General features: G+C 62.6%; 48 protein-coding genes and 1 riboswitch (1 of these 49 running past the window's edge). Of the genes, 17 read left to right on the forward strand and 31 right to left on the reverse strand.

Translation table 11 applies throughout. From position 1 onward, the window contains the following. From BGP00_RS09925 to BGP00_RS09960, 8 genes are all read right to left on the reverse strand, one after another. A partial coding sequence (locus BGP00_RS09925) for a strawberry notch-like NTP hydrolase domain-containing protein (protein ID WP_292925744.1) occupies window positions 1-1,607 on the reverse strand: 1,607 nt, incomplete at its 3' end. 148 nt (window positions 1,608-1,755) lie between these two features. Next, the gene (gene arsH, locus BGP00_RS09930; RefSeq protein WP_292693553.1) at window positions 1,756-2,505 is read right to left on the reverse strand and encodes an arsenical resistance protein ArsH; all 750 of its coding nucleotides are present in this window, start codon (window positions 2,503-2,505) and stop codon (window positions 1,756-1,758) included. Window positions 2,506-2,561: 56 nt separating this feature from the next. Next, entirely contained in the window at window positions 2,562-3,614 is a 1,053-nt protein-coding gene (gene arsB, locus BGP00_RS09935) for an ACR3 family arsenite efflux transporter (protein WP_292693555.1), read from the reverse strand. Then, the gene (locus BGP00_RS09940) at window positions 3,611-4,117 is read right to left on the reverse strand and encodes an arsenate reductase ArsC (RefSeq protein WP_292693558.1); all 507 of its coding nucleotides are present in this window, start codon (window positions 4,115-4,117) and stop codon (window positions 3,611-3,613) included. Before BGP00_RS09940 ends, arsB begins: the two co-directional genes overlap by 4 nt. 10 nt (window positions 4,118-4,127) lie before the next feature. Continuing rightward, entirely contained in the window at window positions 4,128-4,562 is a 435-nt protein-coding gene (gene arsC / locus BGP00_RS09945; RefSeq protein WP_292693560.1) for an arsenate reductase (glutaredoxin), read from the reverse strand. Window positions 4,563-4,595: 33 nt separating this feature from the next. Further along, the gene (locus tag BGP00_RS09950) at window positions 4,596-4,949 is read right to left on the reverse strand and encodes a hypothetical protein (protein WP_292693562.1); all 354 of its coding nucleotides are present in this window, start codon (window positions 4,947-4,949) and stop codon (window positions 4,596-4,598) included. A 100-nt stretch (window positions 4,950-5,049) separates the two neighbouring features. Beyond that, complete coding sequence (locus BGP00_RS09955) at window positions 5,050-5,556, reverse strand: arsenate reductase ArsC (protein ID WP_292693564.1); 507 nt, start codon at window positions 5,554-5,556, stop codon at window positions 5,050-5,052. Continuing rightward, window positions 5,553-5,915 carry a metalloregulator ArsR/SmtB family transcription factor gene (locus tag BGP00_RS09960; protein WP_292693566.1) on the reverse strand — a complete coding sequence of 121 codons (363 nt, stop codon included), beginning with the start codon at window positions 5,913-5,915 and terminating at the stop codon, window positions 5,553-5,555. Before BGP00_RS09960 ends, BGP00_RS09955 begins: the two co-directional genes overlap by 4 nt. Before the next feature lie 147 nt (window positions 5,916-6,062). On the opposite strand from BGP00_RS09960, the gene BGP00_RS09965 reads away from it, so the two are divergent. Genes BGP00_RS09965 through BGP00_RS09980 form a run of 4 tightly spaced genes read left to right on the forward strand, consistent with a single transcriptional unit; the run spans window position 6,063 to window position 8,747 of the window. Next, window positions 6,063-6,371 (forward strand): metalloregulator ArsR/SmtB family transcription factor, encoded by a 309-nt coding sequence (locus tag BGP00_RS09965; protein WP_292693568.1) that lies wholly within the window; start codon window positions 6,063-6,065, stop codon window positions 6,369-6,371. Next, window positions 6,349-7,428 (forward strand): permease, encoded by a 1,080-nt coding sequence (locus tag BGP00_RS09970; protein ID WP_292693571.1) that lies wholly within the window; start codon window positions 6,349-6,351, stop codon window positions 7,426-7,428. The genes BGP00_RS09965 and BGP00_RS09970 overlap by 23 nt, the downstream gene beginning before the upstream one ends. Window positions 7,429-7,439: 11 nt before the next feature. Beyond that, window positions 7,440-7,676 (forward strand): thioredoxin family protein, encoded by a 237-nt coding sequence (locus tag BGP00_RS09975; protein ID WP_292693574.1) that lies wholly within the window; start codon window positions 7,440-7,442, stop codon window positions 7,674-7,676. A 3-nt stretch (window positions 7,677-7,679) separates the two neighbouring features. Then, a complete protein-coding gene (locus BGP00_RS09980) occupies window positions 7,680-8,747 on the forward strand; it encodes an ArsO family NAD(P)H-dependent flavin-containing monooxygenase (RefSeq protein WP_292693681.1) in 1,068 nt (355 codons plus the stop codon). A gap of 44 nt (window positions 8,748-8,791) precedes the next feature. Here the strand turns inward: BGP00_RS09980 and BGP00_RS09985 are convergent, their stop codons facing one another. The 4 genes from BGP00_RS09985 to nadB all read right to left on the reverse strand — a co-directional run bounded on the left by BGP00_RS09985 (window position 8,792) and on the right by nadB (window position 13,232). Further along, window positions 8,792-9,082 carry a ribbon-helix-helix domain-containing protein gene (locus BGP00_RS09985; protein WP_292693577.1) on the reverse strand — a complete coding sequence of 97 codons (291 nt, stop codon included), beginning with the start codon at window positions 9,080-9,082 and terminating at the stop codon, window positions 8,792-8,794. A 4-nt stretch (window positions 9,083-9,086) separates the two neighbouring features. Continuing rightward, a complete protein-coding gene (parA, locus tag BGP00_RS09990) occupies window positions 9,087-9,734 on the reverse strand; it encodes a ParA family partition ATPase (RefSeq protein WP_292693579.1) in 648 nt (215 codons plus the stop codon). Between the two features lie 82 nt (window positions 9,735-9,816). After that, window positions 9,817-11,022: a helix-turn-helix domain-containing protein gene (locus BGP00_RS09995; protein WP_292693582.1), complete on the reverse strand. Its 1,206-nt coding sequence runs from the start codon at window positions 11,020-11,022 to the stop codon at window positions 9,817-9,819. A gap of 635 nt (window positions 11,023-11,657) precedes the next feature. Next, entirely contained in the window at window positions 11,658-13,232 is a 1,575-nt protein-coding gene (nadB, locus tag BGP00_RS10000) for an L-aspartate oxidase (protein ID WP_168603081.1), read from the reverse strand. A gap of 276 nt (window positions 13,233-13,508) precedes the next feature. Between nadB and BGP00_RS10005 the strand changes: the two genes are divergently transcribed. Then, entirely contained in the window at window positions 13,509-13,733 is a 225-nt protein-coding gene (locus BGP00_RS10005) for a hypothetical protein (RefSeq protein ID WP_168603082.1), read from the forward strand. Between the two features lie 37 nt (window positions 13,734-13,770). Here BGP00_RS10005 and BGP00_RS10010 read toward each other — a convergent pair whose 3' ends face one another. After that, window positions 13,771-14,715, reverse strand: a complete 945-nt coding sequence (locus BGP00_RS10010; RefSeq protein WP_168603083.1) for an ABC transporter ATP-binding protein — start codon at window positions 14,713-14,715, stop codon at window positions 13,771-13,773. A 55-nt stretch (window positions 14,716-14,770) separates the two neighbouring features. Further along, window positions 14,771-16,003: a glycosyltransferase gene (locus tag BGP00_RS10015; RefSeq protein ID WP_246870046.1), complete on the reverse strand. Its 1,233-nt coding sequence runs from the start codon at window positions 16,001-16,003 to the stop codon at window positions 14,771-14,773. A 343-nt stretch (window positions 16,004-16,346) separates the two neighbouring features. Between BGP00_RS10015 and BGP00_RS10020 the strand changes: the two genes are divergently transcribed. The 3 genes from BGP00_RS10020 (at window position 16,347) to BGP00_RS10030 (ending at window position 18,578) form a co-directional block, all read left to right on the forward strand. Further along, window positions 16,347-16,550: a zinc-finger domain-containing protein gene (locus BGP00_RS10020; RefSeq protein WP_168603085.1), complete on the forward strand. Its 204-nt coding sequence runs from the start codon at window positions 16,347-16,349 to the stop codon at window positions 16,548-16,550. Window positions 16,551-16,614: 64 nt separating this feature from the next. Beyond that, on the forward strand, window positions 16,615-18,042 hold the full coding sequence (gene tldD, locus BGP00_RS10025) for a metalloprotease TldD (protein WP_292693587.1): 1,428 nt from the start codon (window positions 16,615-16,617) through the stop codon (window positions 18,040-18,042). 80 nt (window positions 18,043-18,122) lie between these two features. Continuing rightward, entirely contained in the window at window positions 18,123-18,578 is a 456-nt protein-coding gene (locus tag BGP00_RS10030; protein ID WP_292693589.1) for a hypothetical protein, read from the forward strand. Between the two features lies 1 nt (window position 18,579). On the opposite strand, the gene BGP00_RS10035 is transcribed toward BGP00_RS10030, so the two are convergent. The 4 genes from BGP00_RS10035 to BGP00_RS10050 form a co-directional block, all read right to left on the reverse strand. After that, entirely contained in the window at window positions 18,580-18,720 is a 141-nt protein-coding gene (locus tag BGP00_RS10035) for a hypothetical protein (RefSeq protein ID WP_168603087.1), read from the reverse strand. A gap of 7 nt (window positions 18,721-18,727) precedes the next feature. After that, the gene (gene guaA / locus BGP00_RS10040) at window positions 18,728-20,287 is read right to left on the reverse strand and encodes a glutamine-hydrolyzing GMP synthase (protein WP_292693592.1); all 1,560 of its coding nucleotides are present in this window, start codon (window positions 20,285-20,287) and stop codon (window positions 18,728-18,730) included. 464 nt (window positions 20,288-20,751) lie between these two features. Further along, window positions 20,752-22,878: a TonB-dependent receptor gene (locus BGP00_RS10045; protein ID WP_292693595.1), complete on the reverse strand. Its 2,127-nt coding sequence runs from the start codon at window positions 22,876-22,878 to the stop codon at window positions 20,752-20,754. A gap of 182 nt (window positions 22,879-23,060) precedes the next feature. After that, window positions 23,061-24,512, reverse strand: coding sequence for a M20/M25/M40 family metallo-hydrolase (locus BGP00_RS10050; RefSeq protein WP_292693598.1), 1,452 nt, complete (start codon window positions 24,510-24,512; stop codon window positions 23,061-23,063). Window positions 24,513-24,628: 116 nt separating this feature from the next. Between BGP00_RS10050 and gyrB the strand changes: the two genes are divergently transcribed. Together gyrB and BGP00_RS10060 are read left to right on the forward strand one after the other, a co-directional pair. Beyond that, window positions 24,629-27,190: a DNA topoisomerase (ATP-hydrolyzing) subunit B gene (gyrB, locus tag BGP00_RS10055; protein ID WP_292693601.1), complete on the forward strand. Its 2,562-nt coding sequence runs from the start codon at window positions 24,629-24,631 to the stop codon at window positions 27,188-27,190. A gap of 43 nt (window positions 27,191-27,233) precedes the next feature. After that, the gene (locus BGP00_RS10060) at window positions 27,234-27,503 is read left to right on the forward strand and encodes a hypothetical protein (RefSeq protein WP_168603553.1); all 270 of its coding nucleotides are present in this window, start codon (window positions 27,234-27,236) and stop codon (window positions 27,501-27,503) included. A gap of 269 nt (window positions 27,504-27,772) precedes the next feature. On the opposite strand, the gene BGP00_RS10065 is transcribed toward BGP00_RS10060, so the two are convergent. The 3 genes from BGP00_RS10065 to lgt form a co-directional block, all read right to left on the reverse strand. Continuing rightward, window positions 27,773-28,465, reverse strand: a complete 693-nt coding sequence (locus BGP00_RS10065) for a hypothetical protein (RefSeq protein WP_292693604.1) — start codon at window positions 28,463-28,465, stop codon at window positions 27,773-27,775. A 105-nt stretch (window positions 28,466-28,570) separates the two neighbouring features. Continuing rightward, the gene (locus BGP00_RS10070; RefSeq protein ID WP_292693606.1) at window positions 28,571-29,623 is read right to left on the reverse strand and encodes an SAM-dependent methyltransferase; all 1,053 of its coding nucleotides are present in this window, start codon (window positions 29,621-29,623) and stop codon (window positions 28,571-28,573) included. Continuing rightward, entirely contained in the window at window positions 29,616-30,536 is a 921-nt protein-coding gene (lgt, locus tag BGP00_RS10075) for a prolipoprotein diacylglyceryl transferase (protein ID WP_292693609.1), read from the reverse strand. Before lgt ends, BGP00_RS10070 begins: the two co-directional genes overlap by 8 nt. 198 nt (window positions 30,537-30,734) lie before the next feature. On the opposite strand from lgt, the gene BGP00_RS10080 reads away from it, so the two are divergent. Beyond that, complete coding sequence (locus BGP00_RS10080) at window positions 30,735-33,488, forward strand: [protein-PII] uridylyltransferase (protein WP_168603095.1); 2,754 nt, start codon at window positions 30,735-30,737, stop codon at window positions 33,486-33,488. A 258-nt stretch (window positions 33,489-33,746) separates the two neighbouring features. On the opposite strand, the gene gltX is transcribed toward BGP00_RS10080, so the two are convergent. The 4 genes from gltX to rpoB form a co-directional block, all read right to left on the reverse strand. Next, entirely contained in the window at window positions 33,747-35,075 is a 1,329-nt protein-coding gene (gene gltX / locus BGP00_RS10085) for a glutamate--tRNA ligase (protein WP_292693612.1), read from the reverse strand. Between the two features lie 305 nt (window positions 35,076-35,380). Then, window positions 35,381-37,042 carry an NAD+ synthase gene (locus BGP00_RS10090; RefSeq protein WP_292693614.1) on the reverse strand — a complete coding sequence of 554 codons (1,662 nt, stop codon included), beginning with the start codon at window positions 37,040-37,042 and terminating at the stop codon, window positions 35,381-35,383. Between the two features lie 417 nt (window positions 37,043-37,459). Next, window positions 37,460-41,737 carry a DNA-directed RNA polymerase subunit beta' gene (rpoC, locus tag BGP00_RS10095; protein WP_292693616.1) on the reverse strand — a complete coding sequence of 1,426 codons (4,278 nt, stop codon included), beginning with the start codon at window positions 41,735-41,737 and terminating at the stop codon, window positions 37,460-37,462. A gap of 70 nt (window positions 41,738-41,807) precedes the next feature. Next, entirely contained in the window at window positions 41,808-45,959 is a 4,152-nt protein-coding gene (gene rpoB, locus BGP00_RS10100; RefSeq protein ID WP_292693618.1) for a DNA-directed RNA polymerase subunit beta, read from the reverse strand. Window positions 45,960-45,964: 5 nt separating this feature from the next. Here rpoB and BGP00_RS10105 point away from each other — a divergent pair, with 5 nt between their 5' ends. Then, the gene (locus BGP00_RS10105; protein WP_292693620.1) at window positions 45,965-46,114 is read left to right on the forward strand and encodes a hypothetical protein; all 150 of its coding nucleotides are present in this window, start codon (window positions 45,965-45,967) and stop codon (window positions 46,112-46,114) included. 383 nt (window positions 46,115-46,497) lie between these two features. On the opposite strand, the gene BGP00_RS10110 is transcribed toward BGP00_RS10105, so the two are convergent. Together BGP00_RS10110 and crtY are read right to left on the reverse strand one after the other, a co-directional pair. Further along, window positions 46,498-47,979, reverse strand: a complete 1,482-nt coding sequence (locus BGP00_RS10110) for a phytoene desaturase (RefSeq protein ID WP_168603101.1) — start codon at window positions 47,977-47,979, stop codon at window positions 46,498-46,500. Continuing rightward, window positions 47,976-49,214 carry a lycopene beta-cyclase CrtY gene (crtY, locus tag BGP00_RS10115; RefSeq protein WP_292693622.1) on the reverse strand — a complete coding sequence of 413 codons (1,239 nt, stop codon included), beginning with the start codon at window positions 49,212-49,214 and terminating at the stop codon, window positions 47,976-47,978. Before crtY ends, BGP00_RS10110 begins: the two co-directional genes overlap by 4 nt. 129 nt (window positions 49,215-49,343) lie before the next feature. Further along, window positions 49,344-49,449: riboswitch (TPP riboswitch) on the forward strand. 186 nt (window positions 49,450-49,635) lie between these two features. Between crtY and BGP00_RS10120 the strand changes: the two genes are divergently transcribed. The 3 genes from BGP00_RS10120 (at window position 49,636) to BGP00_RS10130 (ending at window position 52,604) form a co-directional block, all read left to right on the forward strand. After that, on the forward strand, window positions 49,636-49,932 hold the full coding sequence (locus tag BGP00_RS10120) for a hypothetical protein (RefSeq protein WP_292693624.1): 297 nt from the start codon (window positions 49,636-49,638) through the stop codon (window positions 49,930-49,932). 17 nt (window positions 49,933-49,949) lie between these two features. After that, window positions 49,950-51,812, forward strand: a complete 1,863-nt coding sequence (thiC, locus tag BGP00_RS10125; RefSeq protein ID WP_292693625.1) for a phosphomethylpyrimidine synthase ThiC — start codon at window positions 49,950-49,952, stop codon at window positions 51,810-51,812. Window positions 51,813-52,193: 381 nt separating this feature from the next. Then, on the forward strand, window positions 52,194-52,604 hold the full coding sequence (locus tag BGP00_RS10130; RefSeq protein WP_292693626.1) for a DUF4440 domain-containing protein: 411 nt from the start codon (window positions 52,194-52,196) through the stop codon (window positions 52,602-52,604). A gap of 280 nt (window positions 52,605-52,884) precedes the next feature. Here BGP00_RS10130 and BGP00_RS10135 read toward each other — a convergent pair whose 3' ends face one another. The 4 genes from BGP00_RS10135 to BGP00_RS10150 all read right to left on the reverse strand — a co-directional run bounded on the left by BGP00_RS10135 (window position 52,885) and on the right by BGP00_RS10150 (window position 55,233). Continuing rightward, entirely contained in the window at window positions 52,885-53,175 is a 291-nt protein-coding gene (locus tag BGP00_RS10135) for a hypothetical protein (RefSeq protein WP_168603106.1), read from the reverse strand. A 379-nt stretch (window positions 53,176-53,554) separates the two neighbouring features. After that, window positions 53,555-53,980, reverse strand: coding sequence for a cupin domain-containing protein (locus tag BGP00_RS10140; RefSeq protein ID WP_292693627.1), 426 nt, complete (start codon window positions 53,978-53,980; stop codon window positions 53,555-53,557). After that, on the reverse strand, window positions 53,980-54,921 hold the full coding sequence (locus BGP00_RS10145) for a 1-phosphofructokinase family hexose kinase (RefSeq protein WP_292693630.1): 942 nt from the start codon (window positions 54,919-54,921) through the stop codon (window positions 53,980-53,982). Before BGP00_RS10145 ends, BGP00_RS10140 begins: the two co-directional genes overlap by 1 nt. 6 nt (window positions 54,922-54,927) lie before the next feature. Then, window positions 54,928-55,233 carry an alkylphosphonate utilization protein gene (locus BGP00_RS10150; RefSeq protein WP_273617903.1) on the reverse strand — a complete coding sequence of 102 codons (306 nt, stop codon included), beginning with the start codon at window positions 55,231-55,233 and terminating at the stop codon, window positions 54,928-54,930. A 200-nt stretch (window positions 55,234-55,433) separates the two neighbouring features. Here BGP00_RS10150 and BGP00_RS10155 point away from each other — a divergent pair, with 200 nt between their 5' ends. Both BGP00_RS10155 and BGP00_RS10160 read left to right on the forward strand, forming a co-directional pair. Beyond that, a complete protein-coding gene (locus BGP00_RS10155; protein ID WP_292693635.1) occupies window positions 55,434-56,300 on the forward strand; it encodes a hypothetical protein in 867 nt (288 codons plus the stop codon). 159 nt (window positions 56,301-56,459) lie between these two features. Continuing rightward, window positions 56,460-57,671 carry the 5' portion of an MFS transporter gene (locus BGP00_RS10160; protein WP_292693637.1) on the forward strand. It continues 69 nt past the right edge of the window, so 1,212 of the gene's 1,281 nt are visible here — the first part of the coding sequence; the start codon lies at window positions 56,460-56,462; the stop codon falls past the right edge of the window.

Below are 57,671 nucleotides of genomic sequence, written 5' to 3' on the forward strand. Positions count from 1 at the left end.
ATCCGTCGCGAATATCCGCCCCATTGTACCGGAGGTGCTCTCGCTAAGACAGACTCACAGAGTCTGGATAAGATCAGGGCATTGCTCTCGCTGATCCATAAATGACGACGGTTGCCGCGCAGCCATTGATCCATCAGGATCGAGGCAAGCTGGCGGCCCTTGCCAGCCCCGGTGCCGTCGCCGAGGAAGAAGCCGCAGCGGTAGCTGGCTCCTTCGGCATCAGGCACCAGTTCAAGGCCTCGTTCAGGCACGCGATAGCGGCCGGGGAGATCAGAAGATGTTGCGTCGAGCGCATGAACCAGTGTTTCAAGCTGGGCGCGGCTCAGCATGCGGTCGCGGATCACCTTGGCAGGAAGCTGGGGGACGTAGCTTGGTACTGGCAGCGCCACCGAGGCCATGGCTGCCGATTCCACCAGTTGGGTCGGGTGATCCGCAGCATCGTCAAAGACAAGTCGTTGCGGACGATAGGCGACATAGACGCCGATAGCCTGCTCGGCGTCGGCGATGGTGTCGCGCAGGCGGTAGGCCAGCGGGATGGCGCCTGTGGCATCGCCGCGCGACGCTGCTGCGGCCAGTTTCGGTGCGGCTGAGCGGAATCCGCCCAGCAAGGTGGACGTGGTTTTGGCAGGCGAAACAGGAGGTGTGGCCACGAGCGCCAATTCAGTTACAACCCGACGGCGCGGCGGAACCTTGGACAGGAAAGGCACCAGATCATTAAGCGTGGCCCGGTTTACGACGGTGGTGCTGACGGAGCCAGCACACTTGTCGATCACCAGCAAGCGCACAGCAATCGAGGTGCCCTGTTTGGCAAAGGCACCCTCAAGCCGGGCATGGAAGGCGACGCTCGCGCCTTGCAACGCGCGCTGGAACAGTTCCGCGCGGCGCCCGTGGGGCTGGAAGCTGTCTGGCATGATGGCAACGAGGCGGCCATCGGGTTTAAGAACACCGAAAGCTGCCGCCAGATGGCGCGCTGCCGTAGTGGGATCTTCGAGACCAGCAGCGTTGCGAGCGTAGGGCGGGTTCATCAGGATCACGTTGGGGCGTTGGGTCAGATGGGCGCCAATGCGGGCGGCGTCATGATCGGTCACGTTCGCGCCCGGAAACAGGTGCCGAAGGATTTCCTGACGGACCGGATCGATCTCGTTGAGGTGAAGGCTGCTGGCATGTCTGGCCCAGACAGCCAGCATTCCGGTGCCGGCACTGGGTTCGAGCACCACATCGTCAGGTTGGACATCGGCAAGATGGGCAGCCAGCCAAGCGAGCCCAAGTGGCGTCGAAAAGTGCTGATGTTCAACCTGCTCCTCGCTGCGGACGGTCTGGTTTGGCAGACGGACTTCAAGATCATTCAGAAAAGCGAGTGCCGGCTGGACAAAGGACGGGACAGATTGCTCGACGATACAGCGAAGCACAGCCATTTCCAGCATTTGGAAGCTGTCACGCTGAGACCAGACACCAGAGGCAGAGGTGGAACCTGTTGCTGCCTCCATGGCGGCGTTGAGAATCCTACGAGTGATTTTTTCGTCGGCAGCCAGGTGCGGCGCTAAACGGAACGAAGCTTCCGCGAGAAGGTCTACAAAAACTGGGGGATCCAGTTGACTGGGATACATGGAAAATCCTTTCGGGTTCAGGGAACTCGAAAGCCATTCCTCCCACTTTGACTTTGTCGGCTAGTAAGACCCGATCACCGTCGGCCCACACCAACGAAGTCCTCCGACATTTGCTCGAGATTGCCTTCGCAAAACTGCCTTTAACTGGTCACACGCTGTTTAACCCTGCCTTTTCGACTGGTGTCTCGACTGGGCAATCGCGCTCGACGCGCTCGGAATAGCGGTCGACCAGTTGCTCGGCGTGCGGGCGCAGTAGGACCGTTATCCGCACCAGTTCCTCGCAGACATCAACGATTCGATCATAGTAGGATGAGGGTTTCATGCGGCCCGCCTCGTCAAATTCTTCATAGGCTTTGGCGACGGAGGACTGATTGGGGATGGTGAACATCCGCATCCAGCGGCCAAGAATGCGCAAGGTGTTGACTGAATTGAACGACTGAGACCCCGCGCTGACCTGCATCACCGCCAGCGTGCGCCCTTGTGTGGGGCGCATACCCTTCATGGCGAGCGGCAGATGGTCGATCTGCGTTTTCATGATGCCGGTGATCTGGCCGTGGCGCTCGGGACTGCACCAGACCTGTGCTTCCGACCACAGCGAATGTTCGCGCAGTTCATCAACGGCGGGGTGCTTATCGCCCTCGATCTGATCGGGAAGCGGCAGATCGCGCGGGTCAAATATGCGTGTTTCGCAACCGAAGAACTGCAAGAGGCGCGCAGATTCCTCCACCACCAGACGGGAGTAGGAGCGTTCGCGCAAGGAGCCGTAGAGCAACAGCACCCGAGGCGGAGCATCGAATTCACCAAGTCCCTGTGCCGGTCGACGATAGGCATATTCCGGCTTCAAGGCAGGAAGATGGTCGGCGTCTGAAAGTGCGCGCAGGTAGCTAAAATCGGACATGGTAACTCGAAACTCCGTCAGGCAGAGGATGTGGTTCAGATACGGCGCAGGTACGCCTATTGTGGCACAGTGTCAGCAAACCAGCGTCGACCAAACCAGAAGGCGACATTGACCAACAAGATCAGCACCGGCACTTCAACCAGAGGGCCGATCACTGCGGCAAAAGCCACCGGTGAGGCCAGGCCAAAGGCGGCAATGGCAACAGCAATTGCCAGCTCGAAATTGTTGCCCGCGGCCGTAAAGGCCACCGCCGTCGTGCGCGGATAATCGCTGGCGATCAGCTTGCCCATGAAGAAACTGATCGTGAACTGCACAACGAAGTAGATCGTGAGCGGAATGGCGATACGCAGGGTGTCGCCCGGAAGCGTGAGGATCTCGTTGCCCTTGAGGCTGAACATGGCAACAATGGTGAAGAGCAGCGCGACAAGAGTGATCGGGCCGATCTTGGGCAGGAAAGTGCCTTCGTACCACGCGTTGTCCTTGGCCTTGGCCAACCACTTGCGGGTGAGGAAGCCAGCCAGAAGCGGAACGCCCAGATAGATCAGTACCGCTTGGGCAATGGTCCAGAAGCTGACCTTAATCACGCTGCCTTCGAGACCGAACAGCGGCGGGAGGAATGCCAGGAAAAACCATGCATAGACGCTGAAGAACAGGATCTGGAAGATCGAGTTGAATGCGACCAGCGCGGCGACATACTGGTTGTCACCCTTGGCGAGCTGGTTCCAGACGATCACCATCGCAATGCAGCGCGCAAGGCCGATCAGGATCAGGCCCGTCATATATTCCGGCTTGTCGCTCAGAAAAATGACTGCCAGTGCGAACATCAGCACCGGGCCGATGATCCAGTTCTGGATCAAAGAGATCGCAAGAACCCGCCGATCCTCGAACACGCGCGGCAATTCTTCGTAGCGCACCCGCGCGAGCGGGGGGTACATCATCAGGATCAGGCCGATGGCAATCGGAATGTTGGTTGTTCCGATCGACAGGCTGTTGATGAAGCCCGGCAGACCGGAAAATGCCGATCCCATCCCGACCCCAATCGCCATGGCGAGGAAAATCCACAAGGTGAGATACCGGTCGAGAAACGACAGGCGGGGACGATTGCTCATGCAGCACCTTCCATCTGGCCGAATTCGGCAAGGGCTTGGGTCAACTCGGTGCGATCCATTGTCTCGAACGGCAGGGCCAGAAACGCTTCGGCCCGCATCGAAAGCCAGCGCCAGGTGTCTTCGAAGGCGGCATCTTCGGCCGCTTCGCCGCCCGCTTCATCTGCCGGATCAGGCAGGCCCCAATGCGCGCGCAGAGGCGTGCCCGGAAAAACCGGACAAGCCTCGCCCGCAGCATTGGCGCAAACGGTGATGACAAGGTCGATATGTGGTGCTTGCGGAGCGGAGAATTCCAGCCAGCTTTTGGAACGGAAGGTGCTGGTGCCGATCCCCCGCCGCGCCAGCAGGCGCAGCGCGCCGGGATGTGGCACGCCTTTGGGCTTACTGCCTGCACTAAAGGCCTGAACGCGACCCGGAGCAAGGTGATTGAAAATCGCCTCGCCCAAAATCGAGCGCGCGGAATTGCCAGTGCAGAGCACCAGAATGTTAAATGGGACCATTGTCATCACTATTGCCTCAGCCTGCTACGACGCGCTTGCCATCGGCATCAACGACTTGCTCGCCATCTTCCTTGGCGAATGCACCGCGTTGCTCGGCGGGGATCAGGTCAAGCACTTCCTCGGAAGGACGGCACAGCTTGACGCCGAGCGGCGAGACAACCAGCGGGCGGTTGATGAGGATCGGATGCTCCATCATCGCGTCGATCAGTTGCTCATCAGTGAGATCGGCATTGCCAAGCCCCAATTCGGCAAAAGGCGTGCCCTTTTCGCGCAGCAAAGCGCGGGCGCCGATGCCAGCGCGGACGATCAGGCTTTCCAGCAGTTCGCGCGAAGGAGGCGTCTTGAGATATTCTACCACATGCGGCTCGATTCCGGCATTGCGGATCATTGCCAGCGCATTGCGCGAAGTGCCGCACTCGGGGTTGTGATAGATGATGATGTCAGTGGCCATGATGAAGCGTCCTTAAACAAATATTGGGTCAGTTCAGAGGGAAAAGTCCCCGAACGCGCCACGAGGGAACTTGGTCGCGCAACCGGCCTCTGTCGGCTTGCGGAAGGGGCACTTTTCAGCACCTTCAACCGAAATGATAAGGTCACTTGATGACGTATTCTTGTAGCTACAAGTGGCGTATCGGGGCGCCACCAAGGTCAATTCCGGGCGGCTCGGATCGGCAAATGCGGTGAATTCGCTGCCGCGCGAGGGATTGACCTTGCACCACATCTCCCATTTTCCGGCGCCCTCGCCCTTTACAACCACCGTCTTGCCTTCGGGTGCGGCGGCAACATTCGTGGTGCTGGCCATAACAAGCGCGAGCACAGCAATCGTTTTGGTGAACATGATTTTCTCCCTAAAATAGCTTGTTGCGTAAATACATTTCCAGAAATATCGAAATATAAGGTGCAAATCGGCAGGTACAGGGCATTAGCTTCGCGCCAGATCAGTTGAGGGTCGCCCCCTCAATTTGACCGATCTCTAAAAGCTTGCGCTCCATGGCCATGGCATCAAGGCTATCGAGTGGCAGCGCCGTGAACAGTTCAATGCGGCGGCGCAGATATCGAATGGCATCCATAAACGCCTGACGCTGATCTTCGCCTGCCACGGCGGCCGGATCTTCAATGCCCCAATGGGCGGTCATCGGATGACCGATCCACACAGGGCAAGCTTCGCCAGCGGCATTATCGCAGACCGTAAAAATGAAGTCGAATTGCGGCGCATCTTGGCCCGCAAATTCGCTCCAGCTTTTCGAGCGCAGCCCCGATGTGTCGAAACCCAGATCCCCGAGTGTGGTCAGAGCCATCGGGTGAACCTCGCCCCAGGGGTGGCTGCCCGCACTAAACGCACGGAACCGACCCGCGCCATCATGGTTCACCAGCACTTCACCGATGATCGAGCGCGCCGAATTGCCGGTGCATAGGAACAGGACGTTGTAGATGCGGTCGCTCATGCAACATCCTGTTCGGATGCGGACGCCCCAACCTCGCCCTCCGGCACACAGCACAATTCATGGTCCGTGCAGGCAAGGCCGCCACAGCAATTCTCGGTAAGATAGCCCATCAATCCATTCATCGCCGTATAGTTGGCGGTGTAGATGATAAGGCGGCTCTGACGGCGCTGACTGACCAATCCGGCATTGGCCAATGCGGCCAGATGAAAGCTCATCGAAGAGGAAACGACACCCAGCTTTTCCGCGATTGCCCCAGCAGGCAACCCTTCTTCACCGGCCTGCACGAGCAATCGAAACGCCGCGAGACGATGCTCCTGCGCCAGAGCGCCGAGTGCGCGGATGACTGCCGTTGCGTCCATTTCCATCTCCATGATTCGACGAAAATCGAATTAATGGCGCAGCACAGCTCCGTCAATCCACGTTTCGACTATAATGGAATTATGACGACATCGCGACAATTGACGCCCATCAATGCGCCCATGCGCTTTTGCGCATAACTTGAGGCCATGAACCGGCCAATCGACCACTTACTTGCCGCTCTGGCGGAACCGACCCGGTTACGGGCGCTGCACATTCTTTGGGATGGCGAAGAACACTGCGTCTGCGAATTGATGGATCGGTTGGGCGTCACCCAGTCCCGCATGTCGCGGCACATGGCCAGGTTGAAGGCGGTCGGATTGCTTACCGATCGCCGCGATGCGCAATGGACGCGCTACCGTCGCAGCGCGGATGTACCTGCGGAGTGGGTAGCGATCATTGACGTCGTTGTGGCGACTTTGCCCGCGCTTCCGCTTGAACAAGAAAAGGCCACCTGACATGTCAGCGTTCCAAACCACGATCATGCAGGCCCGCCAGTCGCCAACAACTTGGTTTATCGGCCTCACTTTCGGCATCGCGGCGTGGTTCGCTGTTTATCGGCAATTGCAGCCCGCCTCCCGCTGGCTTGTGGCGCAAACGGGAATCAAGCCGGGGAGCCATCTTGCGGCCTCGGTTGAGTTCTTCTTTTTCGACACCCCCAAGGTACTGATGCTGCTCACTCTCGTGGTGTTCGTGATGGGAGTGGTCCGCAGCTTCTTCTCGCCGGAGCGAACCCGCGCCTTATTGGCAGGAAGGCGCGAAGGGCTGGGCAATATCGCAGCTTCCGCGCTGGGCATTGTCACACCCTTTTGCTCCTGCTCTGCCGTCCCCCTGTTTGTTGGCTTCGTCTCGGCGGGCGTGCCACTGGGCGTGACTTTCTCCTTTCTGATCTCGGCGCCGATGGTCAACGAGGTCGCGTTGGGCCTGCTGTTTGCGCTGGTAGGCTGGAAAATTGCTCTGACCTATCTCGCCTTTGGCCTGTCGATTGCCATCCTGTCGGGGTGGGTCATTGGTCGCTTGCATCTCGAAGCCTGGCTCGAACCTTGGGTGCGTGAAGTCCGCAGCGGACCAGGGCTTGTCGATGACCAGCATCTCGAATGGGTCGACCGCTTCGAGGCGGGTTGGGATGCCGTCAAGGAGATCGTCGGCAAGGTATGGTACTGGATCGTGGCAGGCATTGCGGCGGGCGCCTTCATCCATGGCTATGTTCCGGCCGCCATGCTGGCCGGTATCATGGGGGCGGGTGCATGGTGGTCGGTGCCTGCGGCCGTTTTGGTCGGCGTGCCCATGTATTCCAATGCGGCGGGTATCATTCCTGTGGTCGAGGCTCTCTTGGGCAAGGGCGCGGCGCTTGGTACTGTACTGGCCTTCATGATGTCGGTCACGGCCCTGTCGCTGCCCGAAATGATCATTTTGCGCAAAGTGCTCAGCCTGAAGCTCATCATCGTTTTTGCCAGTGTGGTTGCAATGGGCATTCTGGCCGTCGGCTTTCTCTTCAATGCTCTCTTCACCTGAAAGGTTTGTCCATGAAAGACGTCAAAGTGCTGGGGCCGGGCTGCAAGCGTTGCCAGACTGTGGAGGACATGGTCAAATCCGCGGCCAACGCCCTTGGGATTTCCATCGCGTTAGAAAAGGTGACGGATTATGCTGAGATAGCCCGATTTGGGATCGTCTCGACCCCGGGGATCGTGATCGACGGCAAAGTTGTTCACGCAGGCGGCATTCCGAAAGAACAAGACCTCCTGGACTGGTTGCAAGCCTGAATGATGGAAACGCATGACATCATCATTATCGGTGGTGGCCAGATGGGTCTGGCGCTGGGATATTATCTGCGGCGAGCGGGCGCCCGGTTTCTGATCCTTGATGCGGAAGCGGGGGCTGGCGGCGCGTGGCGGCATGGGTGGGAATCGCTGCGCCTCTTTTCGCCAGCGGGATACAGTTCCCTGCCAGGCTGGTTGATGCCCCCGCCCGCGCATGAGGGCTATCCCACCCGCGATGATGTTCTTGATTATCTGGCCCGATACGAGGAGCGATACCAGTTGCCGATCAGGCGCCCCGTCATCGTCCAATCTCTGAGGCGGGCTGACGAGGGGCTGACCGTCATGACAGATCAGGGCAACCTTGCCGCCCGCTTTGTCGTCAGCGCAACGGGCACATGGTCCAAGCCCTTCATTCCCGATATTGTAGGCAGGGCGCTTTTTGAAGGGCAGCAGATCCATTCAGCGCATTATTTCCGTCCTGAGGATTTTGCTGGGCAGTCCGTCCTGGTGGTTGGCGGCGGCAACAGCGGCGCGCAGATCATGGCCGAACTATCGCAGGTCGCTCATGCCCGCTGGGTGACGACGGAATATCCGCTATTCCTTCCTGACGAAGTCGATGGCCGGGTGCTGTTCGAACGGGCTGTTGCGCGCATGAAAGCCGGGCCGAGCGATGTGCCGGTCGGCGGCATCGGCGATATCGTCATGGTCCCGCCGGTCAGAGCCGCCCGACTGCGCGGCGATCTGACCGCAATTCGCCCTTTCGAGCGTATGACCAGAACGGGTGTTTGCTGGGCCGACGGAACCGAAGAGGCCGTTGACGCCATCATCTGGTGCACCGGCTTCCGCCCTTCTCTGGACCATCTGCGCGAACTGCATGTGATTGAGCAAGATGGTCGCGTGTTGCTGGACGATCAGCGCTCCGTCAAAGAACCTTCGGTATGGCTCGCCGGTTATGGTGACTGGACTGGGGCGGGGTCAGCCACTCTTATGGGCGCTGCGAGGACTGCGCGCGATCTGGCAGCTTCGTTGGTGAAGGAGTTGGCCGCAATGCAAACGTCGACCGTACTCCCCTAATTGAAAAATTAGTGCTGAGAGATGAATGGCAATAATTTCCTCAATTACTCACCCACTGGGCTTTGCCCATATTTGCGCAACACATCGTCGAATGCCTCGGCCATCAGTTCCTGAAGGCTGAGGCCGTACTTACGGGCGCAAACATGCATGGCTAGCGACATCTCGGGGGTGAAGTAAGCTGCGATGGCTTTGCGCCCAACTCGGCTGTTCGATTTGGGCGGTGTGCTGACCGATGTGGTTGCAGCGGCGCCTTCTTCATTGCCGGGCGCGGCAGGCTGGTGTTGCGATTTCGGGCTGGCCTTGGGCTTGTCGGCAAGATTGGCAAATCTGCTCATCTCCTCACGCTCCCTCATGTGCGACAGTCGACATGTTCACATGTGCGATGGTCCACAAGTGAAGCTCCGTGATCTCTGCGGCCGCCTTACCCTCGGGCTCGAATTCGATAACAGAGGCCCCCGCAGCGCTGCCGTGTCGATAAACGGCACGGTCGGGCAGGATATGCGGGCAAGCCTCGATCCCAAAGCCACGAACCAGTTCCACGGCCTCCTCATACATGCGCGGCGCATGGGGCGGACCAGCGGTGAAAACCACATAGGCGGGCTTGTCGAACAGGCGCACGAGGCTGACCGTGGTTTTGATCGCCGCCAGATCAAAGGCACTTGGGCGGCAGGGGATCAGCACCAGATCTGCCACTTCAACCGCCCTGCTGGCCGCACTGTCGGCATGGGGCGGGGTGTCGATCACGATGAAGGTTGCGCCCTGCGCCGCCGCCGCATCGACCTTGGCCTGGATGCGCGGCGGTGCGCTGTCGATGACCTCTGGCGCTTTGTCCGCGCGCCACGCGCCCCATTGGCTGGCTGTGGCCTGTGGGTCGGTGTCAATAATGAGCGCGATGGCGCCTGCGGCCTCGGCGGCGGCGGCGAGGTTCACTGACAGGGTGGTTTTGCCCGAGCCGCCCTTCTGGCTGACGATGGCTATTATGGTCATAATGGTTTCCTTGCCCGTCCACATGTGGACGTGTGGGATGGTGAGAGTGTGGACCTGTGTACAGGTGAGATGTTGGACAGGCTCACCCGTCTGACGTGATGCGCCGCTCCATGCTGGCCATCAGCCTCGTGGTCAGATGGGCCAGTGGGCCAGCCTGTGGCTCGATGGGTGGATCAGGCACTGGGGATTCTGATGACGCCTGCTGGGCGTTGCGCTCCGTGGCCCGAAACAGACCAGCGAGGTTCACCCCTGCCGAGCCTGCCCGCCGCACCATACCGGCCAGACACCTTGCCGGTGAGCCCACCCGATAGCGATGGCCCGGCGGCAATTCGGCATTCCGGTCGATCAGCAGCACGCTGAGTGCTGCACGCTCCCGCCCGAACTGCTGGCAAGCTCGGCCCCAGGTGCTCTGGGCGATGCCAAGCCGGCCGCAACTGCGCCACGACGCCTCGACCAAGTTGGGCCAGGTCGGCCCACCCAGCGAATCGACGATGCCGCGATAGCTCTCGGTGGCCACTACCAGCGCGGTCGAGAGCCGAATGCGATCGAGCGAATTGCGTGCTGGCGCGGTACATCTTCGTGGTGAGTTTTGGTTCTGTATATTAGGTGCGCAATTTTCTTCCGGCGCGTCGGAAGTTTTCAGTGCACGCGGCTCTGGTTCCGGCCCAGATTCCGGATGATATTCGATGACAGCGAGCATGGCGGACAAGGCCTCGCGAATGGCGATCAGGCGGTCGATGTTGGTGATCCGCGCCGTGCGTCCATCGGGCAGGATGGTCTCGGCCCGCTCGCGCAGATCCTCGTCACCAGCCTCGCGGATGCGCTGACCCAGTTGACGGATCTCGGCACGGCATTGCTGGATGGCGCGAGCTTGCAGTTCCAGCGCCTCAGCCTTGGCCTGCATCTCCGCAAAGCGCTCGACCAGCGGGGCGAGGTTGATCCCTGCCGCCCAGACCACGATACCGTCCTGCCGGTCGCCAGCGCGCTCGCCATTGATCCCGGCATTGCGGATGATGAAGCCGGCTTGCTCCAGTTCCCGCTCGGCCGAATTGATCGAGCGCGGCGTCAGGCCCAAGGCCTCGGCAAAGCGACGGGCCTGCGTCCAGACCGCGCAGATGCGGCCTGAGAGGTAGTCGCCGTCCATGGTCTTGAGCACATAGTGCCGGACCAAGGCCACAGCCGTGGATGAAAGACCAAAGCCGGGCCTCGCCACCTGCTCGAACAGGCGCAGCAGATCGAACCGGCCCACGCCCGAAGGCAGGCCCCTATGGGCAAGGGTGGTGCTCATGTTGCCCCTCCCCGGAACTTGAAACTTGCCGCTCGCCAGCAGGGGCGATAATCACCGTATCGCGTCGATGAGATTGCGCCCGAGGCTCACGGAAGGATGGCAGACCTTCCAACACCACAGGGTTCCTTCTCGTTGCGCGTATGGCGTAAACAGCGGGATTTGCGTGCACTGCGCGTCTTGCGCGTTTGGCGTCAAAACAACGGTTTTCAGCATGGCCCAAGGGGCCAAAGGAGGTGTGCCGACTTTTGTGACGGAAGGTGTTGCGCTTCGATGCGCGTCTTGCGCGTTCTGCGTAGGCCCTAACGCCATAAAAACAGGCGATATTCCCGGAAATAGCCGCTTTCGTAGCATTCGGATCGTGAATTGCTAAACCGTCGTGCCCTTAAGGGGGCACCCCGGGTTCGAATCCCGGCGTCTCCGCCACCATGGCCCGATCATCGGGCGCCGGAAATCCGGCCTGGGTGGCGCCGCTTCTCTGACAATCCGATTTTCGATCCTGCGCAGGGCTTGGCCTTGTCCAGCAAAGATGCGTGGAAAGCGTAATCGCTCACAGCGCCTAGCGGATCATGCCCGTTCATTATCCGGGCGTTGAATATGGGGATGCGACAGGCCGGGCTTCCCCGGCCTGTTTCGCTTTACGGCACCAGCACGGTATCTAGCGGCGGCTCGACCGTCTGAGGATAATCCAGCGTATAGTGCAGTCCGCGACTCTCATGCCGCTTCAGGGCCGAGCGCACGATCAGATCCGCGCTCTGCAGCAGGTTGCGCAATTCGATCAGGTCGGTGGTCACGCGGAAGTGGCCGTAATAATCGTCCACCTCGTCAAACAGCAGCTTGATGCGATGGGCCGCGCGTTCCAGCCGCTTGGTGCTGCGCACGATGCCCACATAGTTCCACATGAAGCGGCGGATCTCGGTCCAGTTCTGCTTGATGATGACTTCCTCGTCGGAATCCGAAACCCGGCTTTCATCCCACGGGCGAATCGACGGGGGCGTATCGAATTCGTCCCAGCGCGCCAGAATATCGGACGCCGCCGCATCGCCGAACACCAGGCATTCCAGCAACGAATTGGACGCCAGACGGTTCGCGCCATGCAAACCGCTTTCTGCGCATTCGCCCGCCGCATAGAGGCCCGGCAGATCGGTGCGGCCATCCAGATCGGTGACCACCCCGCCGCAGGTGTAATGCTGGGCCGGAACGACGGGGATCGGCTCCTTCGTCATATCGATGCCCAGCGAGATCAGCTTGTCATGGATATTGGGGAAATGCTCGCGCACAAAATCGGCGGGCTTATGGCTGATGTCCAGATGGACGAAATCGAGGCCGTATTTCTTGATCTCGCTGTCGATGGCGCGGGCCACCACATCGCGCGGGGCCAGTTCGAGCCGCTCATCATAATCGGGCATGAAGCGCTTGCCGGTGCGGGGATTGATCAGCCGCCCGCCCTCGCCGCGCACCGCCTCGGTGATGAGGAAGTTCTTGACCTCGAGATTATAGAGACAGGTGGGGTGGAACTGCATCATCTCCATGTTTGAAACGCGCGCGCCCGCGCGCCATGCCATGGCGATGCCGTCGCCCGTGGCCCCGCGCGGCGCGGTGGAAAACTGATAGACGCGCCCTGCCCCGCCTGTGGCCAGAATGGTCGCGCGGCCGATATGGGCCTCGACCTTGCCGGTCTTTTCATCCAGCGCATAGACACCCCACACCCGGCCCGAGCCGGAATAGCGCATCTCGTGCCGCCCGGTGATCAGGTCGATACAGCTCTGCCCCGGCAGCAGCGTGATATTGGGATGAGCCTCTGCGGCGCGGATCAATGCCTCCTGCACCGCCCAGCCCGTGGCGTCGGCCACATGGGCGATGCGGCGATGCGAATGGCCACCTTCGCGGTGGAGGTGGAGATGATCGCCCTCGGTGTTGAAGGGCACGCCCAGATCGGCCAGTCGTCCGATCGCCAGCGGCGCGCGTTCGACCACATATTCGACCGTATCCAGCCGGTTCAGCCCCGCGCCCGCCACCATCGTGTCGCGGATGTGATCCTCAAACGTATCGCCCGCGTCAAGCACTGCGGCGATCCCGCCCTGCGCCCATGCGGTCGATCCCCCCGTCAGCGTGCCCTTGGCCAGCACCAGCACTTTCAACCGCTGAGCAAGAGAGAGGGCGGCGGTCAAACCGGCGGCGCCCGAACCGATCACGATCACATCAGCATTCATAAGCCATCCCAATCTGGGCCGCTGCTCGACACGCAGACGGCAGGCGATTCGCGGGCTCGCTTTGCGCCCAATAGGCCGATTTGAAAAGCAGGCAACGCAACGAAACCGTCATTTTCGCACCCTGCGGGCGGATATGGTTAAATATTTAGGAGGAAAGAGAAAAATTTTGCAAAATGGGTCAACCAATTGCTTTTCGACCGCCGGATTTCGGTATATGTACATAGTCGGATCGAAGATTACACAATTTTACCTGACGAGGTCAGAAGGCGAATTCACATGAATTCGTCTGCCGCTGGCCTGCGCGTGAATGGGGTCGTTACAATGAAACTCGACTTGCCTTTATGTCTGTTCAATCGTCATGCGCCGCGCCGAAGTCGCGTCAAATGGGATGGACTCAACTTTGTCGGCCATTGCCGGTTCTGCGAAAAACCCATCCGTCGGATGGACAAGGGCCGCTGGGTTCGGGACCAGATAGAAAAGATCAAGTCTTCGGACCTGTAACCGTCCCCCTTATTGGAGGGGGCTACCTGCCCCCGCCTTATGCCGCCTGCGTGGTCAGGCTGACAAAAACATCCTCAAGATCGGCCTCACGTGTGGTGACATCGACAATCGCCATGCCCTGCGCCTGCACGGCGCCCAGGATCTCGCCCGCGTTGGTTTTGTCCTTGTCATAAGTGATCTGGATAACATCGGGCGCCACTGCCGCGCATTTCAGAAAGGCGGGATGGCTGGGCAGCGCGGCGACCGGACGGTCGAGCGTGAGCACCACGATCTTTTCGCGCGCCATATCCACCAGTTCGCGGGTCGGCTTGTTGGCGATCAGTTCGCCATGGTTAATGATCGCGATGCGGTCGCACAACTCCTCGGCCTCTTCCAAGTAATGCGTGGTCAGCACCACTGTAACGCCTTCATCATTGAGCCGCTTGACCAGTTCCCAGAGCTGGCGGCGCAGTTCCACGTCCACGCCCGCCGTCGGCTCGTCCAACACCAGCACCGGGGGTTGATGCACCATGGCCTTAGCCACCAGCAGGCGCCGCTTCATCCCGCCCGAAAGCGTGCGGGCATAGGCTTTGGCCTTGTCGGACAGATGCACATCGGCCAGCAATTGCTCGGACATGCGTTCGGCCTTGGGGATGCCATAGAGGCCTGCAGTGTTCTCCAGCACCTCGTAAGGGGTAAAGAACGGGTCGAATACGATTTCCTGCGGTACGATGCCGATGGCGCGCGATGCGTTGCGGCGATCATGGTCAATGTCAAAACCCCAGATCGACACATCGCCGCTGGTCTTGCGCACCATGCCCGCCAAAATGTTGATCATGGTCGATTTGCCCGCGCCATTGGGGCCGAGCAGACCAAAGATCTGCCCTTGTGGCACATCGAGCGACACACCTTTCAGCGCCAGTTTGCCTTCGCCATTACCGGCGGGCGCATAGCGTTTGACAAGGTTGCGGATCGAGATGGCGGGGGCGTCGGACTGGCTCATGCCCGCTGCTTACCCCCCCGAGGCGGGACGCGCAACAGGACTTAACCCGCCCCCCTTATCCCGCCGAGCGCACCAGTTCGGGCAGGCGATGTTCGGCCCAGCGATAGACCGCCGAGCGCCGCTCCAGCGCGCGCATCATCGCCGCCGGATAGACCTCGTTCACCAATTGGGCAAAGGTCTTGTTCCAGCTGAACCGCTGCACCACATGATTGCGCGCAGCCGCGCCCATCGCGCGATAGTCTCCGCGCCAGAGCGCCTGGACATGATCGGCCATCGCGGCGGCATCATCGACCGGCCCCAGCCGCCCCAGCCCCGCCGGAACGCGCGCGGGCATCGCCCCGCTGGCCACGCCAACCACAGGCAGACCGCTGGCCTGCGCCTCGATCACCGAAATGCCGAAAGTCTCGTCCGCCATGGCCGAGACATAAATGTCCGAAGAGGCCAGCGCGACCGCCAGCGCATCGCGGTCATCGACAAAGCCGGGCAGCGCCACAGCCATCCCGCGCGTCTCGCGAATCAGCCGGTCGCGCAATTTGCCGTCGCCCAGCATGACCATCGCCGCGCCCATTTCAGACGGCAGACGGCGGAACATTTCCACCAGCCGATGCGCGCGCTTCTCATTGTCGATGCGCCCGGCATAGATCAGCAGCGGCCCATCGCCCGCCAGCCCCAGCTTTTCGCGGAAATGGGGATCGCGCCGCGCCGGGCTGAACTGATCGGTATCCACGCCCAGCGAGAGCACATCGACATGACCGATGCCCCACCCTGCCAATTGTTCGCGCACGGGATCATTCAGCGCATAGAGGCGGTCAAATGCGCCATAGGTCTTTTGCGCATAGGCCACGCCGATCGCGCGCAGGCCATCGGCCATGCGGCGGCCAAACAATTGCTCGCCCACGCGGTGGATATGCACATTGGGAAAATCGGTGTGATAACCGGCCACCAGCGCGGTTTCGGGATGGGCGCGGCGATAATTGATCGCGGTCCATGGCAGGACCCAGGGGCAGAGCGATTCGATCACATCGGGCCGGAAATGTTCAAGCACCTCGCGCACCGCGCCGGTGCGCAGGATGAAGCGGTAATTGGGGCTGCCGCGCACCTGTTCGGCGCCGACCTCGACCCAGATATGCCGCCCGCGTTCGACCACGCGATCCTCCGGGCCGGGCACGATCTGGAGCAGCCGATGACCGGTCTGTTCAAGAATATAACGCCGCTTTTCACGGAGATAGGTGCTGACCCCGCCGCCGCCGACGGGTGCATAAGACTGGGTAAGGTCGCAAATCAACATTTCTCGGTGGGCATGACGCATGCTTATTCGACCTCAACCTATTGCGGCTGCCGCCTTCCGTGTCGGACAGACACAGATCAAGGCAACCCAATCAGCGGCGAGAAATGCCCCCAGCATCGGCCTCGCACGCTTATTCACGCAAAAATCGGCCCCGTGCGCCCACCCTTTAACGGGGTTACAGCCATTTGGCAAAGGAGATAAATCGCGCAAAGCCAAGTAACAAATTGTCTCAAGGGCGCTTGCGGCCCAATGCAGGGACAAATGGCGCAGGTGCCTTCCCGATCAACAAACACACCCGCAGGCTCTGGAAATCGCGCGAAACTCCTGCTAGTGGCCTTTACCCATGAGCGACCAGCCCGAAACCGTCACCGTTCACACCACCCGCGTTCACTGCGATGGCGCCGAAGCGATCCGCACCGATGGCACGTTCAAGCCCTCGGCGCTGGGTCATCCGCGCGTCTATCTCGAAATCGACGAGCGTGGCTTCGTGGACTGCCCCTATTGCGACAAGCGCTTTGTGCTGGATCAGGCGCACGCCCACCATTGATCGAACCGGCAGATAACCGCTGCTGCGCCATTGCGCGGCGGCGGCATCGGCCTATATCAACGGCATGACCTTTTCTGCCGATCCCCGCTCGCTGCTCTATCGCCCCGGCCAGCTTGAACCCGATGAGGCCCGCGCTCTGGTGGGCCGCACATTGGCCCAATGCGACGATGGCGAGCTTTACCTGCAATTCATCGCGTCAGAAGCCTTTGGCTTTGACGACGGGCGGCTGAAAACCTGCGATTACAGCCGCGAGGCGGGCTTTGGCCTGCGCGGCGTCTCAGGCGAAATGACCGGCTTTGCCCATGCCAACGAGATTTCCGCCGCCGCGATTGCGCGCGCGGGCGAAACCCTCACCCTGCTAGATCCGGCCAGCGGCCAGCGATCCGCGCCGCCGGTTCGCACCAACCGCCATCTTTACACGGATGCCTCACCGCTCGACGGCGTGGAATTTGCCGCCAAGGTTGCGCTGCTCGAACAGATCGACGCGGCGGCCCGCGCCCGCGATCCGCGCGTGGCGCAGGTGTCTGCCTCGATTTCCGGCTCGTGGTCGGTGGTGGAAATCCTGCGCGCCGACTCTGATGCCGTGACCGACATTCGCCCGCTGGTGCGCTTGAACGTCTCGATCGTGGCCGAACAGAACGGGCGGCGCGAAACGGGCAGCTTCGGGATCGGCGGGCGCTATCTCTATGACGATCTGATGAAGCCGGAAACGTGGAACCGGGCCATTGACGCGGCGCTGGCGCAGGCGCTGGTCAATCTGGAATCGGTGGCCGCGCCTGCGGGCGAGATGACCGTGCTGCTGGCGCCGGGCTGGCCGGGCGTGCTGCTGCATGAGGCGGTGGGCCATGGGCTGGAAGGCGATTTCAACCGCAAGGGCACCAGCGCTTTCTCGGGCCGTCTGGGCGAGCGGGTGGCAGCGCCGGGCGTGACCGTCGTGGACGACGGCAGCATCGCGGGGCGGCGCGGTTCGCTCACGGTGGATGATGAAGGCACGCCGACGCAGGAAAATGTGCTGATCGAGGATGGCATTCTCAAGGGCTATCTTCAGGATCGCCTCAACGCCCGGCTGATGGGCGTGGCCCCCACCGGCAACGGGCGGCGCGAGAATTACGCCCATGCCCCGATGCCACGCATGACCAACACCTTTATGCGCGCGGGCAATGATGACCCCGCCGAATTGCTGAGCCGGGTCAAAAACGGCATTTTCGCCAAGAGCTTTGGCGGCGGGCAGGTGGACATCACCAGCGGCAAATTCGTCTTTTCCTGCACCGAGGCCTATCGCATCGAGAATGGCAAGCTGGGCGCGCCGATCAAGGGCGCAACGCTGATCGGCGATGGCCCGTCCGTGCTGACCCGTGTCACCGGCATCGGCAATGACCTTGCGCTGGACGAAGGCGTGGGCATTTGCGGCAAGGGAGGCCAGTCCGTACCCGCAGGCGTTGGCCAGCCCACCCTGCTGGTCGAGGGGTTGACCGTCGGCGGCACGGGTTGACCCGAATCATGGACGGTGGCCGGGACAGGGCGTAGAATATTCAGTCTGAAGGGGGCGCTTCAGGTCCAAGGAGAAGGTATATGTCGTTTCATTCCATCCTTCGCAGCGCCACACTTGTCGGCGGCGCCATGGCCCTTCTGGGCGCGCCGCTGGCCCAGGCGCGCGAGCGTCTGACGCCCGAACAGCAGCTGGCCAAGATCATCAAAGATCGGGTGCCGGGCAAGCCGGTCAATTGCATCAACCTGACCGAGATCCGCTCGACCACGATCATCGACAAGACCGCCATCGTCTATGACATGGGCAGCACGATTTATGTGAACCGCCCGCCCTATCCGCAATCGCTGGATGATGACGATGTCTTGATCACCAAGACATGGGGATCGCAATTGTGCAGCGTCGATATTGTGCAACTGGCAACGCGCGGCGGTGGGGCCGGCATGTGGTGGCGCGGTTCGGTCGGCCTTGGCGAATTCGTACCCTATACCAAGCCCAAGGCGGCGCCCGCCCCGGCCGCACCGGCCAACCCCGCAGGGTGATTCAGGGCGCGCGATGCGCCCACCAGATCACGCCCGCGACAATGGCCATGGCCAGCGCCATTTTGCCGACGAACAAATAGATCAGCCAGCGAGGGATCCCGCTGGCTGATTTGTTTTCCGGCTGCGGCGGGGTGATGGTCACGCCCCGCTTATTCCCACTCGATCGTGCCGGGCGGCTTCGAGGTATAGTCATAGACCACACGGTTGATGCCCTTGACCTCGTTGATGATACGGGTCGCCACGCGCGACAGGAAAGCCGCGTCGAAGGGATAGATGTCGGCGGTCATGCCATCGGTGCTGGTCACGGCGCGCAGCGCGCAGACGTGGTCATAGGTGCGCCCATCGCCCATCACGCCCACGGTCTTGACCGGCAGCAGCACGGCAAAGGCCTGCCAGATGGCGTCATAAAGACCGGCATTGCGGATTTCTTCGAGATAGACCGCATCGGCCTTGCGCAGGATATCGGCGCGTTCGCGGCTGACCTCGCCGGGGATGCGGATGGCAAGGCCCGGCCCGGGGAACGGATGGCGGCCCACGAAAATGTCGGGCAGGCCCAGTTCGCGCCCCAGATCGCGCACTTCGTCCTTGAAGAGTTCGCGCAGCGGCTCGACCAGCTTCATGTTCATGCGCTCGGGCAGACCGCCGACATTGTGGTGGCTCTTGATCGTGACGCTCGGCCCGCCGGTGAAGCTGACCGATTCGATGACGTCGGGATAGAGCGTGCCTTGCGCGAGGAAGTCGGCGCCGCCGATCTTCTTGGCCTCATCTTCGAACACGTCGATGAAGGTCTTGCCGATGAACTTGCGCTTGGCCTCAGGGTCGGTGACCCCTTCCAGACCCTTCATGAACAGGGTGGAGGCATCGACATGGACCAGCGGAATGTTGAAATGGCCGCGGAACAGGCTGACCACCTGCTCGCTCTCGCCCATGCGCATCAGGCCGTGGTCAACGTAAACGCAGGTGAGCTGCTCGCCGATCGCTTCATGGATCAGCACCGCCGCCACCGCCGAATCGACGCCGCCCGACAGGCCGCAGATCACCCGGCCCGAGCCGACATGCGCGCGGATTTCCTCGATTTTGGTCTTGCGGAATTCGGCCATCGTCCAGTCGCCCTTGAGGCCGCAGACGTGACGCACGAAATTCTTGAGCAGCTTGCCGCCATCGGGCGTGTGGACCACCTCGGGGTGGAACTGCATCGCATAGATGCGCTTTTCGTCATTGGCGATGACCGCAAAGGGCGCGCCCGCCGACGAGGCCACCGGGCGGAAGCCGGGGGCAAGGCTGGTCACCTTGTCGCCATGGCTCATCCACACCTGATGCTTGTCGCCCACCGACCACAGGCCGTTGAACAGCGCGCAAGTGTCGTTGATGTCGATAAAGGCACGGCCGAATTCGCCGGCATCGCCGCCGGTCACTTCGCCGCCCAGCTGATGCATCAGGCTTTGCTGACCATAGCAGATGCCGAGGATCGGCAGGCCGGAATCGAGGATAGCCTGCGGGATGCGCGGGCCATTGGCATCCAGCACACTGGCGGGCGAACCCGACAGGATGATGCCTTTGGGCTGCATCCGCTCAAAGGCGGCCTCGGCCATGCTGAAGGGAGCGATTTCGGAATAGACGCCCGCCTCGCGCACGCGGCGTGCGATCAGCTGGGTCACCTGGCTGCCGAAATCGACGATGAGGATGGAGTCGGAGGGCTGGACAGTCATGGCAGGCCCCTAAGGTTTACGGGGGCAAATGTCCAGATGGGGCCGGGCAAAGGGCCGCAGAAAAGCAGACGTCGGGGTAAAAAGTCGGCGATGCGGGACATGCATGAGGTAGTTGCGCAAAACGCAATTGCGCACGACCTCTTCGCACGTGCAAAATAAAACTTTGGTCGTATATGCGGCCTCACAGACGGCAGTCACTACGCCAAACAGCGTAGGCCGACGCCGCCATAACAACAACCCAGGAGTAATCCCATGTCGCGCAATATCGTGGCTTTTGCCGCCGCCATCAGCGTCAGCGGCCTGTTTTTCGCCGCTGTTCTGGCCTGATCGCCGGCACCAAACTATAGCTTCAATGGTCCTCTCACCCAATGAAGCATCAAAGGGCTGCCCCACTCCGGTGAGGCAGCCCTTCGCATTTGCAGCATAGACTTTGACGCAACCGCTGCGTCAGACCGCGTGAACGGTCAAACCGTCAGTCGCACCGACAGACGAATGTCACGCCCGGCCAGCGGCGCGTAATCCTTCAGGAAACTGGCGGCGCGGCGCGCATCAACGTTGAACAAATTGCGCGCGCCCAGCGTGAAGGACAGCCGCCCGTCCTTGCCGCCCGGTTTGAAGCCGAATTCCGCATTCACCAGCGTATAGGCCGCCGTCGGCGTTTCCTGCGCGGCAATGCGGTTCTGCGCGGTCACATGCTCGACCTCGCCGCGCAGATCCCAGCGCGGATCGCTCAACGTGACACCGCCCAGCACGCGCAGGGGCGGAATGCGCGGAGCCGGACCCACGCCCGAAATCGTCGCCTTCACCGCATCGCCCATCGCATCGGCCTGCAAACGCCACGCCCCGATTTCCGCCAGCGTGACCGCGCCCTGCAATTCGAAGCCGTAATAGCGCGCCGGGGCCTGACGCATCTGATAGACGGGCAAGCCATCCTCAACCGCGCCGGTCGGGTCTTCATAGATGAAATTGCCGAACCAGCTGTGATAGACCGAGGCTTCGATCGAATAGCCCTTGCCGCCGCCGCGCAGGATGGCCTCCACACTGGTCGAGCGTTCGGTCTTCAAATTCACATCGCCGATTTCATAGGCCTGCGTGCCCGCATGCGGCCCATTGGCGAACATTTCCTCGGCCGAGGGCGCGCGTTCGGTGCGTGATGCCGACAGGCCCAGCGTCCAGGCCGGATTGACCCGCCATGTCGCCCCGCCCGAGAAGGAGAAAGTATCGAAACTGCGCTGGCCGCCCCAGAATTGCGTCTGGTCGGGCAAGGGCATCGAACTGAGCTTGGAATGCTCATAGCGCCCGCCCGCCTCGAATTTCACCGCGCCCGCATCATAGCTCTGCAGCGTGAAGAGGCCGAGTTGCTGGGTGCTGTTGCGCGGCAGAAAGGCTTCATCGCCGATCACATTGAAATCGCGGTTGACGAATTGCACCCCGCTGGCCCCCTGCCAGCCACCCAGCTTGGTCTGAGTGACTTCGAGGCGGCCCTCGATCCCGTGGTTGAAGAATCGCGTGCCGACAGCGCCCGTCGGGTCGAGTTCGGCATGTTGATAGGCGGCATAGCCAAAGCGCGCAGCGATCTTGTCGATGGCGCCGCCTGCCGGGCGGATCTCGGCGCGCGCGTCCCAGCGGTCCTGCTGCAACTGAATGCGCGGGCTTTCCTGATCCTGCCCCGGCGCGGTGGCCAGACGGCTGGGGACGCCATAGAGGCTGTCCTTGTGGCTATAGGCGATGCCGATGCTGCCCTGCGCGCCGATATAGGCCAGACCCGCGCCCACATCCCAGCTCTTGGCCGCTGTATTGGCCAGGCGGCCCCTGGCATTGGCATTGGCGGTGTAGTCAATGCCGGGATCGCCCACGCCGCTGGCCGCCGTGGCCAGCGCCTGCGCCCGCAGCGCCGGGGTCAGCACATAGCCGCCGATCTTCATATCATCGGACACCGCGCGGCTGCCGTCGGCATGGGCCACCCAGCCCCCACCCAGCGGCACATCCACCGTGCCCGCCACCGAACGCTCATTGGCCGCCGAGCCATAGGAGGCGAGCGCCCCGATATGAATCGGCTCCTTGGGTACTTCGGTCGGGATGCGGCGGTCGATCACATTGACCACGCCGCCCACCGCCGCCGAACCATAGAGCAGCGCCTGAGGCCCGCGCAGCACCTCGATCCTTTCGGCCAGCAGCGGGTTAACCGCCGGGGCATGGTCGGCGCTGGTGTTCGACACGTCGATCGAGCCGATGCCATCGACCAGCACGCGCACGCGCTCGCCCTGCATCCCGCGCAGCACGGGGCGCGAGGCGGTGGGGCCGAAAGACGTGGCCGTCACGCCCGGCGTATGGGCCAATGTTTCGCCGATGGAGGAGCGCAGAGCCTGATCGAGATGCGCGCCTTTCAGCACGGCCACGCCCGAAAGGATGTCCTGCTGGCTGCGCGGCAGCACGCCGGAGACAACGATTTCGGCCGGGGGCGCGGAGTGGACCGCATCCTGTGCGGCGTCGGCCTCATTGGCGGCCCCATCGGCGGCGAAAGCCGGGGAGGCCAGAGTGGCGGCAATGGCCGCAATTGCGCAGGCGGGGGTGTTGCGCGTCAATTTCATGGGGAAAGTCGGACCCTTATTCATTGTTGCAGCGCAGCCATGCCGCGCCCTCATGCCCGCCTTCCTAACAGCCCCCTTTAGATGATACAATATCACATATCGCAAGATCCGCTCATTCGCTGCCATCCTGCGGCCAACCGAGGATCGGGGGCGGAAAATGCCCGCCCCCGGACCGATACGGATCACTTGTTGGCGTATTCCTTCACCAGTTCGTTGAGGAATTCACGCCCGGTATAAACCGCCTTCACAATCGCGCGTTCGTTAAGCCCATGCGCCCCGCTGCCATCGGGATCGCCGTAAAGGCCGGGAGGACCGTAGGAGGGAATGCCCACCGCCTCCAGATAGATGCCATCGGTGGCCCCCGTCGACATCACCGGCACCAGCGGCACGCCGGGGTAATATTTGGCCACCAGCTTTTCGGCAGGCCCCATAATGAAGGGCGTGAGCGGCGGCGATTTGGCCAGCGGTCCGCGATCATCGACCTGCTTCACCGTCATCTTCGGATCGGCAATCACCTTGGCCAGCGTGGCGCGCACCTCTTCGGCAGGCACGCCGGGGAAGATGCGGCAATTGACATTGGCCCCGGCCCGCTGGGGCAGCGCATTATTCGCATGACCGCCGTCGAGCAGCGTGGCCACGCAAGTGGTGCGCAGCATCGAGTGATAGGAGCGGTCGGTGTTGAGCAGCGCCTCGGCCGCCTTGGATTCCGGGCTGCCGATGGGGGCGGTGGCGATCGTCACCATCGCCTTGCCCATATCGCCGCCGCGCGCGGGGCCGGCCTTGGCGAAAAACGCCTTGGTCGTGTCGTTCAGCATCAGCGAAAAATCGAAGGCGCGCAATTTGACCAGCGCGTCCGACAATTCATAGATCGCATTGTCGGGGATCGGAATCGAAGAATGGCCGCCCGGATTGGTCGCCTCGATGCGATAATTCACGACCGTCTTTTCGCCCACATGCATGTTCTGCACGATGACCTTGCCACCCGGTCCGCTGGTGCGCCCGCCCCCGCCTTCATTGAGTGCGAATTCCGCATCGATCAGATCGCGCTTGTTATTGGCCAGATATTGCGCCCCGTTAAAGGCCCAACTCGTTTCCTCGCCGCAGGTCAGCGCGAGTTTGAGCGTCCGCTTGTTCTTGGCGCCTTCCTTCTTCATCCGCGCCATCATGTCGATCCAGATGGCGTCCATCGCCTTCATGTCCGACGTGCCGCGACCATAGAAATAGCCGCCTTCCTCGATCAGCGTGTAAGGATCGCGGGTCCAGTCCTCACGCTTGGCCACCACCACGTCGAGATGGCCCAGCAGCAGGATGGGCTTCAAGGTCTTGGACGTGCCCGGCAGGATCACCACGATCCCGCCCTCCTTGGGATGATCGGGCACGGCAAAGCGGGTGATGTCAGCGTCGCCATAACCGGCGGCGCGCAGATGCTTTTCCACCTTGTCGGCCAGCAGTGTGCAGGAGCCGGTGGTGATCGAACTGTCGGTTTCGACCAGCTCCTTGTAGAGCGCGCGGAACGCGGTCTGATCGGGGCGCAGGGGCGCCTCCTGGGCCGCAGCGCCGGTGGCCATAAGCCCGCCCGCCATCACCCCCGCCAGAGCCGCAGCTCCGGCCAACAACTGCCTGCCATGTTTCATGGATGCCTCCTGCTTCGCCCATTCGCGAGTTTCGCGGCAATTCAGCAGGAAAACTCTGTGGAAGGAAGGGGTGAAAGCGCCTTTCGGTCCTGCGCCAAAATGCCTATAGGCTTCTCATGAGCACCGAAAATCCGAACAATAGTCAGCCGAGCACCGGGCAGCAGCCCAACACCAACGCCTATGGCGCAGACTCGATCAAGGTCCTCAAGGGACTGGACGCGGTGCGCAAGCGGCCCGGCATGTATATCGGCGACACCGACGATGGCAGCGGCCTGCACCACATGGTGTTCGAAGTGTCGGACAATGCCATCGACGAAGCGCTGGCCGGGCATTGCGATCTGGTGCTGATCGAGCTGAACCCGGACGGTTCGGTTTCGGTCGAGGACAATGGGCGCGGCATCCCCACCGGCCTGCACCCGGAAGAAGGCGTCTCGGCGGCCGAGGTCATCATGACCCAGCTCCACGCGGGCGGCAAGTTCGAGAACACCAGCGACGACAACGCTTACAAGGTGTCGGGCGGTCTGCATGGCGTGGGCGTCTCGGTGGTCAACGCGCTTTCGGAATGGCTGGAGCTGACCATCTGGCGCGAGGGGCAGGAGCATTGGATGCGCTTCCGCCATGGCGACGCGGAAAATCCGCTGATCGTCAAAGGTGATGCGCCGATCTATGAAAGCGGCACCCGCAAAGGCCAGAAGAAGAATGGCACCCGCGTGACCTTCCTGGCCAGCGACGAGACGTTCAAGAACGTCACTGTCTATGATTTCGACAAGCTGGAGCACCGCTACCGCGAGTTGGCTTTCCTGAACTCCGGCGTGCGCATCCTGCTGCGCGATCTGCGCGGCGAAGAGGTGAAGGAACATGACCTCTATTACGAAGGCGGCATCGCAGCTTTCGTGCGCTATCTGGATCGCAACAAGATGGCGCTGATCCCCGAACCTATCGCCATCACGGCGGACAAGGACGGGATCGGCATCGACGTGGCGTTACAGTGGAACGATTCCTATTACGAAAACGTCCTGTGCTTCACCAACAACATCCCCCAGCGCGACGGCGGCACGCATTTGGCCGCCTTCCGCGCCGCGCTGACGCGCACGCTCAACAATTATGCCGAGCGTTCGGGCATGTTGAAGAAGGAAAAGGTCTCGCTTTCGGGCGAGGATATGCGCGAGGGCCTGACCGCCATCGTTTCGGTCAAGCTGCCTGACCCCAAATTCTCGTCGCAGACCAAGGACAAGCTGGTCTCCTCCGAAGTGCGTCAGCCTTTGGAAGCACTGATGGCCGACAAGATGACGCAATGGCTGGAGGAAAACCCGGCCCATGCCAAGTCGATCATCCAGAAGGTGATCGATGCTGCCGCCGCGCGCGAGGCCGCCAAGCGCGCCCGCGAACTGACCCGCCGCAAGGGCGTGATGGACATCGCCAGCCTGCCGGGCAAGCTGGCCGACTGTCAGGAACGCGATCCCAGCAAGTGCGAACTCTTCCTGGTCGAAGGTGACTCGGCAGGCGGATCTGCCAAGCAGGGCCGCGACCGCCATTATCAAGCGATCCTCCCGCTCAAGGGCAAGATTCTGAATGTGGAGCGCGCCCGCTTCGACAGGATCATTTCGTCGAAGGAAGTCGGCACGCTGATTCAGGCGATGGGCACCGGCATCCGTGATGAATTCAATCTTGAGAAGCTGCGCTATCACAAGATCGTCATCATGACCGACGCCGACGTCGACGGCGCGCATATCCGCACCCTGCTGCTGACCTTCTTCCACCGCCAGATGCCTGACATCATCCGCGCGGGCCACCTCTTCATCGCCCAGCCGCCGCTCTACAAGGTGGCCAAGGGTCGGTCCGAGGTGTACCTGAAAGACAATGCCGCGCTCGACCGCTATCTGGTTGAGGCGGGCCTGTCGGGGCGGATGCTGGAAACGGGCACGGGCGCGCGCTCGGGCCGCGATCTGGAGGATCTGGTCGATCATGCGCTGCGCCTGCGCAACCTGATGGCCTTCGTCCCCCGGCGCTATAATCCCGCCGTGATCGAGGCGATGGCGCTGGCCGGCTCGCTCGAACATGGGCTCACCCCCGAAGAGCGCAAAGCGGCGCTCGACAAGGCCGCCGCATGGCTGGGCCGCGCCGACCGCGAGGCCAAGTGGGAAGCGGTGCTGACCGAGGCGGGCCATGTCGAATTCCTGCGCCACTGGCGCGGCGTCACCGACTATCACAAGATCGAGGCCGCCTTCCTGATCTCGGCCGAGGCGCGCAAATTGGCCCGCCTTGCTGGTGAACAGGCCGAGGTTTACGCCACACCCGCCAAGTTCAGCCGCTCCACCGCCGTGGCCGCCGAACCCGAACCGACGGTCGAGGAAACCGAGGGCGAGGACGCCCCCGTCGCTGCCCGCCCGGTCGATCTGGACGGCTCGATCACCCGCCCCTCGCAATTGCTCGAAGCGGTGCTGGCCACCGGGCGCAAGGGCCTGTCGATCCAGCGCTACAAGGGCCTTGGCGAAATGAACGCGGAACAGCTCTGGGAAACCACGCTCGACCCGAACAACCGCGCCCTGCTTCAGGTCAAGGTCGAAGACGCCGACGTGACCGACGAAATCTTTACCCGTCTGATGGGCGATATCGTCGAACCGCGCCGCGAATTCATTCAGGAAAATGCTCTCAACGTGGCCAATCTCGATGTCTGACGAAGAAAACCCCAAGCGCGACTTCACCCACGCGGAGGCCTATATGCCCAGCGAAAGCAACCGTGCCACTGTCGACAATATCCCGTGGGACCAGCCTGCGACGATGATCGACCTCGAAGGCCGCGTGCCGGTGATCGCCCATGTCCGCGAATGCGTGGTGCATTTCACGCTCTACAAGCCCCACGCGCGCGAAAACGCCCGCCTGCTGCTGACCGCGCCGGTGCATCGGGCCGGACGCATCACGCGGACATGGCTGCTGGAACCGGCCGAGTTGGAAGTTTTGGCCGAGAGGTTGAAGCGGGAGACGAATTGATAGGGTGTGCTTGAGGGGTTTTACCTTCGGCGGGCAAAGGGACTCGACCCTTTGCAATCCCCATCCTGTTCTGCGTTGCGTGTAGAGTTCGGCGTTTTGTGTCGGACGCAGGGTTTGATATGGAAAGCCTGCGGCGCTGATCAGCGCAATATGGCGCCGCAGGCTTTATAAATCGACGCACTCCCCGGCCAACATGGCGCCACCCATTAACAGGATTGCAAAGGGCCCCCGCCCTTTGCCCGCCGGAGGCATAAAACCTCCCCAAAAAATCACCCCTTGGTGAAATCAAACCTGATCCGCACCCAAGTCCCGACCTGCGGCTTGCCATCAATGCGCGGCGGCCAGACGAGGAACTGCCACGAGGCGCGGCGCAGCCCCCGCGCAAGGCCCGAGCCGAGCGGATATTCGTCCAGTTCCTGGCAGTTCTCGACATGGAAATGGTCGATGGTCTGACAGGCGATGGTAGCCCATGATCCCGGCGGCGCGTTGGCCCCGGAGAGGAAGGGCCGCAGTTCAGCGTCATTGGGCTCGCGATACCATTGCGCGGCATAGAGGTGGACGCCCTTTGGCCCTTCGCCCGGCCCGGTGGCAGCGGCGCGCGCGGCGGCGGCATTGGCGGCGGCCACGGCCTCGCTGCGGCGGCCAATGGCGCCGATGTCCGAGGCCGCGAAATCATCATGGCTCAGCTTGATATAGTTGGGCGGCGGGAGCGTAGTGGGCGTCGGCTGCGGCGGAGCGGGCACCGGAGTCTTGGGAGGCTCGGCGATTTTGGCCACCTTGGGCGATGACACCTGCTGCTGCTTGGCCTGCGCCTGCTGCTTGCCATCGTCCATCTGGATGGAGACCAGACGCGGCTCGCCCGGCTGCTTGTTCGCCCCGGCCAGTCCAAGGCTGAGCAAGGCAGCGATGAACAGCGCCATGATCGCCGCCGACAGGCCAATAGCCGTCGCACGACTGCGCAACCGCGATTGCTGGGCAAAGGAAGGCAGGGCGGCGATGGTGGGACTTTCGGAGCAGGATTCGGGTCGGGCGCTGTTTCTATGCTTGGGGAAAGCTGTATCCCAGATTTACGAAACCGGCGCAGGGGGCGCAAATCCGGCCCCATCGGGCCATTCGCGCCCGGCCAGCCCCAGCACCTTGAACAAGACGCCCATTTGATCGGGCGCGGTCAGCCGGTGATAGGCCGCTTCGGTCTCATCGGGCGCAACCTTGGCCAGCGCGGCGGCGCGCTCGGCCATACCCAGCGCCATCAGCCACCCGCCCTGCCCGGCGATGCCCATCACGCGCGCGCCTTGCGCCTGCGCCACCTGCGCGGCGGTGACGAAATCGACCAGACAGGTCAGATCCGCCTCGCCGGGCGCTTCAAACGGGTCGACATGGGCATGGGCGCGCAGGGCCTGAAAGGTCGAGCCCATCTGCCTTGGCGCATAGCCATAGTCGATGATCAACGCCGCGCCGCCTTGCGCGGCCAGCCTTGCGCCGATTTCGCCCATCACCGCGCTGGTGGCGGGGCTGGTTTCGACAATCGCGCCTGCCTCGGCCTCGCGCCATGCCTGCGGCACCGCGCTGTCCATCGGCAATCCGCCAGACACGGGCACAAAGCGATCCCCATCCAGCCCGACCATCCGCTCGCGCCAGCCCTGCGGCGTCTTCACCAATTGGCGCACCGGCAGCGCGTCGAGAAATTCATTGGCCACCAGCAGGATCGGCGCATCCTCGGGCAGGGTCGAGAGATCCTCATGCCACACCGCCTGAGGGAAAGCCTCCGCCTGCGCGCGGCGCAATGCGGGCGAGCCTTCGATGAAATGCACCTCAGGCACCAGCCCAAATCGCGCCGCCACGCGCAGGGCATCGCGCGCCAGCGTGCCGCGCCCCGGCCCCGGCTCGGCATAGATCACGCGCGCGGGCGATCCGGCCCGCCGCCACACATCGGCCATCCATACGCCCACCATCTCGCCAAACATCTGGCTTATTTCGGGCGCGGTGATGAAATCGCCGCCCGCGCCCAGCGGGTCGCGCGTCGAATAATAATGGGCATTGGCCTGCGCCATATAGAGCGCGAGCGGGATCGGCCCCTGCATCGCGATCAGGCGACGCAGACTGTCCGACAGATCAGCCATCGGCGCCCGACCGCACCGGCACACGCGCCCCCAGCATCGGCCGCGTCAACGCCCGCACGATCATGAACAGGCCCAAGAGGATCATCGGCACGGTCAGCCATTGCCCCATCGACATATGGGTGCGGGCGGCAAATTCCTGCAATTGCTGATCGGGCTCACGGAAAAACTCGACGATGAAACGCGCCAGACCATAGCCCAGCGAGAACGTGCCCATCAGCATCCCCGGCCGCCAGCGCGCCCGCGTCAGCCAGAACAGCGCGAACAGCACCGCCCCCAGCGTCAGACCCTCAAGGCCCGCTTCATAGAGCTGGCTGGGGTGGCGGGCGAAATTGCCGGCCGCCTCGTCGGGAAAAACCATCGCCCAAGGCACGTCCGGCCCGGCCACCCGGCCCCACAATTCGCCATTGATGAAATTGGCAATGCGCCCGAAAAACAGCCCCACCGGCGCGCAGGGCGCGACATAATCCATCACCCGGATAAACGACAGGCCGCCCGCCCGGCACACGCCCCAGACCGCCACCAGCACGCCGATCAGCCCGCCGTGAAAACTCATGCCGCCCTCCCACAGGCGCAGCATCTTCAACGGCTCGGTATAGAGCGTGTGGTCATAGAACGTGGCATAGCCCAGACGCCCGCCAAGAATAATGCCCAACGTGCACCAGAAGAACAGGTCATCGACATGGCGCTGCGCCAGCGGGCTGCCCGGTTGGCGGATCATCCGCGTCATGTGCCAATAGCCGAACACGATCCCGGCCAGATAGGCCAGCGAATAGAAGCGCAGGGTGAAGAAGCCCAGGCTGATGCCCTTTTTCAGCCCCAGATCGGCCCAGAAGATCGGCTGTTTCACCGCGCTTGCCCCCGCGGACAAAACATCGACGAGAGGCAGCGAGACATGCACAAGGTCGCTCAACATGGGAAACAGGGTCCGTGGCTGGGGCAAAAAGCCCATTTTTTCCTAATCAGCCGCGCGATACAACAAGGCGATGACAGAAGTCACCTTTTTCTGCGTCAAACCTCTGGCGCGGCCATGGCCCCACGGGGTAGAGTGATAAGTGTCGCTTAAGTAGAGATGTTTAGACTTGGCCTGCAAGCCTCCAGTTGAAAGCCGCCGATGAACGCCATTCGCATCCCCAACCAACGCGCGGTGATCGACCGCCGCGCTTTGACCATCGCCATTGCCGATGCGATGGATGCGGCGGGCAACAAGGCCAATGTCGCGCGCCAGCCTATTGTCGAACTGTTGCGGCGGGCGCTGGCCGACGGGCGCGAGGAAATCAACCGCCGGTTGATGGAGCGCCCCGGCGCGGGCCATGATTGTGCCGAGGCGCAGGCTTTCCTGACCGACCAGTTGCTGCGCGTGATCCACGATCATGTGATTTCCGATGTCTATCCTTCGGTCAACCGCAGCACGGGCGAGCGGCTGACGATCATGGCCGTGGGCGGCTATGGCCGGGGCGAGATGGCGCCCCATTCCGATGTCGATGTGGCCTTCATCACGCCGTCCAAGCAGACTCACTGGTGCGAGCAGGTGATCGAGGCCATGCTCTATTTCCTGTGGGATCTGGGGCTGAAAGTCGGCCATTCCAGCCGCAGCCTGGACGATACGGTCCGCATGGCCAAATCGGACATCACGATCTGCACCGCCCTGCTCGAAGGGCGCTATGTCTGGGGCGATCAGGCGCTGTTCGACGAATCGCGCCGCCGCTTCTTCGCCGAGGTGGTCGAGGGCAGCGAGCGCAATTTCGTCACCGAAAAGCTGGCCGAGCGCAATGAGCGGCACAAGAGGCTGGGCGACAGCCGCTATGTGGTCGAACCCAATGTGAAGGAAGGCAAGGGCGGATTGCGCGACCTGCACACGCTCTACTGGATCGGCAAATATCTGCATAAGGTGCGCAGCCCCGCCGAACTGGTCGATGTGGGCCTGCTGACGCAGGATGAATACCGCGCCTTCCGCCGCGCCGAGAGCTTTTTCTGGGCGGTGCGCTGCCATCTCCACACGATCACCAATCGCGCCGAGGACCGGCTGACCTTCGACCTGCAGCGGCAGGTGGCCCAGCGCATGGCCTTTGCCGACCGGCCGGGGAAAAGCGCGGTCGAACGTTTCATGCAATATTTCTTCCTTCAGGCCAAACAGGTCGGCAGCCTGACCGGCGTGTTTCTGGCCCAACTGGAGGAGCAGACCGAGAAGAAGAAGCGCAAGGGCTTCCTTGCCTCGCTGCGCGGGCGGGCGCGCACGATCAAGGGATACAAGGTTTCCCATGGCCGCATCGCCGCGCCATCGGATGACTGGTTCGAGGCCGATCCGGTGCGGCTGCTGGAGATCTTCACGATTGCGGATGCGGAAAGTTTCGAGATCCACCCCGAAACCATGCGCCAGATCGCCCGCGATGCGAAGCTGATCGACGCCGATGTGCGCAAGAATCCGCGCGCCAATGAACTCTTCATGGAATTGCTGACCAGCCGCCATGATCCTGAAACCGTGTTGCGCTGGCTGAACGAGGCGGGCGTGTTCGGTCGCTTCATCCCCGATTTCGGCCGGGTGAACGCCCAGATGCAGTTCGATATGTATCACCACTATACGGTGGACGAACATACGATCCGCGCGATCGGCCTGCTGGCCCGGATCGAGAAGGGCGAACTGGCCGAGGATCACCCGCTGGCCACCGCGATCATCGGCAAGCTGCATCACCGCCGCGCGCTTTATGCCAGCGTGCTGATGCATGACATCGCCAAGGGGCGTGGGGGCGACCATTCGGTGCTGGGCGCGGAAATCGCGCTGCGCCTGTGCCCGCGTCTGGGCATGACCAGCGAGGAGACGGAACTGGTCAGCTGGCTGGTGCGCCAGCATCTGTTGATGAGCGCGACCGCGATGAAGCGCGATCTGGCCGACTGGAAGACGATCACCGATTTCGTGGCCGTGGTCCAGTCGCTAGAACGGCTGCGGCAATTGACGCTGCTCACCATCGTGGACATTCGCGCGGTGGGGCCGGGCGTGTGGAACGGGTGGAAGCGCCAGTTGCTGACCGAACTGTTCTCCAGCGCCGAGGAGCGCCTGCGCCTTGGCCATGTCGAACGCCATCGCGCCGAACGCATCGCGGCCAAGCAAAAGGCCGTGACCGAGCGCATGGGCGCGCTGGGCACGCTGGTGGCGCGCTATGGCAAGCAGTTCACCGATGCCTACTGGATCGCCGAGCCGGACGATGTGATCGCACGCAACCTTGTGCAATTGCACGAGGCCAAAGGCGCCCCCTTGTCGATCACCACCAGCTATGACGAAACCCGCGCGGCCACGCTGGTCATGGTCATCGCCTCGGACCACCCCGGCCTGTTCTATCGCATCGCGGGCGGCATCCATCTGGCCGGCGGCAATATCATCGACGCACGCATCCACACCACGCGCAGCGGCACGGCGGTCGACAATTTCCTCGTGCAGGACCCGCTGGGCCGCCCCTTTTCCGAGGCGGGGCAATTGGAGCGCCTGCAAAAGGCCATCGGCGACGCGCTGGCCAACCGGGTCAAGCTGCTGCCCCAACTCGTCGCCCGCCCCCTGCCCCGCCCGCGTCAGGAAGCCTTTGAGGTGCGCCCCCGCGTCGAATTCGACAATGACGCCTCCAATCGCTTCACCGTGGTCGAAATCTCGGCCCGCGACCGGCCCGCGCTGCTCAACCGACTGGCGCGCGCGCTGTTCGAATCGCGCCTGATCGTCCATTCCGCCCATGTCGCCACCTATGGCGAGCGCGCGGTGGATACGTTCTACGTCACCGACCTGTTCGGCGGAAAGGTCGATGGCGGCGGGCGGCAGAAGTCGATTGAGAAGCGTTTGCTGGAGGCGGCGAGTGAAGAGGTGGCGGAGGTGGCGGCTTAGGGTTGAGCCCAAAGTGGTGCCTCCGGCGGGTTAAGGGCGGGGGCCCTTAACAATCCCGGTACTGTCGGCGTGGCGCTGTGAAGGATGCCTTGTGCGTGATTGCCGCGTTTGAAGGATAAAGCCTGCGGCGCTTTTAGCGTGGGCTCACCGCGCCGCAGGCTTGAAAACGATAGCCTATAACCTCGCGTCGCGAACCCGAGCGCAACCCCATAACGGGATTGCAAAGGGTCCCCGCCCTTTGCCCGCCGGAGGCAAATCTTACCCCTTCAACCGCGCCACAACCTCATCCCGCCCGATCAGCGGCAGGAGAGCGCCCATATCCGGCCCATGCTCCATGCCGGTGATCGCCAGACGCAGGGGCAGGAAAAGCGCCTTGCCCTTGCGTCCGGTGGAGTCCTTGAGTGCCCCGGTCAGCGCGGCCCAAGGCGCACCGGCCCAATCGAGCGAAGCGGCGACCTCGGCGGCTTGGGACAAGAAGGCGCGTGCCTCATCGTCCTGCGCGGGGGCGTGGATCGGCCCCTTGACCACGGCCCACCAATCGGCGGCTTCGGCCACGGTGTTGAGATTGGGACGGATCGCCTCCCATGCTTCCTCGCCCATGCCTTCGGGCAGGCGGTCGGAAACCTTGGCGAAGGGCATACGGTGAATGATCTGGGCATTCAAACGCGCCAGTTCGGCCTCGTCAAAACGGGCGGGTGCGCGGCCAAAGCGCGAGAGGTCGAACGTCTGGCAAAGCTGCTCGACCGAGAGCGAGGCGTCGACCGGATCGCTGGTGCCAAGGCGGGCCAGCAGGCTGATGATCGCTTCCGGCTCAATGCCCTGTTCGCGCAATTCGGCCACGCCCAGCGAACCCAGGCGCTTCGACAGCTTGCCCTCGGACCCGGTCAGCAGCGCGCTGTGGGCAAAGGCGGGCACGGGCGCGCCAAGGGCGGTGAACATCTGCACCTGCGTTGCGGTGTTCGACACATGATCCTCGCCGCGCAGGATTTGCGTCACGCCCATGTCGATATCGTCAATGACCGAGGGCAGCATATAAAGCCACGAACCGTCGGCGCGGCGAATGACGGGATCAGACATGGTGGCCGGGTCGAAATGCTGCGCGCCGCGCACGCCGTCCTCCCAGGCAATCGGCTCGTCGCGGTCCAGCAGGAAACGCCAATGGGGCGCCTCGCCCGCCGCCGCCTTCGCCTCATGATCCGCCTCGGTCAGAGCCAGCGCCGCGCGATCATAAATCGGCGGCAACCCGCGCGAGAGCAGCACCTTGCGCTTGAGATCCAGTTCCTGCGCCGTTTCATAGCAACGATAGACGCGCCCGGCCTCCATCAGCTTGGCAAACTCGCCCTCATACAGGGCGAAACGGGCCGACTGGCGCTCCTCCCCCTCAATATTCAGTCCCAGCCAGGCCAGATCGGCACGAATGCCCTCGACATATTCCTCTCGGCTGCGCGCGCCATCCGTATCATCGATGCGCAGCAGAAACTTGCCTCCGCTCCTTTGCGCCAGCATCCAGTTGTGCAGCGCGGTGCGGATATTGCCGATGTGAAGCATCCCTGTGGGGCTGGGGGCGAAGCGGGTTACGGTGGTCATGGGGGGGCTATAATCGGGATAGGGGGGGGAGGAAAGAGAGAGATGCCTCCGGCGGGCAAAGGGCGGGGGCCCTTTGCAATCCCGATACTTGTCAGCGTTGGGTTATGAATTCAGCCGTAGGTGCCGGATGGAACGTTTGAATTTTAAAGCCTGCGGCGCTTTTGGCGTGCGTTCGCCGCGCCGCAGGTTTGTGAAACCATAGCAGCTAACGCAACGCCTCAATCCCCGCACAACCCCATTAACGGGATTGCAAAGGGCCCCCGCCCTTTGCCCGCCGGAGGCAAACACTTACCCCCTTAAAACAATCAGGCCGTCCGAAACGCCTGCGTAATCGGATAACGCCGATCCCGCCCGAAATTGCGCGAGCCCAGCTTGACCCCCGGAGGCGCCTGCCGCCTTTTGTACTCGGCCAGATGGAGCAGGCGCTCGATCCGGCTGACGGTGGCCCGGTCGAAACCTTCGCTCACCAATTGCTCGACCGACTTTTCATGCTCGACCAGACCGAGCAGGATCGCGTCCAGCACGTCATAGGGCGGCAGCGAGTCCGAATCCTTTTGGTCCGGGCGCAATTCAGCGCTGGGCGGCTTGGCGATGATATTGTCGGGCATCACCGGACCGTCAGGGCCAAGGGCGATGCGCGGGCGGTGCTTGTTGCGCCATTTCGACAGCGCAAACACCGTCATTTTATAGGCGTCTTTCAGCGGGTTATAGCCACCGTTCATATCGCCATAGATCGTGGCGTAACCCACGCTCATCTCGCTCTTGTTGCCGGTGGTCAGCAGCATCGGGCCGAATTTGTTCGACAGCGCCATCAGCGTCACGCCTCGGATGCGGCTCTGGATATTCTCCTCGGCCAGATCGGGCGCGCGGCCCGCAAAGGGGCTGGCGAGCATTTCTTCAAACGCTTTGACGGCCGGGACGATCGGCACCGTGTCATATTTCACGCCAAGCATATGCGCGCATTCGGTCGCGTCGATCAGGCTCTCGGTGCTGGTATAGCGGCTGGGCAGCATCACGCACCACACACGGTCCGCGCCCAGCGCATCGACCGCAATCGCCGCGCACAGCGCCGAATCGATCCCGCCCGACAGACCCAGCACCACGCCGGGAAACTTGTTGCGGTTCACGTAATCGCGCAGCGCCAGCACCATGGCGCAATAGACATCCTCGGGATGCTCAGCCTGCGGCTCGATCTCGCCCCGGTCGCAGCGCCAGCCTTTGGCCGTCTTGGTCCAGCGGGTCAGAACCTCCTGCTCCTCCCAATCCTTCATCTGGACCGCAAGCCCGCCATCGCCATTGACCACGAAACTGGCCCCGTCGAACACCAGCTCGTCCTGCCCGCCCACGCGGTTCAGATAGGCCAGCGGCACCCCCGCCGCCGAGGCGCGACGCTTGGCCACGCCGTCGATGCGCAACGTATCCTTGTCAATTTCATAGGGGCTGCCGTTGGGGCACAGGAAAATCTCGGCCCCGAAATCGGCCAGATGGCGGCAGACATTGGGGTGCCAAATGTCCTCGCAGATCGGCACGCCGATCATGGTGCCGCGAAAAATGATCGGCTCGGGCAAAGGTCCCGGCTGAAACAGGCGCATCTCGTCAAACGTGCCGTAATTAGGCAGCTCATGCTTGAAACGGATCGCCGCCACCTTGCCCTGATCCAGCAAGGCCACACCATTATGCAGCGCCCCATCGGCCACAAACACGCTGCCCACCAGCATCGCCGGACCGCCCGCCGCCGTGGTCTGGGCCATCTTCTGCAACTCGGCCGTCGCCCGCTCGACAAGGCTGGGTTTCAGCACCAGATCCTCGGGCGGATAGCCGACCAACTGCAATTCGGGGAAAGCGATCAAATCCGCCCCCGCCTCTTTCGCACGGTCGCGCGCGGCCAGCATGCCCGCGGCATTGCCGGACAAATCGCCAACGGACTGGTTCAACTGGGCGAGGGTGATTTTCAACGTATCGGGCATGGGCGAAGGTTTAGGAGGGGTTTGCGCGAATGGGAAGGGTGCAAGAGGGTTTTGTTTCATGCCTCCAGCGGGCAAAGGGCGGTGTGATGGATGCCTCCGGCGGGCAAAGGGCGGGGGCCCTTTGCAATCCCGTTACTGTCTTCGTGGCGTTGCGAAGGATGCCTTGTGCGTGATTGCCGCGTTTGGATGATAAAGCCTGCGGCGCTTTTCAGCGTGAGCCCGCCGCGCCGCAGGCTTTACAATCACACCCCAACACACACCCCTCGCCGCCCCACCACACCCCCATAACGGGATTGCAAAGGGCCCCCGCCCTTTGCCCGCCGGAGGCAAAACCCTAGCCCTCCCAAAACAACAAAAAACCCCGCCGGATCGCTCCAGCGGGGCCTTTGTGTTTTCAGCCCGGCAAAGGCGAGAGGATTATTCCTCGCCCTTGTTCAGGTATTCACCGGCATCGGCGTCGAGGCCGTGGGTTTCCCCTTCCATCGGCGCCAGCGGATCGACCAGACCAGCGGCCTCAGGCCCCTGTGCCAGTTCGGCCGCGTGCTCTTCGGCCGCCGTTGCCGGAGCGATCAGGTGCTCCTGCAGCTTGCGATACGAGGCGCGCAGCGCAGCATCGCGGCTGGAGGCGGCCACGCGGATACGGTTCATGCCCGCGCCGGTACCGGCGGGGATGAGACGACCCACGATGACGTTTTCCTTCAGACCGATCAGGCTGTCCCTCTTGCCTTCGACCGCCGCCTGCGTGAGCACGCGGGTGGTTTCCTGGAAGGACGCCGCCGAGATGAACGAACGCGTCTGGAGCGAAGCCTTGGTGATGCCCAGCAGCACCGGCTTGCCTTCGGCGGGACGCTGGCCTTCGGTCAGCTTGCCGTTGGTTTCCAGCATTTCTTCCAGATCGACCTGCTCGCCCGGCAGCAGCGTGGTGTCGCCACCAAACGTGATTTCAACCTTTTGCAGCATCTGGCGAACGATCACCTCGATGTGCTTGTCGTTGATCTTCACGCCCTGCAAGCGATAGACTTCCTGAATTTCCGCGACGAGATATTCGGCCAGAGCCTCGATCCCCATCACTTCCAGAATGTCATGCGGGTTGGGCGAGCCCGAGATCAGGTTGTCGCCCTTCTTGACCCAGTCGCCTTCCTGAACGTCGATCACCTTGCTCTTGGGGATCAGGTATTCGACGGGTTCGCCTTCCTGCGGCACAATGGCAATCTTACGCTTCGCCTTGTAATCGCGGACAAATTCAATGCGGCCGGCGATCTTGGCGATCACCGCATTGTCCTTGGGAATGCGCGCTTCGAACAGTTCGGCCACACGCGGCAGACCGCCGGTGATGTCGCGGGTCTTGGCAGCTTCGCGCGAAGCACGCGCGATAACGTCGCCCGATTCCACGAACTGACCGTCTTCGACCGAAAGCGTCGTGCCCGGCGCCAGCATATAGCGTGCAGCCTCGCCCGAACCTTCGTCCAGCAGGGTCAGACGGGGACGCAGGTCCTCCTTCTTGCCGCGGCTGGTCGAGCGGTTTTCGGTGATGATGCGCTGGGTCATACCCGTCGCTTCGTCCACCTGCTCGGTCAACGTGCGGCCGTCAATCAGGTCCTGATACTTCACGCTGCCCGACTTTTCGGTGATGATCGGCGTGGTGAACGGATCCCATTCGGCCAGACGTTCACCCTGCTTCACGGTCGCGCCGCTCTTGTGGAGCAGATGCGTACCATAAGGCACACGGTGCATGGCGCGCTCGCGGCCATCGGTGTCGATCAGCGCGATTTCGCCATTGCGGGCCAGGCTGAGCAGACGGCCGCGCTTGTCCACGATGGTCGGGATGTCGCGATATTCGACGTGACCGTCGCACAACGCTTCAAGGTTCGACTGTTCGTTCACCTGCGCCGCGCCACCGATGTGGAACGTACGCATGGTCAGCTGCGTGCCGGGCTCACCGATCGACTGGGCGGCGATAACGCCAACCGCTTCACCGATGTTGACCGGCGTACCGCGCGCAAGGTCACGGCCATAGCAGGTGCCGCAAACGCCCTGGGTCGCCTCGCAGACCAGCGGCGAGCGGATGCGCGCCGACTGGATGCCATGCGATTCGATCAGCGCCACCGCCGGTTCGTCCAGCAGCGTGCCCTTGCCCACGATCACCGAGCCATCCTTGGCAAGGATATCGTCGGCCAGAGTACGACCGAGGATACGCTCGCCCAGCGAGGCGATGGTGCTGCCGCCCTGAACGATCGCGCGCATTTCCAGAGCGCGTTCGGTGCCGCAGTCATTGATGATGACCACGCAGTCCTGCGACACGTCGACCAGACGGCGGGTCAGGTAACCCGAGTTCGCCGTCTTGAGCGCGGTGTCCGCCAGACCCTTACGGGCGCCGTGGGTCGAGTTGAAGTATTCAAGAACGGTCAGACCTTCCTTGAAGTTCGAGATGATCGGCGTTTCGATGATCTCGCCCGACGGCTTGGCCATCAGACCGCGCATACCGGCCAGCTGCTTCATCTGGGTCGGCGAACCACGCGCGCCCGAGTGGCTCATCATGTAGATCGCGTTGATCGGCTTCTGACGGCCGGTCTCGGGGTCCATAGGGCTGGACTTCAGCTCTTCCATCATGGCCGCGGCCACCTGATCGCCGCAACGGCTCCAGGCGTCGATGACCTTGTTGTACTTTTCCTGCTGCGTGATCAGACCGTCCTGATACTGCTGCTCGTAATCCGCGACCAGTTCCTTGGTCTCGGCCACCAGCGCATCCTTCGAATCCGGGATGATCATGTCATCCTTGCCGAAGGAGATGCCTGCCTTGAACGCGTGGCGGAAGCCGAGGCTCATGATGGCGTCGGCGAACAGCACCGTGTCCTTCTGGCCGGTGTGACGATAGACCTCGTCGATCACGTCGCCCACGTCCTTCTTGGTCAGCAGGCGGTTGACGACGTCGAAGGGCACCTTGTGGCTCTTGGGCAGGCATTCGCCGATCAGCATACGGCCCGGAGTCGTTTCGAAACGCTTCAGGTACGTTTTGCCGTCTTCGTCGGTCTGCGGAACGCGGGCGATGACCTTCGAGTGCAGCGTGACGGCCTTGGCCTCCAGCGCCTGATGCACTTCGGCCATATCGGCCAGCAGCATACCCTCGCCCGGCTCGCCTGCTCGGTCCATCGAGAGGTAATAGATGCCCAGCACCATGTCCTGCGAAGGCACGATGATCGGCTTGCCGTTCGCGGGCGAGAGGATGTTGTTGGTCGACATCATCAGCACGCGCGCTTCCAACTGGGCCTCAAGGCTCAGCGGAACGTGGACGGCCATCTGGTCACCGTCGAAGTCGGCGTTGAAGGCCGAGCAGACCAGGGGGTGAAGCTGGATCGCCTTGCCCTCGATCAGAACGGGTTCAAACGCCTGAATGCCCAGACGGTGCAGCGTGGGCGCACGGTTGAGCATGACGGGGTGTTCACGGATCACCTCGTCCAGGATGTCCCAGACTTCCTTGCGTTCCTTTTCCACCCACTTCTTGGCCTGCTTCAGGGTCATCGACAGACCCTTGGCATCCAGACGTGCGTAGATGAACGGCTTGAACAGTTCGAGCGCCATCTTCTTGGGCAGGCCGCACTGGTGCAGCTTGAGTTCCGGCCCGGTCACGATGACCGAACGGCCCGAATAGTCGACGCGCTTGCCGAGCAGGTTCTGACGGAAGCGGCCCTGCTTGCCCTTGAGCATGTCGGACAGCGACTTGAGAGGACGCTTGTTGGCACCCGTGATGACGCGGCCACGGCGGCCGTTGTCGAACAGGGCGTCAACGGCTTCCTGCAACATGCGCTTTTCGTTGCGCACGATGATGTCGGGCGCGCGCAGTTCAATGAGGCGCTTCAGACGGTTGTTACGGTTGATGACGCGACGATAGAGGTCGTTCAAGTCCGAGGTCGCAAAGCGGCCACCGTCCAGCGGCACCAGCGGGCGCAGGTCTGGCGGAATGACCGGCACCACGTCGAGGATCATCCATTCGGGGCGGTTGCCCGAATCGATGAAGGATTCCACGACCTTCAGGCGCTTGATGATCTTCTTAGGCTTCAGTTCCGACTTGGTCTCGGCCAGTTCCTTGAGAAGGTCTTCCTTCTCCTGAACCATGTCGAGGCTCATCAGCATGTGCTTGACCGCCTCGGCACCGATGCCGGCGCTGAACGCGTCTTCGCCATACTCGTCCTGATAGTCGAGCAGCTCGTCCTCGGTCAGCAACTGGTACTTTTCAAGCGGGGTCAGGCCCGGCTCGATCACCACATAGGATTCAAAGTACAGGATGCGTTCGAGCTGCTTCAACTGCATGTCGAGCAGCAGACCGATGCGCGAAGGCAGTGACTTGAGGAACCAGATATGCGCGACCGGCGCGGCCAGTTCGATATGGCCCATGCGCTCGCGGCGCACCTTGGTCACGGTCACTTCGACGCCGCACTTTTCGCAGACGACGCCCTTGTACTTCATGCGCTTATACTTACCGCAAAGGCACTCATAGTCCTTAACGGGGCCGAAGATACGCGCGCAGAACAGGCCGTCACGCTCGGGCTTGAACGTGCGATAGTTTATCGTTTCCGGCTTCTTGATCTCGCCGAAGGACCAGCTGCGGATGCGCTCGGGCGAGGCCAGACCGATCTGGATCTGGTCGAAGGTTTCCGGCTTCGCCATCTGATTGGTAAATTTGGTCAGGTCGTTCATATGTCGTCCCTCTAAGGGGTCAAATCTCTGGGGCGATGGGCGGGCGGCCGGTCAAGGCCGCCCGATCCCCTCACTCCGCCGCGTCGGCCAGATCGTCGCCATCCTCGTCGGTCAACGAAGACAGTTCGACATTCAGGCCCAGCGAGCGCATTTCCTTGACGAGCACGTTGAAGCTTTCGGGGATACCGGCCTCGAACGTGTCGTCGCCCTTGACGATGGCTTCATACACCTTGGTGCGGCCCACCACGTCGTCCGACTTGACGGTGAGCATTTCCTGAAGCGTGTAAGCCGCGCCGTAAGCCTGCAGCGCCCACACTTCCATTTCACCAAAGCGCTGACCACCGAACTGCGCCTTACCGCCCAGCGGCTGCTGGGTGACGAGGCTGTAGGGCCCGATCGAACGCGCATGGATCTTGTCGTCAACAAGGTGGTGCAGCTTGAGGACATACTTCATGCCCACGGTCACCTTGCGGTCGAACGCCTCACCCGTGCGGCCGTCGAACAGGGTCACCTGACCCGATTCATCCAGCCCGGCCTTGCGCAGCATCGCGGTCACATCGGCTTCCACCGCGCCGTCGAACACCGGCGAACCCATCGGCACGCCGTTGCGCACGCTTTGGGCCAGCTCGACGATTTCCTGATCGCTGCGCTCCTCCAGCTCGGCGGTGTAGTTGTCGCCATAGATGTCCTTGAGCAATTCGCGCACCGCTTCGGGGGCTTCGCCCGCCTGCGGGTTCGGATTGGCCTCGCGCCATGCGTCCAGAGCAGCACCGATCTTGCGACCCAGACCGCGCGCGGCCCAGCCCAGATGGGTTTCGAAGATCTGACCCACGTTCATGCGCGAAGGCACACCCAGCGGGTTCAGCACGAAGTCCACCGGCGTACCATCTTCCAGGAAGGGCATGTCTTCCTGCGGCAGGATGCGGCTGATGATACCCTTGTTGCCGTGACGGCCGGCCATCTTGTCGCCCGGCTGCAGCTTGCGCTTCACCGCCACGAACACCTTGACCATCTTGAGGACGCCCGGGGCCAGCTCGTCGCCGCGTTCCAGCTTTTCCTTACGATCTTCGAACTTCTCGACGATCGCCTTGATGGCCGTGTCATACTGCGCCTTGGTCGCTTCCAGCTGCTGCTGGCGCGCATCGTCGGCCACGGCGAACTTCCACCATTCGTAGCGCTCGACCTCGGCCAGCACTTCCTCGGTGATCTCGATGCCCTTCTTCAGCCCCTTGGGCGCGGCCGCGGCCACTTGGCCGAGCAGCATGTCCTTGAGACGGTTGAAGGTGGCGCGGTTCAGAATCGCGCGCTCGTCCTCACGGTCCTTGGCGAGGCGTTCGATTTCCTCGTTCTGGATCGCGCGGGTACGGTCGTCGATTTCGATACCGTGACGGTTGAAGACGCGCACGTCGACAATCGTACCGGCAACGCCCGGCGGCAGACGCAGCGAGGTGTCACGCACGTCGCTGGCCTTTTCACCGAAGATCGCGCGCAGCAGCTTTTCTTCCGGCGTCATCGGCGATTCGCCCTTGGGCGTGATCTTGCCGACCAGGATGTCACCGGGGTGTACCTCGGCGCCGATATAGACGATGCCCGCTTCGTCGAGATTGCGCAGCGATTCCTCGCCCACATTCGGGATGTCGCGGGTGATGTCTTCAGGCCCAAGCTTGGTGTCGCGGGCCATGACTTCAAATTCCTCGATGTGGATCGAGGTAAAGACGTCTTCCTTCACGATGCGTTCGCTGATCAGGATGGAGTCTTCGTAATTGTAGCCATTCCAGGGCATGAACGCGACCAGCACGTTGCGGCCCAGCGCCAGCTCGCCCAGCTCGGTCGAGGGACCGTCGGCAATGATATCGCCCTTTTCGACGCTGTCGCCCACCTTCACCAGCGGACGCTGGTTGATGCAGGTCGACTGGTTCGAACGCTCGAACTTCTGCAGCGTGTAGATGTCCACGCCCGACTTGCCCGGCTCGATATCACCCGACACGCGGATCACGATACGGGTGGCATCCACCTGATCGACGATACCGGCGCGCGAGGCGGCGATCGCGGCGCCCGAGTCACGGGCAACCGTTTCTTCCATGCCCGTGCCGACGAAAGGCGCATCGGCCTTCACCAGCGGCACAGCCTGACGCTGCATGTTCGAACCCATGAGCGCGCGGTTGGCGTCGTCATTTTCCAGGAAGGGAATGAGCGAGGCGGCGACCGAAACGAGCTGCTTGGGCGAAACGTCCATCAGCGTGATCGTTTCGCGCGGCGCCATCACGAATTCGCCGTTCTGACGGGCCGAAACCAGTTCTTCGACGAAAGAGCCATCCGCGTTGGTTTCGGCCGAAGCCTGCGCCACCGTGTGCTTCTGCTCTTCCATCGCCGAGAGGTAGACCACGTCCTTGGTCACCTTGCCGTCGATCACCTTGCGGTACGGGGTTTCGATGAAACCGTACTTGTTGACGCGCGCAAAGGTCGAGAGCGAGTTGATCAGACCGATGTTCGGGCCTTCCGGCGTTTCAATCGGGCAGATACGGCCATAGTGGGTCGGGTGAACGTCGCGGACTTCAAAGCCCGCGCGCTCACGCGTCAGACCGCCCGGCCCGAGCGCCGAAACGCGGCGCTTGTGCGTCACTTCCGAGAGCGGGTTGGTCTGGTCCATGAACTGCGAGAGCTGCGAGGAGCCGAAGAACTCACGCACCGCGGCCACGGCGGGCTTGGCGTTGATGAGGTCGTTGGGCATCACGGTCGAGACGTCAACCGAGCTCATGCGCTCCTTGACGGCGCGCTCCATGCGCAGCAGGCCGACGCGATACTGGTTTTCCAGCAGCTCGCCCACCGAACGGACGCGGCGGTTGCCGAGGTTGTCGATGTCATCGACTTCGCCCTTGCCGTCCTTCAGGTTCACCAGCTCCTTGACGACGGCCATGATGTCGTCGGTGCGCAGCGTGGTGATCGTGTCGTCGCATTCCAGGCCAAGACGCATGTTCAGCTTGACGCGGCCCACGGCCGAGAGGTCATAGCGGTCAGCGTCAAAGAACAGGCCGGCAAACAGCGCTTCGGCGGTTTCGCGCGTCGGCGGTTCGCCGGGGCGCATCACGCGATAGATATCGGCCAGAGCGTGATCGCGGTCTTCAGCCTTGTCAGCCTTGAGCGTGTTGCGGATCCACGGACCGGTCGAAACATGGTCGATGTCGAGCAGTTCGAAAGCGTCAATCCCGGCAGCGTCGAGCGCGGCCAGATTTTCCGCCGTCACCTCTTCGCCGGCCTCGATATAGATGCGGCCGGTCGATTCGTTGATGACGTCATTGGCGCTGTAACGGCCAAAGATTTCCTCGGTCGGGATCAGCAGATCCTTGAGGCCGTCCTTTTCCGCCTTGTTGGCAGCACGCGGGCTGATCTTGGTGCCCGCTGCAAAGACCACTTCGCCGCTGGCCGCATCGACGATGTCGAAAGCGGGCTTGGCGCCGCGCCATGCTTCGGCAACATAGGGGATCTTCCAGCCGCCGCTCGCGCGGTTCCAGACGATCGTCTGATAGAAGTAGTGCAGGATCTCTTCGTCGTTCAAACCCAGCGCATGCAGCAGCGCCGTGACGGGCAGCTTGCGCTTGCGGTCGATACGGACGTTGACGATGTCCTTGGCGTCAAATTCAAAGTCCAGCCACGAACCGCGATACGGGATCACGCGGGCGGCGAACAGGAACTTGCCCGAGGAATGCGTCTTGCCGCGGTCATGGTCGAACAGAACGCCCGGCGAACGGTGCATCTGCGACACGATCACGCGCTCGGTGCCGTTGATGACGAAGGTGCCGTTCTCGGTCATGAGCGGCATGTCACCCATGTACACGTCCTGCTCCTTGATATCGAGCACCGACCGGGTCTCGGTCTCGGCGTCGACTTCAAACACGATCAGGCGCAGCGTGACCTTCATCGGAGCGGCATAGGTGATCCCGCGCTGACGACATTCGGTGATGTCGTACTTGGGCTCTTCCAATTCGTAATGCACAAAGTCCAGCTCGCTGGTCCCGGCAAAGTCGCGGATCGGGAACACCGAACGCAGCGTCTTTTCCAGACCCGAGACGTAACCCACAGCGGGGTTCGAGCGCAGGAACTGCTCATAGGATTCGCGCTGAACCTGGATCAGGTTCGGCATCTGCGTCACTTCGTGAATATCACCGAAGATCTTGCGGATCCGGCGCTTGGCCGAAGCGCGGGAGATGGGCTGGGTTGCCATAGGGCTTGACTTTGCCTCTTTCGTTGGTGGCGCAGCGGATCTTTTTCGCGGAAAAAAGAGCCGTTAAGCCGGAAAATAATGCCATGCGCGGGGTAAATGGCGGCACCGACAAACGCACAAAAGGCCGCTGGCGAATCACCCTATATCAAGGATGAAGGCCCGCAGCCTGTGGCGTCAGATGCAAACCATCGCCTCCTTTCGTGGATGACCCCCGCGCTGGGCCGCCCTTGCTCGAAGCGATGGAACCGGCGGGCATTAGGCGTGTGGGGGCGGTTTGTCAATTGTCGGAGGAATAAGGTTTGCCTCCGGCGGGCAAAGGGCGGGGGCCCTTTGCAATCCCGTTATGGGGGGCAAGTTTAGTCTGCGAGGTGGCACCATGCTCCATGATCATAAAACTCACATCAAAAGCGCCGCAGGCTCTAAAATTCCCAACGCCGCGTCCGACACCAAAGGCCGAACCCCTAACGCCACGCCGACAATATCGGGATTGCAAAGGGCCCCCGCCCTTTGCCCGCCGGAGGCAAAAGCCCCTAAAAGCCTACCCCCGCAAATCCTCAATCATCAACCCGGCGGTCGCCTTCGCGCTGCCCACAACGCCGGGGATCCCCGCCCCCGGATGCGTCCCCGCGCCAACCAAATAGAGATTCGGGATCACATCATCGCGATTATGCCCCCGGAACCAGGCGCTCTGCGTCAGGATCGGTTCGAGACTGAAGGCGCTGCCCATATAGGCGGAGAGGTCGGTTTCGAAATCGGTGGGGGCATAGTGGAACTTGGTGGCCACCCGGTCATGGATATCGGGGATCAGGCGACGGCCCACTTCGTCAAGGATGCGCTGTTCGAGGATCGGCCCCACCTGATCCCAATCCACCGCCAGCTTGCCGCGATGGGCGACCGGCACCAGCGCATAGAAGGTCGAACGCCCCTCGGGCGCCATGGAAGGATCGGAAGCGGTGGGATGGTGCAGATAGATCGAGAAATCGCGCGGCAGCACGCCATTGTCGAAAATATCCTCCAGCAGCCCCTTATAGCGCGGCCCGAACAGGATCATGTGATGGGGGATATGGGGGAATTGCCCCTCCAGCCCGAAATGGACGACGAACAGGCTGGGCGACCAGCGCTTGCGCGCCAGCGAGCGGGCATATTCCACCCCGCGCGGCGTATCACCCAACAGGTCACGATAGGTGTGCATCAGGTCGCCATTGCTGGCCACGGCATCGAAGCGTTCGCGCCACCCGCTCTTGGTTTCCACCTCATGCGCGCGATTGCCGATGGTGTGAATCCGAACCGCTCCATCGCCCAGCCGCACCGTCCCGCCCAGCCGTTCAAACAGCGCGACCATGCCCGAAACCAGCCGATTGGTGCCGCCCCGCGCCCACCACACGCCGCCATCCTTTTCCAGCTTGTGGATCAGCGCATAGATGCTGCTGGTAGCCATCGGATTGCCGCCCACCAGCAGCGTATGGAACGAGAGCGCCTCGCGCAGCTTTTCCGACTGCACGAAACCGGCGACGCGCGAATAGACGCTGCGCCACGCCTGATGCTTCATCAGCGCGGGAGCGGCCTTAATCATGCTCTTGAAGTCAAGGAAAGGCACATGGCCCAGCTTGACATAGCCCTCGCGATAGACCTCGCCCGCGAAATCGAGAAATTGCTGATAGCCCGCCAGATCACCCGGCGCCACGCGATTGATCTCGCTGCGCAATTTGGCTTCATCGTTGGAATAGTCGAAATGGCTGCCATCGGTCCATTGCAGGCGATAGAAAGGCATCACCGGCATCAGATCGACATCGCTTGCCATGTCCTGCCCCGTCAGGCCCCACAGTTCGGACAGGCAGGACGGATCGGTGATGACCGTGGGGCCCGCGTCGAACGTATGCCCTTCGCGCTCCCACACATAAGCACGCCCGCCCGGACGCTCGCGCGCCTCGACCAGCGTCGTGGCGATCCCGGCGGATTGCAGGCGGATGGCCAGAGCCAACCCGCCAAATCCCGCGCCAATCACACAGGCCTTTTTCATGCGTCCTCGGTTTCCCCGGCAAAGGCCGGTATCGTTGTATCCTGAGAAAGGCGCCCAGGCGCCCCCAGATCGGCCAGTTCGCGCCCCCGCCCGACCAGACAGGCCAGAGCCGCCATCAAAGACACCGGCGGCCGCCCGACCAGCAGGCGGACGCGATCCGCCCATGTCGATTGCCCGGCATAGAAGCGTTCGATCAGCCTGTCGCCCAGACGATAGAAACGGGCGAACACCCGGTGCCGCTTGTCGGGCCGCGCCGCGCCGAACAGCATCCGCGCCAGCAGGCGATAGAAGCCGCCCGCGCGCCAATGGGCCCGCGCATAATCCTCGACCGCCCCGGCGATCGCATCGCCCGACATATCGGACATGTCGGCAATCATCGTCGCCACGCGCACCGCCGTGGGCAGCGAATAGCCGGTCAGCGGATGAAACAGCCCGCCCGCCACGCCGATCCGCGCCACGCCATGCATACCCTCGATCAGCGCATGGGGCTCGCCCTCGGCCACCACCGGCAACACGCCCTGCTCCTCGTCCAGCACCTCGACAATGGTCCAGCTGCGGCTCTTGGCATAGGCCTCGATGCGCTCGCGCAGGGTGGGGGCGTCGATGTCAGGCGTGTCGGAATAATAGGTGTCCTCGATAAACACCGTGTCATCCGAAAAGGGCAGGACATAGACAAAGCGGAACCCATCATGTTGCGACCGGTTGCCGTCCATGATGATGGGGGCGCTCAGGCCATGGGGGGCGCTGGTGCGCACCATCTGGCCCAGAAATTTCTGCCACCCGCCACGCAGGCCGGGAAAGGCCGCCGCGCCGCGCGCGTCGATCACCGCCCCCGCGCGAAACTGCCGTCCGTCGGCCAGCGTGAAACCGCGCCGGTCAAAGGCTGTCACCGTGGCCCCGGTAAGGATCGAGCCTGCAGGCAAAGCCTCGCGCAGGACCGCATCGAAACGGGCGCTCGAAATCGTGCGATAGGGATTGCCCAGATGGCGGCGGTTGCCGGAAAAACGCACGCTGTGGCTGCCCCATTTGCCCACTACCAGGGGTTTGAGCAACCAGCGCGCGGCCACCGGAATGTCACTGAGGAAGAAGGACCAGAAATGGTGCCCCCCCAGCTTCTCCTCCCGCTCGACCAGCAGGATGCGCAGATCGGGCCGCCGCGCCGCCAGAGCCAGCGCTACCAGCCCGCCTGCCAATCCGCCCCCGAGGATGGCAATATCCGTGTCATTTCCCGCCATGGCCCCAAGTCTATGTTAGCAACCGCTTTCCGGCAACCGACCATAGGGGCAAATCCGTGAGAAATTTCACGGCGGCAAAACCGGCCCTCAGCGCGCTTGCCAAGGCCTTCGCCTTCGCATAACCTGCCATACATATCCCCGGGGAGCCATGTGGCTGAGAGGTGGGCCTAACGCCCCACGACCCGCTGAACCTGAACCCGTTAATCCGGGCGTAGGGAGGGAAGCGTCTGTCGGCCCGGTATGGTGCCCCCCGCTCCTCCTCTCCTGACGCCGCAGAATATGAAGGCGAGATAAAAACGAAAAAACAGGAGAAGGTATGCAAGAAGCTGGAGATCCGACTGCATGGAGCGCCCTCATTCTTGGTCTGGCCGCGCTGGCCGCGGGAGCAGGGGCACTTAGGCAACCGGGAGTTTGGCAAACCATGATCGGCGAGGTGGAAGGCTCGCCCGCCCTGCAATTCCTGTGCGGAATGCTCGAATTGCTGGTGGGCAGCCTGGTCTATCTGGCCAACCCATGGATACCGCATGACCTTCTCACCTGCATCATCAAGGCATTGGGCGGACTGATGATGGCCGAAAGCCTGGCCATCTTGTTCGCCTGTGATCTTTATACCCAGATGTGGCTGAAAACCCTTGGTAATTTTCACAAGGGCTGGGCCGGCATCACCACTTTCATCGGGCTGGCTTTGACCGTGATCGGCATGGCCCGCTTCGGATAAACAGCAGAAAGCACTCCATGGCCGACATCAACTCCCCCCTTGAAATTGGCGTTACCACCGGCGCGATCCGTGGCTCGAAAAAGATCTACGTCCCCTCGCCCAGCCATCCCGAAATCAAGGTTGCCATGCGCGAAATCGCGCTGGAGTCGTCGGCCAACGAACCGGCCGTGCGGGTCTATGACACGTCCGGGCCCTATACCGATCCCAATGCCACGATCGACATTTCGGCGGGCCTTGCCCCGCTGCGCCGCGAATGGATCCTGGCGCGCGGCGATGTCGAGGAATATGACGCCCGCGCGGTCAAGCCCGAGGACAATGGCCTTAAAGGTCCGGATCGCAGCGGCGGCGTGCCCGCCTTCCCGGCGGTCAACCCCCGCCCGCTGCGCGCCAAGGCGGGCGCCAATGTGTCGCAGATGCATTATGCCCGCCGCGGCATCGTCACGCCCGAAATGGAATATGTGGCGCAGCGCGAAAACCTTGGCCGCGCGATCCTGAAGGAAAAGCTGGAGCGCGACGGGCAGAGCTGGGGCGCGGAAATCCCCGATTTCGTCACCGGCGAATTCGTGCGGTCCGAAGTGGCGCGGGGCCGCGCGATCATTCCCAGCAACATCAACCACCCCGAATCCGAGCCCATGGCGATCGGCCGCAATTTTCTGGTAAAGATCAACGCCAATATCGGCAATTCGGCCGTGGCCTCGGACGTGGCCAGCGAAGTGGACAAGATGGTCTGGGCCATCCGCCACGGCGCCGACACGGTGATGGACCTGTCCACGGGCCGCAACATCCATGACACGCGCGAATGGATCCTGCGCAACAGCCCCGTTCCCATCGGCACCGTGCCGATCTATCAGGCGCTGGAAAAGGTGGGCGGCATTGCCGAGGACCTGAACTGGGAAATCTTCCGCGACACGCTGATCGAACAGGCCGAACAGGGCGTCGACTATTTCACCATCCACGCGGGCGTGCGCCTGCCCTATATCCCGCTGACCGCCAAGCGCGTGACGGGGATCGTGTCGCGCGGCGGCTCGATCATGGCCAAGTGGTGTCTGGCCCATCACAAGGAATCGTTCCTTTACGAGCGTTTCGACGAGATCACCGAGATCATGAAGGCCTATGACGTAGCCTATTCGCTGGGCGACGGTCTACGCCCCGGCTCGATTGCCGATGCCAATGACGAGGCGCAGTTTGCCGAACTCTACACCCTTGGCGAGCTGACCAAGCGCGCGTGGGAGCAGGACGTTCAGGTGATGATCGAAGGCCCCGGCCATGTGCCGATGCACAAGATCAAGGAGAACATGGACAAGCAGCTCGCCGCATGCGGTGAAGCTCCGTTCTACACGCTCGGGCCGCTCGTCACCGATATTGCGCCGGGTTATGACCACATCACGTCGGGCATTGGCGCGGCGATGATTGGCTGGTTCGGCACCGCCATGCTCTGCTATGTCACGCCCAAGGAGCACCTTGGCCTGCCCGACCGCGATGACGTCAAGGTTGGTGTCGTCACCTACAAGCTGGCCGCCCACGCGGCCGACCTTGCCAAGGGCCACCCGGCGGCCAAGCTGCGCGACGATGCCCTGTCGCGCGCACGCTTCGAATTCCGCTGGCGCGATCAGTTCAACCTGTCGCTCGACCCGGACACCGCCGAGCAGTATCACGACCAGACTCTGCCCGCAGAAGGGGCCAAGACCGCCCACTTCTGCTCGATGTGCGGACCGAAATTCTGCTCGATGAAGATCACGCAGGAAGTGCGCGACTTTGCCGCCAAGCAGAACGCGCCGATTGAGACGTTTGCCGCCGCCGAGGATGCCGAGGCCGGCATGGCCCAGATGAGCGAGAAGTATAAGGAAGCGGGCGATCTCTACATTCCGGCTGCGGAATAAGGGTTCGTTTGGAATGGATGAAAGGGTCGGGGGCCAGGCGGCTCTCGGCCCTTTTGTTTTGTGTGGCGCGCGTGTTTGTTTTGCCTCCGGCGGGCAAAGGGCGAGGGCCCTTTGCAATCCCGTAACTTTTAGGTTGTGTCATGGGTGCGGCCTTTTTCGTCGAACGCGCCATCGGGAATTTAAAGCCTGCGGCGCTTTTGGCGCTGTGTGGCCGCGCCGCAGGCTTTATGCCCCACTGAGCACGGCGCCACCTCGCCAACCCACCACCACCCCATAACGGGATTGCAAAGGGCCCTCGCCCTTTGCCCGCCGGAGGCAAGCCTGCTTCCGCCCCAAAACGCCCCTTCCCTAAAACCGAAAAATCGCGCAGCGGTAAACACCATGCATAACCCGACCGCCGACCTTGCCATCCGCCTTGCCCGCGCCACCTTCAACCGCGCGCTGGCGCAGAGCGACCTGAATGCCGTCAGCGCCATTCTTGCCCCGCATGTGACGCTGATCACGGGCACGGACAGCGCGCTGCTGAACGGGCGCAAGGCGCAACTGCTGGCATGGAAGCGTGAATTTGCCGCCCCTGCTGCACTGCGCACCACCTATGTGCGAACCACAGAGGCGATTATCACAAGCGAGGTTGAACCAATCGCGATGGAACAGGGCGCCTGGCAGGGCGTCGATGCCGGTGGCAAGGTGCAGGCCTCGGGCACGTATGCGGCGAAATGGCGCAATCTTGCGGCCAATGCCACGCAATCGCGCTGGGTCTTGGAAGCCGAGATTTTCGTGACGCTGAAATGATCGGCCTGCCAGCGCGGCCGGTCAACCAAGCCCGTCATAAAAAATCATAAAATTTGCCAATGTGGCCATTTCATTCATGGATTTGTCAGATGCGGCCTGCCATATCCACCACGCGGCCTGGCTGGCTCTTATAGAAGAGGCTACCAACCCGGCTGGGCCGCAACTCTCTCACAAGCGCACATGCAAAAGGGCGGCCGGAAGTGATCTTCCAGCCGCCCATTGTGCTTTTCCGCACGTATCTCAGCATTCAGAGAGGATCGGCCCGGTGGGGGCCAATCGCTTACTGGCCTTCGACAACGTCCTTGTTGTCGAGGTGCTGGACTTCGTGCATGTCGAAGTTGACCGGAGCGCGGTTGAAGGTGCCCGACACGCCGTTCTTGGTCACCTTCAGTTCAAAAGGCACCTTGCCGTTATAGGCCGAGCCCTTGAGAACCTTGACGCCGTTCTGCACTTCCGAAGTGTAGGTGTAGGTCACGCCCTGATAGGTGAAGCTCTGCTTGGGGGCTTCTTCAGCGAAAGCAACGGTGGGCAGAAGAGCGAAAGCGGCGGCGGCGATAACAGTCTTGATCATGGCAATATCCCCTATTTGGTTAGGAACAATTGCCTCGAAGCACCCTTTATGTTGTTGAAGCCCGTCTAACGTGAATGGTGGGAATGTAGCAATTGCATTCACCAACGATATGATTGCATTTTTCGCAACCATCCCGAACCATACGCTTGGAAAATCTCCACCTATCCCGTTAGAATTCGGCATATTTCCGGGAAATGCTGGCCATTTCGAGGTTGCAGGGTCAGATCACCCCGCATAAACCTTGAATAGGAATGCATACAAATTCGCCCCGCCCGGTCGGGAGGAAAGTGCCAAATTCAATCTGCGCTCGCCCTCGCGAATCGCATCGCGCCCATTTTCTGAAAACCATTATGGAATGACGCGACGCAGCATCGAACCGCTATCCGCCCGGATGCCAGCCGGGCGGCGCCAGTTCAAACCCGTCAAAGGTAAATCCCGGCGCCACCACGCAACTGACCAGCGCCCAGCCATCACCCGCCCGCGCCGATTGCCAATGCCCGGTCGGGATCCCCCCCTGCGGCGTCTCGCCGTTCAGCACATCGCCGCCCAGACGGATCCAGCGCACCGGCCCCGCGCCCCCGGCCGCCACGCCCAGATCCAGTGCCGATCCGCCATGCCACAGCCACACCTCGGCCGCATCGATCCGGTGCCAATGCGATGTCTGCCCCGCCTCCAGCAGGAAATAGATCGTACTAACCCGCCCGCGATCCTCACCCTCGCGCCACAATTCGACATACCAACCGCCTTCGGGATGCGGCTGCATCCCCAATCGCTCGATGATCGCCGCCGCCTGCGGATCACGCATCACCTATCTCCCAAAGCCAGCCACATCTCACGCACCGCCTCCGGGTGGCACAGGTCTGTGCCCGGCGACATCACCGCCGCCGTCCCCGCCGCCATGCCCCAGCGGAACGCGCCCGCCGCATCCTCGCCGCGCAAAAAACCATGGACCATACCGCCCACGAAACTGTCGCCCGCCCCGGTCGCGCTTTTGACCGGCACATCCAGCGCGGGCCGCACGATCACCCCGTCCGCATGGGCCAGCACCGCGCCCTCATGCCCCATGGACACGGCCACATGCGCGGACTTGCCGCTGCGCACCATCTCCATGGCCGCCTCGCCCACGGCCTGCGCATCGGGCAATTTGCAGCCGATCAGCGCCTCGAACTCGCCTTGGCTGGGCTTGACCAGATAGAGCCCGCCCTGATCCAGCGCCGCCGCCAGCGCCGGGCCTGACGTATCGACCACCACCCGCACATCGCGCCGGGCCAGAGCCGCCGCAACCCGCGCATAGAAATCCACCGGCACCCCGCGCGGCAAAGACCCGCTGGCCACCAGCCAGCCGTGTTCGAGCCCGGCCACATGATCGAACGCCGCCTGCCACTCGTCCTCGGCCACCAGCGGGCCATCGGGCACAAAGCGGAACTCCTTGCCGCTCGACCTTTCATAGACCGCCAGCGATTGCCGCGTATGGTCATGGATGGCGATGCGGTGACGATCCAGCCCATGCTGATCCAGCAATTCGTCGAGCAGCGCGCCTGTCGCCCCGCCTGCCAGATAGATCACCTCGACCGCGCCAAGAGATGAAGCATGGCCCATCCGCGCCAGCACGCGCGCCACATTGATCCCGCCGCCACCCGGATCGTACCGCTCATCATGCGTGCGGATCTTGTGGGTGGGAAACACCGCCTCGGCCTCGCAGGACCCATCAATGGCGGGATTCATCGTCAATGTGGCGACGCGCATCGGGCTTTACCTCTTGCGGACGAATTCGGCGCGCAGCACCAGCCCCTTGATCCCGTCATAGCGGCAATCGATCTCCTGCGGATCGCCCGTCAGGCGGATCGACTTGATCAAGGTGCCGCGCTTCAATGTCTGGCCCGCGCCTTTCACTTCCAGATCCTTGATCAGCGTCACCTGATCGCCATCGGCCAGCAGATTGCCCACCGCATCGCGCACCTCGACCGTATCGGCGGCGGCGCGCTTGGCGGCCAGTTCGGAAGCCGACATCCATTCGCCGCTTTCCTCGTCATACACATAATCTTCATCAGCGCTCATCGTCTCATTCCTTTCATCCCGGCCCTTGGCACGCCATGGCGGCCTTGGCCATCGGCCCGTTAATCCCCGGGCCCCTATCCGGTAATAAATTGTCGCGCTTTGCGCTGTGTCAGCCTGCGTTCACGCGGATCATGGCAATTGTTACAACAGAATTTCAGACAGGCCGTTCCCTTCAAGGCCGATCACCGAGGATAGGCATCATGACCCATTCTTTGCAAAAAACCCTGATGGCCGCCAGCGCGATCGCGGTCGGGCTCTCGCCTGTTGCGGCCAGCTATGCCTCGGCCCAGAACGGCGCCCCCTATCCGGCGGGTCAGACCTATTCCAATCAGGGCGGCTATCCCAATCAGGCGCCCTACCCCAATCAGCAGGGCTACCCCAATCAGCAGGGTTATCCCAATCAGGCCCCCTATCCCAACCAGCCATCCTATCCCAATCAGGGGGCCAATGCCCAACAGGGCGGCTATGATTACCGCAATCCTCCGCCCGAGCCGGCCGAACCGCAAGGCTATGACGGCCGCACTCCGCCCCCGCCCCCGCAAGGCTATGTTGCGGGCGGCGAGGATTATGGCGCGGATGCCCGTTATGCCGCCGATGCGGAAAACTGGGCGCGCAACAATTGCATAAAATCGCGCGGCAATACCGGGGCGGGCGCTCTGGTAGGCGGCGTGCTGGGCGCGATCATCGGCGGCGGATTGGCCGGGCGCCATGACACGGGCGTCGGCATGGCCGCGGGCGCGGCGATCGGCGCGGTGGGCGGCGCGGCCGTGGCCAGCAGCAGCGGCGGCGAAACCAGCCCCGGCTGTCCTCCGGGCTATGTGACGCGCGGCGGCGCGCCCGCCTATGTCTATGCCCAGAGCGATTATGTCTATGCCGCCCCGGCGTGGTATCGCCCGTGGGTCTATGTCGACAATGCGTGGGTCTATCGCCCCTATCCCTATCACAGCTGGTACTACCGCACCTATCGCCCGATGCCGCGCGGCTATTATTACGGCGGGCCGGGCCGGGGCTATTACGGCGGGCGCGGCTATTATGGCGGCCGGGGCTATTACGGCCACCATCGCTGATCGTCAGAGGGGGAGGGCCGGGCATCGCGCCCTCCCCCTTTCCCACGTTTTTTCTGATCGTTGCGGCCCGCGCCATGGCTTTGCGGGGCCGCGCATGCATTGCCCTGTCGGCCCAGTTCCTCCTCGACGCGGTCCACCCGCACTGATAGCGCGACGCCCATGACGCAAGCGCCCAGACACCCGCTGCATTACCGCGATTTCCAATTCTACTGGCTGGCCCGGCTGACGGCGATGCTGGGGCATAATGCGATGGTGATGGCGCTGGGCTGGGCAGTCTATGATGTGGCGCGGTCCAGCTATGGGGTGCGCGCCGCCGCGCTGCGGCTGGGGCTGGTGGGGCTGGCGCAGTTTCTGCCCTTTCTGATCTGCAACCCGCTGGCCGGATTGGCGGCCGACCGGCATGACCGACGCAAGGTGGTGCGCGGCGCGCTGATCGGGCAATTATGCTTTCTCGTCCCGCTCTGCCTGCTGGCGGCGCGGGGCGGGCTGTCTCTGATGGTGCTGTATATTGTCGCGGCGGGCTTTGCGGCGGCGCGGGCCTTTTACATGCCGGCGATGAATGCGCTGCTCTCGGCCACGGTGCCGCCCGAGGCTTTGCCCCGCGCGATTGCGCTGGGGGCGATTGCCGGGCGCGAGGAGGGCATACTGGGGCCGGTGCTGGGCGGCTATGCCTATGCGGTATCGCCGGGGGCGGCGTTTGGTTTTGCCGCGGTGCTGGTGGCCCTTTCGCTGGCGGCGCAAATCCTGATCAGCGCGGATGCCGCCCATTCACGCGGATCGCCGGGCGGCCCGCTTGAACTGATGCGTGAAGGTCTGGCCTATGTCCGCTCGAACCGGCTGCTGTTCGGCACGATCACGCTGGATATGTTCGCCACGCTGCTGGGCGGGGTGACGGCGCTGTTGCCGGTCTATGCGCGCGATATCCTTCATGTCGGGCCGGACGGGCTGGGGCTGCTGCGGGCGGCCTCCTCGGTGGGCGCGCTGGGCACGGCGCTGTTCGTGTCATGGCGGCCGGTGGGCGATCATGTCGGGGCCAAGATGCTGGGCTCTGTGGGCATCTATGGCGTCTTTACCGTGGTGTTCGGCCTGTCCACCTCCTTCTGGCTCTCGGCGGGCTGTCTGGCGCTGCTGGGGGCGGCCGATATGGTCTCGGTGCTGATCCGCCAGACCCTGATGCAGCTTTCCACCCCCGATGACATGCGCGGGCGGGTAGGGGCCATCTCGACGCTCTTCGTCTCGGCCTCGAATGAATTGGGCGAGATGGAATCGGGTCTTGCCGCCGCGCTGATGGGGCCGGTGGGGGCTGCGGTGTTTGGCGGGGTCGCCTCCATCGTGATCGCGGCGGGCTGGGCGCGGCTGTTTCCCGTGTTG

The organism is Novosphingobium sp. 63-713 (genome assembly GCF_001898925.1).
Taxonomy (GTDB): domain Bacteria; phylum Pseudomonadota; class Alphaproteobacteria; order Sphingomonadales; family Sphingomonadaceae; genus Novosphingobium.

Coding starts and splice junctions, on each gene's coding strand:
- thiC (WP_292693625.1), top strand. CDS start 49,950: ATGGCCGACATCAACTCCCCCCTTGAAATTGGCGTTACCACCGGCGCG.
- BGP00_RS09975 (WP_292693574.1), top strand. CDS start 7,440: ATGAAAGACGTCAAAGTGCTGGGGCCGGGCTGCAAGCGTTGCCAGACT.
- BGP00_RS10045 (WP_292693595.1), bottom strand. CDS start 22,878: ATGAAATTGACGCGCAACACCCCCGCCTGCGCAATTGCGGCCATTGCC.
- BGP00_RS10015 (WP_246870046.1), bottom strand. CDS start 16,003: ATGTTGATTTGCGACCTTACCCAGTCTTATGCACCCGTCGGCGGCGGC.
- BGP00_RS10130 (WP_292693626.1), top strand. CDS start 52,194: ATGCATAACCCGACCGCCGACCTTGCCATCCGCCTTGCCCGCGCCACC.
- BGP00_RS10155 (WP_292693635.1), top strand. CDS start 55,434: ATGACCCATTCTTTGCAAAAAACCCTGATGGCCGCCAGCGCGATCGCG.
- BGP00_RS09980 (WP_292693681.1), top strand. CDS start 7,680: ATGGAAACGCATGACATCATCATTATCGGTGGTGGCCAGATGGGTCTG.
- arsB (WP_292693555.1), bottom strand. CDS start 3,614: ATGAGCAATCGTCCCCGCCTGTCGTTTCTCGACCGGTATCTCACCTTG.
- BGP00_RS10150 (WP_273617903.1), bottom strand. CDS start 55,233: ATGAGCGCTGATGAAGATTATGTGTATGACGAGGAAAGCGGCGAATGG.
- lgt (WP_292693609.1), bottom strand. CDS start 30,536: ATGTTGAGCGACCTTGTGCATGTCTCGCTGCCTCTCGTCGATGTTTTG.
- BGP00_RS10120 (WP_292693624.1), top strand. CDS start 49,636: ATGATCGGCGAGGTGGAAGGCTCGCCCGCCCTGCAATTCCTGTGCGGA.
- BGP00_RS09960 (WP_292693566.1), bottom strand. CDS start 5,915: ATGGACGCAACGGCAGTCATCCGCGCACTCGGCGCTCTGGCGCAGGAG.
- BGP00_RS10110 (WP_168603101.1), bottom strand. CDS start 47,979: ATGAAAAAGGCCTGTGTGATTGGCGCGGGATTTGGCGGGTTGGCTCTG.
- BGP00_RS09985 (WP_292693577.1), bottom strand. CDS start 9,082: ATGAGCAGATTTGCCAATCTTGCCGACAAGCCCAAGGCCAGCCCGAAA.
- rpoC (WP_292693616.1), bottom strand. CDS start 41,737: ATGAACGACCTGACCAAATTTACCAATCAGATGGCGAAGCCGGAAACC.
- BGP00_RS09965 (WP_292693568.1), top strand. CDS start 6,063: ATGAACCGGCCAATCGACCACTTACTTGCCGCTCTGGCGGAACCGACC.
- BGP00_RS10135 (WP_168603106.1), bottom strand. CDS start 53,175: ATGATCAAGACTGTTATCGCCGCCGCCGCTTTCGCTCTTCTGCCCACC.
- BGP00_RS10005 (WP_168603082.1), top strand. CDS start 13,509: ATGAATTCGTCTGCCGCTGGCCTGCGCGTGAATGGGGTCGTTACAATG.
- BGP00_RS09940 (WP_292693558.1), bottom strand. CDS start 4,117: ATGACAATGGTCCCATTTAACATTCTGGTGCTCTGCACTGGCAATTCC.
- BGP00_RS10010 (WP_168603083.1), bottom strand. CDS start 14,715: ATGAGCCAGTCCGACGCCCCCGCCATCTCGATCCGCAACCTTGTCAAA.
- BGP00_RS10140 (WP_292693627.1), bottom strand. CDS start 53,980: ATGCGTGATCCGCAGGCGGCGGCGATCATCGAGCGATTGGGGATGCAG.
- BGP00_RS10090 (WP_292693614.1), bottom strand. CDS start 37,042: ATGCCCGATACGTTGAAAATCACCCTCGCCCAGTTGAACCAGTCCGTT.
- tldD (WP_292693587.1), top strand. CDS start 16,615: ATGACCTTTTCTGCCGATCCCCGCTCGCTGCTCTATCGCCCCGGCCAG.
- BGP00_RS09950 (WP_292693562.1), bottom strand. CDS start 4,949: ATGTTCACCAAAACGATTGCTGTGCTCGCGCTTGTTATGGCCAGCACC.
- gltX (WP_292693612.1), bottom strand. CDS start 35,075: ATGACCACCGTAACCCGCTTCGCCCCCAGCCCCACAGGGATGCTTCAC.
- BGP00_RS10030 (WP_292693589.1), top strand. CDS start 18,123: ATGTCGTTTCATTCCATCCTTCGCAGCGCCACACTTGTCGGCGGCGCC.
- BGP00_RS10020 (WP_168603085.1), top strand. CDS start 16,347: ATGAGCGACCAGCCCGAAACCGTCACCGTTCACACCACCCGCGTTCAC.
- nadB (WP_168603081.1), bottom strand. CDS start 13,232: ATGAATGCTGATGTGATCGTGATCGGTTCGGGCGCCGCCGGTTTGACC.
- guaA (WP_292693592.1), bottom strand. CDS start 20,287: ATGACTGTCCAGCCCTCCGACTCCATCCTCATCGTCGATTTCGGCAGC.
- parA (WP_292693579.1), bottom strand. CDS start 9,734: ATGACCATAATAGCCATCGTCAGCCAGAAGGGCGGCTCGGGCAAAACC.
- BGP00_RS10070 (WP_292693606.1), bottom strand. CDS start 29,623: ATGGCTGATCTGTCGGACAGTCTGCGTCGCCTGATCGCGATGCAGGGG.
- BGP00_RS10060 (WP_168603553.1), top strand. CDS start 27,234: ATGCCCAGCGAAAGCAACCGTGCCACTGTCGACAATATCCCGTGGGAC.
- arsH (WP_292693553.1), bottom strand. CDS start 2,505: ATGTCCGATTTTAGCTACCTGCGCGCACTTTCAGACGCCGACCATCTT.
- rpoB (WP_292693618.1), bottom strand. CDS start 45,959: ATGGCAACCCAGCCCATCTCCCGCGCTTCGGCCAAGCGCCGGATCCGC.
- BGP00_RS10080 (WP_168603095.1), top strand. CDS start 30,735: ATGAACGCCATTCGCATCCCCAACCAACGCGCGGTGATCGACCGCCGC.
- BGP00_RS09995 (WP_292693582.1), bottom strand. CDS start 11,022: ATGAGCACCACCCTTGCCCATAGGGGCCTGCCTTCGGGCGTGGGCCGG.
- crtY (WP_292693622.1), bottom strand. CDS start 49,214: ATGGCGGGAAATGACACGGATATTGCCATCCTCGGGGGCGGATTGGCA.
- BGP00_RS10050 (WP_292693598.1), bottom strand. CDS start 24,512: ATGAAACATGGCAGGCAGTTGTTGGCCGGAGCTGCGGCTCTGGCGGGG.
- arsC (WP_292693560.1), bottom strand. CDS start 4,562: ATGGCCACTGACATCATCATCTATCACAACCCCGAGTGCGGCACTTCG.
- BGP00_RS10145 (WP_292693630.1), bottom strand. CDS start 54,921: ATGCGCGTCGCCACATTGACGATGAATCCCGCCATTGATGGGTCCTGC.
- gyrB (WP_292693601.1), top strand. CDS start 24,629: ATGAGCACCGAAAATCCGAACAATAGTCAGCCGAGCACCGGGCAGCAG.
- BGP00_RS09955 (WP_292693564.1), bottom strand. CDS start 5,556: ATGAGCGACCGCATCTACAACGTCCTGTTCCTATGCACCGGCAATTCG.